The organism is Treponema denticola (assembly GCF_024181405.1).
Lineage (GTDB): Bacteria > Spirochaetota > Spirochaetia > Treponematales > Treponemataceae > Treponema_B > Treponema_B denticola_D.
The window spans coordinates 1,324,795-1,382,465 of the sequence record NZ_CP051302.1 but is presented as its reverse complement, the minus strand read 5'-3'; the positions used below and the strand labels follow the sequence as shown (position 1 = coordinate 1,382,465).

The 57,671-nt window shown below is 39.6% G+C and carries 49 protein-coding genes, 4 tRNA genes and 1 pseudogene (2 of these 54 only partly in view); 36 read left to right on the top strand and 18 right to left on the bottom strand.

Features of this window, described 5'->3' with window-relative positions; all coding sequences use genetic code 11:
• Positions 1 to 47: the 5' end (the start) of a hypothetical protein gene (locus tag HGJ18_RS06675; protein ID WP_253695245.1), read on the bottom strand. 364 nt of this gene lie to the left of the window's left edge; the window shows 47 of its 411 coding nt (coding positions 1–47); its start codon is at positions 45 to 47; its stop codon lies beyond the left edge, outside the window.
• A gap of 169 nt (positions 48 to 216) precedes the next feature.
• Here HGJ18_RS06675 and HGJ18_RS06670 point away from each other — a divergent pair, with 169 nt between their 5' ends.
• From HGJ18_RS06670 to HGJ18_RS06655, 4 genes are read left to right on the top strand one after another with little or no spacing between them, the layout of a single operon-like run.
• A complete protein-coding gene (locus HGJ18_RS06670) occupies positions 217 to 2,127 on the top strand; it encodes an adenylate/guanylate cyclase domain-containing protein (RefSeq protein ID WP_253695244.1) in 1,911 nt (636 codons plus the stop codon).
• Positions 2,081 to 4,855 (top strand): FecR domain-containing protein, encoded by a 2,775-nt coding sequence (locus HGJ18_RS06665; protein ID WP_253695243.1) that lies wholly within the window; start codon positions 2,081 to 2,083, stop codon positions 4,853 to 4,855. The genes HGJ18_RS06670 and HGJ18_RS06665 overlap by 47 nt, the downstream gene beginning before the upstream one ends.
• Positions 4,845 to 6,056, top strand: a complete 1,212-nt coding sequence (locus HGJ18_RS06660; protein ID WP_253695242.1) for a fibronectin type III domain-containing protein — start codon at positions 4,845 to 4,847, stop codon at positions 6,054 to 6,056. The genes HGJ18_RS06665 and HGJ18_RS06660 overlap by 11 nt, the downstream gene beginning before the upstream one ends.
• 14 nt (positions 6,057 to 6,070) lie before the next feature.
• Positions 6,071 to 9,043 carry a leucine-rich repeat domain-containing protein gene (locus HGJ18_RS06655; RefSeq protein WP_253698304.1) on the top strand — a complete coding sequence of 991 codons (2,973 nt, stop codon included), beginning with the start codon at positions 6,071 to 6,073 and terminating at the stop codon, positions 9,041 to 9,043.
• A 295-nt stretch (positions 9,044 to 9,338) separates the two neighbouring features.
• Here HGJ18_RS06655 and HGJ18_RS06650 read toward each other — a convergent pair whose 3' ends face one another.
• Positions 9,339 to 9,728 (bottom strand): hypothetical protein, encoded by a 390-nt coding sequence (locus tag HGJ18_RS06650; protein WP_253698303.1) that lies wholly within the window; start codon positions 9,726 to 9,728, stop codon positions 9,339 to 9,341.
• Positions 9,729 to 10,315: 587 nt separating this feature from the next.
• Here HGJ18_RS06650 and HGJ18_RS06645 point away from each other — a divergent pair.
• The gene (locus HGJ18_RS06645; RefSeq protein ID WP_253698302.1) at positions 10,316 to 10,546 is read left to right on the top strand and encodes a hypothetical protein; all 231 of its coding nucleotides are present in this window, start codon (positions 10,316 to 10,318) and stop codon (positions 10,544 to 10,546) included.
• Positions 10,543 to 10,800 (top strand): type II toxin-antitoxin system RelE family toxin, encoded by a 258-nt coding sequence (locus HGJ18_RS06640; RefSeq protein ID WP_002683445.1) that lies wholly within the window; start codon positions 10,543 to 10,545, stop codon positions 10,798 to 10,800. Before HGJ18_RS06645 ends, HGJ18_RS06640 begins: the two co-directional genes overlap by 4 nt.
• A 183-nt stretch (positions 10,801 to 10,983) precedes the next feature.
• Here HGJ18_RS06640 and HGJ18_RS06635 read toward each other — a convergent pair whose 3' ends face one another.
• Complete coding sequence (locus HGJ18_RS06635; RefSeq protein ID WP_253698301.1) at positions 10,984 to 12,150, bottom strand: HAD family hydrolase; 1,167 nt, start codon at positions 12,148 to 12,150, stop codon at positions 10,984 to 10,986.
• A gap of 134 nt (positions 12,151 to 12,284) precedes the next feature.
• Between HGJ18_RS06635 and murG the strand changes: the two genes are divergently transcribed.
• Genes murG through HGJ18_RS06605 form a run of 6 tightly spaced genes read left to right on the top strand, consistent with a single transcriptional unit; the run spans position 12,285 to position 18,493 of the window.
• Complete coding sequence (murG, locus tag HGJ18_RS06630; RefSeq protein WP_253698300.1) at positions 12,285 to 13,460, top strand: undecaprenyldiphospho-muramoylpentapeptide beta-N-acetylglucosaminyltransferase; 1,176 nt, start codon at positions 12,285 to 12,287, stop codon at positions 13,458 to 13,460.
• Positions 13,461 to 13,488: 28 nt separating this feature from the next.
• Positions 13,489 to 13,956, top strand: a complete 468-nt coding sequence (locus HGJ18_RS06625) for a CvpA family protein (protein ID WP_002679705.1) — start codon at positions 13,489 to 13,491, stop codon at positions 13,954 to 13,956.
• A 14-nt stretch (positions 13,957 to 13,970) separates the two neighbouring features.
• Positions 13,971 to 15,260, top strand: a complete 1,290-nt coding sequence (locus tag HGJ18_RS06620; protein WP_253698299.1) for a DNA polymerase III delta subunit-related protein — start codon at positions 13,971 to 13,973, stop codon at positions 15,258 to 15,260.
• A complete protein-coding gene (locus HGJ18_RS06615) occupies positions 15,257 to 16,489 on the top strand; it encodes a two-component system sensor histidine kinase NtrB (RefSeq protein ID WP_253698298.1) in 1,233 nt (410 codons plus the stop codon). The genes HGJ18_RS06620 and HGJ18_RS06615 overlap by 4 nt, the downstream gene beginning before the upstream one ends.
• Positions 16,486 to 17,907, top strand: coding sequence for a sigma-54-dependent transcriptional regulator (locus HGJ18_RS06610; RefSeq protein ID WP_253698297.1), 1,422 nt, complete (start codon positions 16,486 to 16,488; stop codon positions 17,905 to 17,907). Before HGJ18_RS06615 ends, HGJ18_RS06610 begins: the two co-directional genes overlap by 4 nt.
• Positions 17,894 to 18,493: an RlmE family RNA methyltransferase gene (locus HGJ18_RS06605; protein WP_253698296.1), complete on the top strand. Its 600-nt coding sequence runs from the start codon at positions 17,894 to 17,896 to the stop codon at positions 18,491 to 18,493. The genes HGJ18_RS06610 and HGJ18_RS06605 overlap by 14 nt, the downstream gene beginning before the upstream one ends.
• Here HGJ18_RS06605 and HGJ18_RS06600 read toward each other — a convergent pair.
• Together HGJ18_RS06600 and HGJ18_RS06595 are read right to left on the bottom strand one after the other, a co-directional pair.
• Positions 18,483 to 19,379 carry a P-loop NTPase family protein gene (locus HGJ18_RS06600; protein ID WP_253698295.1) on the bottom strand — a complete coding sequence of 299 codons (897 nt, stop codon included), beginning with the start codon at positions 19,377 to 19,379 and terminating at the stop codon, positions 18,483 to 18,485. The two genes, HGJ18_RS06605 and HGJ18_RS06600, sit on opposite strands and share 11 nt — an antisense overlap.
• A 6-nt stretch (positions 19,380 to 19,385) precedes the next feature.
• Entirely contained in the window at positions 19,386 to 20,663 is a 1,278-nt protein-coding gene (locus tag HGJ18_RS06595) for a S1C family serine protease (RefSeq protein WP_253698294.1), read from the bottom strand.
• A gap of 171 nt (positions 20,664 to 20,834) precedes the next feature.
• On the opposite strand from HGJ18_RS06595, the gene HGJ18_RS06590 reads away from it, so the two are divergent.
• Both HGJ18_RS06590 and HGJ18_RS06585 read left to right on the top strand, forming a co-directional pair.
• On the top strand, positions 20,835 to 22,091 hold the full coding sequence (locus HGJ18_RS06590; RefSeq protein WP_253698293.1) for a cation:proton antiporter: 1,257 nt from the start codon (positions 20,835 to 20,837) through the stop codon (positions 22,089 to 22,091).
• A 114-nt stretch (positions 22,092 to 22,205) separates the two neighbouring features.
• A complete protein-coding gene (locus HGJ18_RS06585) occupies positions 22,206 to 23,855 on the top strand; it encodes a Na/Pi cotransporter family protein (RefSeq protein WP_002669793.1) in 1,650 nt (549 codons plus the stop codon).
• 54 nt (positions 23,856 to 23,909) lie between these two features.
• Here the strand turns inward: HGJ18_RS06585 and selB are convergent, their stop codons facing one another.
• The gene (gene selB / locus HGJ18_RS06580) at positions 23,910 to 25,682 is read right to left on the bottom strand and encodes a selenocysteine-specific translation elongation factor (RefSeq protein WP_253698292.1); all 1,773 of its coding nucleotides are present in this window, start codon (positions 25,680 to 25,682) and stop codon (positions 23,910 to 23,912) included.
• Between the two features lie 135 nt (positions 25,683 to 25,817).
• Between selB and HGJ18_RS06575 the strand changes: the two genes are divergently transcribed.
• Positions 25,818 to 26,078, top strand: coding sequence for a CopG family transcriptional regulator (locus HGJ18_RS06575; protein ID WP_253698291.1), 261 nt, complete (start codon positions 25,818 to 25,820; stop codon positions 26,076 to 26,078).
• A gap of 70 nt (positions 26,079 to 26,148) precedes the next feature.
• On the opposite strand, the gene HGJ18_RS06570 is transcribed toward HGJ18_RS06575, so the two are convergent.
• Positions 26,149 to 26,721 carry a hypothetical protein gene (locus HGJ18_RS06570; RefSeq protein ID WP_253698290.1) on the bottom strand — a complete coding sequence of 191 codons (573 nt, stop codon included), beginning with the start codon at positions 26,719 to 26,721 and terminating at the stop codon, positions 26,149 to 26,151.
• A 502-nt stretch (positions 26,722 to 27,223) separates the two neighbouring features.
• Here HGJ18_RS06570 and HGJ18_RS06565 point away from each other — a divergent pair.
• The gene (locus HGJ18_RS06565; protein WP_253698289.1) at positions 27,224 to 27,403 is read left to right on the top strand and encodes a type II toxin-antitoxin system HicA family toxin; all 180 of its coding nucleotides are present in this window, start codon (positions 27,224 to 27,226) and stop codon (positions 27,401 to 27,403) included.
• A 16-nt stretch (positions 27,404 to 27,419) separates the two neighbouring features.
• Positions 27,420 to 27,812 carry a type II toxin-antitoxin system HicB family antitoxin gene (locus HGJ18_RS06560; RefSeq protein WP_253698288.1) on the top strand — a complete coding sequence of 131 codons (393 nt, stop codon included), beginning with the start codon at positions 27,420 to 27,422 and terminating at the stop codon, positions 27,810 to 27,812.
• A gap of 41 nt (positions 27,813 to 27,853) precedes the next feature.
• Here HGJ18_RS06560 and HGJ18_RS06555 read toward each other — a convergent pair whose 3' ends face one another.
• Positions 27,854 to 28,108, bottom strand: a complete 255-nt coding sequence (locus tag HGJ18_RS06555) for a type II toxin-antitoxin system Phd/YefM family antitoxin (protein ID WP_253698287.1) — start codon at positions 28,106 to 28,108, stop codon at positions 27,854 to 27,856.
• 139 nt (positions 28,109 to 28,247) lie between these two features.
• Here HGJ18_RS06555 and HGJ18_RS06550 point away from each other — a divergent pair, with 139 nt between their 5' ends.
• The 9 genes from HGJ18_RS06550 to HGJ18_RS06510 all read left to right on the top strand — a co-directional run bounded on the left by HGJ18_RS06550 (position 28,248) and on the right by HGJ18_RS06510 (position 36,628).
• A complete protein-coding gene (locus HGJ18_RS06550) occupies positions 28,248 to 28,664 on the top strand; it encodes an EamA family transporter (RefSeq protein ID WP_253698286.1) in 417 nt (138 codons plus the stop codon).
• 62 nt (positions 28,665 to 28,726) lie between these two features.
• Positions 28,727 to 29,371, top strand: coding sequence for an L-2-amino-thiazoline-4-carboxylic acid hydrolase (locus tag HGJ18_RS06545; protein ID WP_253698285.1), 645 nt, complete (start codon positions 28,727 to 28,729; stop codon positions 29,369 to 29,371).
• A 66-nt stretch (positions 29,372 to 29,437) separates the two neighbouring features.
• Positions 29,438 to 30,364, top strand: coding sequence for a ribonuclease Z (locus HGJ18_RS06540; RefSeq protein WP_253698284.1), 927 nt, complete (start codon positions 29,438 to 29,440; stop codon positions 30,362 to 30,364).
• Positions 30,365 to 30,502: 138 nt separating this feature from the next.
• Complete coding sequence (locus HGJ18_RS06535; RefSeq protein ID WP_253698283.1) at positions 30,503 to 31,576, top strand: BMP family lipoprotein; 1,074 nt, start codon at positions 30,503 to 30,505, stop codon at positions 31,574 to 31,576.
• 105 nt (positions 31,577 to 31,681) lie between these two features.
• Positions 31,682 to 33,205, top strand: coding sequence for an ABC transporter ATP-binding protein (locus tag HGJ18_RS06530; RefSeq protein WP_301338936.1), 1,524 nt, complete (start codon positions 31,682 to 31,684; stop codon positions 33,203 to 33,205).
• A complete protein-coding gene (locus HGJ18_RS06525) occupies positions 33,198 to 34,295 on the top strand; it encodes an ABC transporter permease (protein ID WP_253698282.1) in 1,098 nt (365 codons plus the stop codon). The genes HGJ18_RS06530 and HGJ18_RS06525 overlap by 8 nt, the downstream gene beginning before the upstream one ends.
• A gap of 2 nt (positions 34,296 to 34,297) precedes the next feature.
• The gene (locus HGJ18_RS06520; protein WP_002679662.1) at positions 34,298 to 35,230 is read left to right on the top strand and encodes an ABC transporter permease; all 933 of its coding nucleotides are present in this window, start codon (positions 34,298 to 34,300) and stop codon (positions 35,228 to 35,230) included.
• 22 nt (positions 35,231 to 35,252) lie between these two features.
• Positions 35,253 to 36,287 (top strand): hypothetical protein, encoded by a 1,035-nt coding sequence (locus tag HGJ18_RS06515; RefSeq protein WP_253698281.1) that lies wholly within the window; start codon positions 35,253 to 35,255, stop codon positions 36,285 to 36,287.
• A gap of 14 nt (positions 36,288 to 36,301) precedes the next feature.
• Positions 36,302 to 36,628: a DsrE family protein gene (locus HGJ18_RS06510; RefSeq protein WP_002669775.1), complete on the top strand. Its 327-nt coding sequence runs from the start codon at positions 36,302 to 36,304 to the stop codon at positions 36,626 to 36,628.
• Between the two features lie 63 nt (positions 36,629 to 36,691).
• Here the strand turns inward: HGJ18_RS06510 and HGJ18_RS06505 are convergent, their stop codons facing one another.
• On the bottom strand, positions 36,692 to 37,249 hold the full coding sequence (locus HGJ18_RS06505; RefSeq protein WP_253698280.1) for a hypothetical protein: 558 nt from the start codon (positions 37,247 to 37,249) through the stop codon (positions 36,692 to 36,694).
• A gap of 143 nt (positions 37,250 to 37,392) precedes the next feature.
• Here HGJ18_RS06505 and HGJ18_RS06500 point away from each other — a divergent pair.
• From HGJ18_RS06500 to HGJ18_RS06475, 5 genes and pseudogenes are all read left to right on the top strand, one after another.
• Positions 37,393 to 37,464 (top strand) — tRNA-His (locus HGJ18_RS06500).
• A gap of 33 nt (positions 37,465 to 37,497) precedes the next feature.
• Positions 37,498 to 37,571: transfer RNA gene (locus HGJ18_RS06495), tRNA-Arg, on the top strand.
• Between the two features lie 105 nt (positions 37,572 to 37,676).
• Positions 37,677 to 38,297 carry a 30S ribosomal protein S4 gene (gene rpsD, locus HGJ18_RS06490; protein ID WP_253698279.1) on the top strand — a complete coding sequence of 207 codons (621 nt, stop codon included), beginning with the start codon at positions 37,677 to 37,679 and terminating at the stop codon, positions 38,295 to 38,297.
• A gap of 261 nt (positions 38,298 to 38,558) precedes the next feature.
• Positions 38,559 to 41,313, top strand: a pseudogene (locus HGJ18_RS12855) (FG-GAP repeat domain-containing protein).
• A complete protein-coding gene (locus tag HGJ18_RS06475) occupies positions 41,310 to 42,374 on the top strand; it encodes a hypothetical protein (protein ID WP_253698275.1) in 1,065 nt (354 codons plus the stop codon). Before HGJ18_RS12855 ends, HGJ18_RS06475 begins: the two are co-directional and overlap by 4 nt.
• A 68-nt stretch (positions 42,375 to 42,442) precedes the next feature.
• Here HGJ18_RS06475 and HGJ18_RS06470 read toward each other — a convergent pair whose 3' ends face one another.
• Positions 42,443 to 43,201: a hypothetical protein gene (locus HGJ18_RS06470; protein WP_253698273.1), complete on the bottom strand. Its 759-nt coding sequence runs from the start codon at positions 43,199 to 43,201 to the stop codon at positions 42,443 to 42,445.
• A gap of 189 nt (positions 43,202 to 43,390) precedes the next feature.
• Positions 43,391 to 43,705, bottom strand: coding sequence for a nucleotidyltransferase family protein (locus tag HGJ18_RS06465; RefSeq protein WP_253698272.1), 315 nt, complete (start codon positions 43,703 to 43,705; stop codon positions 43,391 to 43,393).
• Positions 43,706 to 44,046: 341 nt separating this feature from the next.
• Here HGJ18_RS06465 and HGJ18_RS06460 point away from each other — a divergent pair, with 341 nt between their 5' ends.
• The gene (locus tag HGJ18_RS06460) at positions 44,047 to 46,989 is read left to right on the top strand and encodes an InlB B-repeat-containing protein (protein ID WP_253698321.1); all 2,943 of its coding nucleotides are present in this window, start codon (positions 44,047 to 44,049) and stop codon (positions 46,987 to 46,989) included.
• A gap of 129 nt (positions 46,990 to 47,118) precedes the next feature.
• On the opposite strand, the gene HGJ18_RS06455 is transcribed toward HGJ18_RS06460, so the two are convergent.
• Complete coding sequence (locus HGJ18_RS06455) at positions 47,119 to 49,944, bottom strand: right-handed parallel beta-helix repeat-containing protein (protein WP_253698270.1); 2,826 nt, start codon at positions 49,942 to 49,944, stop codon at positions 47,119 to 47,121.
• A 197-nt stretch (positions 49,945 to 50,141) separates the two neighbouring features.
• On the opposite strand from HGJ18_RS06455, the gene HGJ18_RS06450 reads away from it, so the two are divergent.
• A tRNA-Arg gene (locus HGJ18_RS06450) sits at positions 50,142 to 50,215 on the top strand.
• Here HGJ18_RS06450 and HGJ18_RS06445 read toward each other — a convergent pair.
• A complete protein-coding gene (locus HGJ18_RS06445; RefSeq protein ID WP_002674983.1) occupies positions 50,213 to 50,623 on the bottom strand; it encodes a cytidine deaminase in 411 nt (136 codons plus the stop codon). The two genes, HGJ18_RS06450 and HGJ18_RS06445, sit on opposite strands and share 3 nt — an antisense overlap.
• 23 nt (positions 50,624 to 50,646) lie before the next feature.
• On the opposite strand from HGJ18_RS06445, the gene HGJ18_RS06440 reads away from it, so the two are divergent.
• Together HGJ18_RS06440 and HGJ18_RS06435 are read left to right on the top strand one after the other, a co-directional pair.
• Positions 50,647 to 51,771 carry a hypothetical protein gene (locus HGJ18_RS06440; RefSeq protein WP_253698269.1) on the top strand — a complete coding sequence of 375 codons (1,125 nt, stop codon included), beginning with the start codon at positions 50,647 to 50,649 and terminating at the stop codon, positions 51,769 to 51,771.
• Positions 51,772 to 52,629 (top strand): hypothetical protein, encoded by an 858-nt coding sequence (locus tag HGJ18_RS06435; protein WP_253698267.1) that lies wholly within the window; start codon positions 51,772 to 51,774, stop codon positions 52,627 to 52,629. It begins immediately after the preceding gene.
• Between the two features lie 3 nt (positions 52,630 to 52,632).
• On the opposite strand, the gene HGJ18_RS06430 is transcribed toward HGJ18_RS06435, so the two are convergent.
• The 5 genes from HGJ18_RS06430 to HGJ18_RS06410 all read right to left on the bottom strand — a co-directional run bounded on the left by HGJ18_RS06430 (position 52,633) and on the right by HGJ18_RS06410 (position 57,195).
• Positions 52,633 to 53,388: a sugar phosphate isomerase/epimerase family protein gene (locus HGJ18_RS06430; protein WP_253698265.1), complete on the bottom strand. Its 756-nt coding sequence runs from the start codon at positions 53,386 to 53,388 to the stop codon at positions 52,633 to 52,635.
• Between the two features lie 9 nt (positions 53,389 to 53,397).
• Entirely contained in the window at positions 53,398 to 55,164 is a 1,767-nt protein-coding gene (gene pheT / locus HGJ18_RS06425; protein WP_253698263.1) for a phenylalanine--tRNA ligase subunit beta, read from the bottom strand.
• 232 nt (positions 55,165 to 55,396) lie between these two features.
• Positions 55,397 to 55,468: transfer RNA gene (locus tag HGJ18_RS06420), tRNA-Gly, on the bottom strand.
• A 120-nt stretch (positions 55,469 to 55,588) separates the two neighbouring features.
• Complete coding sequence (locus HGJ18_RS06415) at positions 55,589 to 56,617, bottom strand: Gx transporter family protein (protein ID WP_366793593.1); 1,029 nt, start codon at positions 56,615 to 56,617, stop codon at positions 55,589 to 55,591.
• Between the two features lie 29 nt (positions 56,618 to 56,646).
• Positions 56,647 to 57,195 (bottom strand): FKBP-type peptidyl-prolyl cis-trans isomerase, encoded by a 549-nt coding sequence (locus HGJ18_RS06410; RefSeq protein WP_002669747.1) that lies wholly within the window; start codon positions 57,193 to 57,195, stop codon positions 56,647 to 56,649.
• 275 nt (positions 57,196 to 57,470) lie between these two features.
• On the opposite strand from HGJ18_RS06410, the gene HGJ18_RS06405 reads away from it, so the two are divergent.
• Positions 57,471 to 57,671, top strand: the 5' end (the start) of a protein-coding gene (locus HGJ18_RS06405) for an Rpn family recombination-promoting nuclease/putative transposase (RefSeq protein ID WP_253698261.1). 564 nt of this gene lie beyond the right edge of the window; the window shows 201 of its 765 coding nt (coding positions 1–201); it begins with the start codon at positions 57,471 to 57,473; the stop codon falls past the right edge of the window.

Genomic DNA, 57,671 nt, shown 5'->3' with positions numbered 1-57,671 from the left:
ATTGCAATTTGAGAAAGAGCTTGAAGCGGCGAAGTGTTTGAAACCATCTATTCCTCCAAAAAAACTTTTATTGCTATAAAGATTATCGGAATTTTTAGAATTGCCTTTAAGTGAATAAAATTCTATTTTTTCGTCGAATTTATTGAAGATTTTGTTTTTTTGTGATAAACTGTACATATAATAATAATTGTAATGCTTATTTTTTTTGGAGAAATTATGTTAAAAAATGAGGGTGTAAACGAGAAGGTCAAATTCTCAATCGGTGCTAAACTGATAACTATTATTTCGATTTTGGTTGTGTTTTCTCTGGGCACTATAACAGGCCTTGTTACATGGTTTGTAGGTGAAGATATTCAAACCATGTCTGAAGAAAGCAACAGGACTGTAAATTTTCAAGCCGGAGCTGCAGCAGAAAAAGAACTTTTGTCGATAAAGGCCAATGCTTTTTTGTTCTTGGATGTTCTTAACTCGACCGAAACCGGGTCAGGCATAGCAAAGCAGACTGCCGATTTTTATTTTGAAAGAAACCCTCAGGTAGCGGCTGTTTTGGTTACCGATGCAAGAATGAATAAGCGTATTTATCGAAAACTCGTTAGTACCAACTTTTTCCTTTCCCGTGAATTGGATTATTCCGCTATCGACGAATTTATCGAAAACGAAATGGATACGGCTATTCAGGCGGAAAAAGGCATCGAGCAGGTTATAAATGCTTCTCCGTTTTTTGGAGAGCCCATCCTTGTTCTTTTTTATCCGTATAAGGAAAAAGGCTTGGATCAGGGGTTGGTAATCTTCTTTTCGGCTGAGACCCTATCCGAGAATATAGGTACGGGAAAACTCCAAACAACCTATCTTGTAAATAATTTGGGCGATATTTTGATTCATCCCGATTTTGAGCTTACCAAAAACGGAATTAACATAAGCGATTCAAAACTTTTTATAGAAATGCGCGAAAAAGGCGACATGAACAGGCAAATCCTTTTTACCGACAAGGAAGGAAAAAAACAGTTCGGTGCATACAGAAAAATTTCGATAGCCGATCTTGCTGTTTTGACTACAGCCGAGGCCGATAAGGTTTTGGAACCCGTAGTCAGGTCAACCTTTAAAAATGTTACTTTAGGCATTGCGGTTTTGGCTCTTGCAATCCTTTTTATCTGGTTTTTCTCCAAATCGATCAGTTCTCCGGTTAAGGCTCTTGCCTCGGCTGCCGGCGAAATAGAGCAGGGCAATTATGAACTCGATCTAAAGGCTAAAACAAAGGATGAAATAGGCCTTTTAACAAACAGCTTTGTAAGAATGGGCAAGGGCTTGGCTGAAAGAGAAAGACTCAAGGATTCTTTCGGCCGCTTTATAAACAAGGAAATTGCAGAGCTTGCTATGAAGGGTGAGCTCGCACTGGGAGGCGAAACAAAGGAAACGACCATTTTCTTCTCGGATATACGCTCATTTACGGCAATTTCCGAAAAACTTGAACCGAATGAGGTTGTAGAATTCCTCAACGAATACATGACCCAGATGGTAGAGTGCGTAAACGATACCCATGGTGTAGTAGATAAATTTATAGGTGATGCCGTTATGGCTGTTTGGGGAGCTCCCACAAGTGCGGGAAATCCGAGAAAGGATGCTCTTAACTGTATAAGGGCTGCTTTAAGGATGAGAGCCGCACTGATTATCTTCAATCAAGGAAGGGGAGGCGATAAAAAGCCTATAATCCGAATAGGCTGCGGTATTAACTCGGGCCCTGTTGTTGCAGGTCAGATAGGTTCCAAAAAGAGGATGGAATATACGGTAATAGGCGATGCCGTAAACTTGGCCTCCCGTACCGAAGCCTTAAATAAGCCTCTCGGAACGGATATTCTTATTACCGAAAACACTTATCGGCTTGTAAAAGATAAGGTCTTGGTTGAAGAAATGCCCTCGGTTACGGTTAAAGGAAAATCGGCTCCTTTAAGAATGTTTGCGGTTATCAATATGCCTGAAGAAACCGGCATTCCCGGAGCGGGAGAAAAAGGCCCAAAAACTTTAGCTCAAGTTAGAGAAAAATTAGGAATTCCTACTCCCGATTTAAATAAGGTAGATGTAAATGAAGACGAAAAGAAATACGACATTCAAGCCCAAAACAAACAGTAATTTTTTAGACCTTGTTGTGGTCATTGTTTCTCTGGCGGTTATATCTTTAGACTTGTTTTTGTTTGTAAAGGAGCTAAACAGAACATTTGAACGCACGGATACTCCTATAGCTACCATTGAATACAAATACAAAACCGTTCAGCGTAAATTCAACGATAGAGCCGTATGGGACCGTCCCGTTCAAAATTCTTATTTATATAACGGAGATACGATAAGAACCGCAAATGAAGCCTTGGCAACCATTCATTTTTTGGGAAGTGAAGATGCAGGCAATGTAGTCGAAGTTGACTCAAACACTATGGTTCAGATTTTTGCCAAAAATGAAGAATCCGAGCTTAATTTGAATTCGGGCTCGGTTTCGGCAAAAACAGCAAACAATAATTTACGTTTAAAATCGAATAATGCAGACATAAACATCGAAAAAGGCTCGGTATTGCATGTGCAAAAAGGTGATGCTGAAAGTCTTCAGCTTGCGGTAGAAGAAGGTTCCGTTTCCGTTACAGGCAGTAAAACCGGAGAAACCGAAGTTCTTGAATCCGGTTCAGTTTTACAGCAGGGGCAGGCGGCCAAGTTAGTTATGATAAGCCCGGGTAAAAATACGAGAATCTTAAATCAATCGAGGGATGATTTAGGTGTCGATATTAAGTTTAAGTGGCAATCTTCCTTTCCCAATAATGAAGAAATATTCCTTGAAACTTCTCCTTTGAGCAATTTTAGCGTAGACACTAAAAGATATGATGTCCGAGGTTTAAAAGAATTTACCGTCAGGCACGACAGCGGAGCCTTGCACTGGAGATTGGCGTCTAAGTCAGGGTCTGAAGAAGATACCGTATCCGGAAAAGTAACGGTTATAAAGGCTCCGGCCCCGTTAAATCTTCTTCCTGAAGCGGAAAAAACCTTTGCATATAATACAAATCCTCCCAATATCAGATTTTTATGGGAGGGTAATGAGCTTTCTTCATATTACACGGTTGAAATTGCAGACAATAAGAATATGGAAAATCCCAAAGTGGTAAAGAATTCGAGTACGGAATCTTTTTCGCTTTCGGAGTTGACGGAAGGAACTTGGTATTGGCGTGTTCTTCCAAAATACGGATTCGATTCTTCATTTAAAGCTCAAGCCTCGGATGTTTCTGTTTTCCGTATAAAAAAGACCGAAGAAGCCGAGAAACCTAAACTTCTTTATATGAAAAAGGTTATGGATACCTCGAAGGGAAAGGGCCTTACCTTTTCATGGAAGCCCAATTTGGATGCGGAAAAATACAGGGTAAAAATAGCCAGAGATAAGGCGATGACCGATGTTCTTATAAACGATATAGTTATAACGAGCTATTTGGACTTAAAAGAAGCTTCAAAACTTTTGCCTAACGGTGAGTATTTTATGACCGTTGCTTCTCTTGATGCAAAAGAAAACGAAATCGGCATAAGTGATGTTGCCTCTTTTATAACTATGGACTCCGAGATTATTTTGCGTGCCGTATTTCCACCTAATGATTATAGTTTGCTTCAACCTCTGACAGGAGACACCTTTTTTACATGGAAGAGTAATTTCGATTCGGAACAGATTTTTCAGGTTTCGGATACCGAAGATTTTAAAAAACTTACCGTTAATAAGGCTGTCAAAGGTTTAGGCATTGAAGGAATTGTTTTGCCCGAAGGCAAATGGTATTGGCGCGTATGTACCGAACTGGACGGAAAGCAGTATGTATCTGACGTAAAAAAATTAAACGTTATTCCTCTTCTCGATAAGCCTGAACTGGACAATGCGAAAACTAGCATTGTAATAGTGCCCGGACGTAAAAGCAAATTTAACTGGAAACCGGTAGAAGGCGCAGATTATTATCAGGTAAAACTGACGGACAGAATTCCCGGATCTAAACCTCTTTATGAAGACCTTTTTGCTTCAAAAACCGAAATAGAAATTGCTATGGGTAAATTTGAAGACGGGGATTACATATTGAATATACAGGCCTTTGCAAATGCAACATTGACTTCAAGCAGAAAATTTGGAAAGTCTCAGGCACACGGCTTTACGGCAAAACATTTGAGGCCTGTAGAGCTGTTAAAACCTGCCGAAGGTGCAAAGATTGACGGTATAGAAGCCGCTCTTAATCCTTCTCAGGCAGAGTGGTCGTCCGTTCATCCGCCTGTAGGTGTGGAATTTATTTTGGAAAAGGTAGGTGTAAGTGCTCCCGTTTTTGCTTTAAAAGATGCGGGGTATAAGGTGCAGCTTCCGCCTTTAGTATCAGGAAAATACCGCTGGAAGGTAATAGCCGAAACCGAAGACGGCTTCGATATTTCATCGGAAAAATATTCCGCATTTACGGTTTTGCCCATACCGCCCCTTCCAAGGACAATGTTTATATTCCCGGGAGAAAAAGAAGTCTTAGGCATTCCCTTCTTTTCTTCACATCGAAGTATAGTCTTTAAGTGGAAGCCTGTTGATAAGGCAACTCACTATGTTATGAAATTGTATAACGAAAAAAACAAAATAATTGCAAGCACCGAAATTAAAGCGAAACCTGGAGCGGGGGATCTTGTTTATGAATTTAAGGATTTAAGCCGATTATCGCGCGGTGCATTCTTTATAGAAGTTATTGCGGAACGGCGTTTGGACAGCGGATTGGTGTTTCAAACCGGAACTCCTTCAAGAAAGCGCTTTGACATCGACTTACCTAAAAAAGATAATGTAGAAACCGATGAAACGGGAGTCCTTTATGGAAGATAAAAGAATATTTACCAGGAATTTAGTGATTTTATTTTTGCTGTTTTTATTCTCTTTGGGAGCTTTTGCTCAAAAGGTTGAAGATAAAAATCAAAATGCTGAAAAGAATACTGAAGTAAAGAAAAATTATATTATTGAAACGGAAGGGAAAAAAACGGTTTTTTATCAAACACTTTCTTGGGAAAATGTAGAAGGTATCTTGCATTTTGAATTCGAGCTTGAAAGAAAAGAAAAAAACGGCAAGTGGGTTATTATAGATAAAAAGAAATTAAAGAAAAATTCTCTTGATGTTTCCTTACCTGCCGGAAAGTATCGGTACAGGGTAAAGGTTATAAACCTTCTCGGTCAGGTGGATGCCGTAAGTGCAGACCGTTATTTTGACATTCTTGTGGCTTATCAGCCTGAAACTTATTCTGTTTCTCCTACTGCGGTCTATTTTGATGAAGAATATAGTGATGTTGTAAGTCTTTCAGGCAAGAATTTTAGGGAAGAAACCACCTTTGCTCTTAAAAAGGAAGGTGGAGCTCCCATTTTCGGCAAAATTTTAGAGATAAGTGCTAACGGAACCAAGGCAAAAATAAGTTTTAATATGTTGAGAATCAATCCTGGAGAATATGAATTTGTTGTTACCGACCCAAGCGGTTTAAAAGATTCAAAACAGAAAATGACATTTAAATTTCAAAAACCTGTCGATATTTATCTGTCAGGCGGCTATGCCTTTAACGGCTTTGCAGGGAACAAGCTTTTTAAAGAATACTTCGGAAAAGATTTTGCTGCCTTAAGCGGTGTTTTAAGGTTTAGTTTTGTGCCGATAAAGCGTTCCTATGGAAATTTCGGATTTAACTTTACCGGTTCGGGAATGGACTTAAGAAAAAAAGACTCGGATTATACCCTGTCTGCAGGACTTCTTTTAGCCGGTATACAGGCCGTCTACATGAAACCTATAATAAGGCATCGGCTCAATTTTGATGCTCACCTGGGTTTCGGCACTGCATTTGTGGTAAATACACAATTTGTTTTTCCCGAGTTTAAAAGCCCAAAATCATGGTATTGGGGGTTGACAATGAATTTAGGAACAGCCTTACAAGTTTATGTTTATAAAAAATTATATATCGAAGTAAATCTCGATCATATAATTCCGTTTAGAACAGGTTTTCCCAAATACATAGTACAGCCATCTCTTTCCGTAGGGTGGGAATTCTAGCATTGGAGTTTTTTATGAAAAAAATTTTAAAGATTTTACTAATTTCAGCGGTATTGCTGACAACTGCCATTGTATTTACAAGCTGTAAACAATTTATAGATAATCCTGAAGAATTCTTAGGTTACTGGTCGAGTGAAGTCGTTCCTACAGGATTCAGCATCGATAAGCCCTATCAAATAAGTAATGACGGAGCACTGTGCATACCGTCGGATTCGCCTGTAACGCTTACGATTAAACTGCATAACCCGAGAAAATTCAGCTTAATTACGCCTACGTCAACGTCCTCAGCAGCAGACGTGCAGAAGATTATAAATTTTCCCGGGCTTTTAACGCAGACGACATACGGCGCGCACTACACTTTGGAGCAGACACCTGACAAAACGGCATTGAGGCTCACATACAAGTCAGGCTTTTTGAAAGACTATGAGTGGGGTACGGGTAACATAAGCCCCGAAATTACCCTCACTTCCACAGACGGCAGAAAATTCAATAAGAAGTTCAGTCTGAACCTAAAGGCGGATACAGCTCCTAAACTCAGTTCTTCCATAACAATCGGTAAAACGGCAAACCCTATAGGCGGTAAGTATTATTACGTTATTATATTGAAAGCCGAAGATATGACCGAAACGGCGGGTACCGGATCTTCTGCCGGAAAGCGGCAGAAGGACATTGAAGAGCTGTCCGTAACAGGCGGTGATTCGGCTGCGATAGCGTTTACATCGGGAAATACAGCCTTTGAACCAAGCGGCCGACTGCTTGCTTCAACCGAAGTTCTTGATCTTTCAGGTGATGAGACTTCGCCGGCAGCTCCCTCATGGAATGGTGCTCTCAATAACGATTCTTGGGCATTGCGTTATAGAACGGATACGGAAGTAAAGACTGCAAGAAAAAACTATACATTCACTCTTATAGATGAAGCAGGCTTAAAATCTTCTGACATTCACGTATCAACCCCTGCAACGAAGGCGGAAGATGCAAAGCTGTACTATAATTCAAAAGACATATCTACACAAGCAGGTAACTCAAGCAGTCCGTATCTAATAAGTACCGAATCGTCGATTACGGTTAAGGCAAAAACGGAAACAACCGGTGCAAGCATAGCAGGAAAACTCTTCCGGAAAACATCCGGTGTATGGAGTGAGGTTAGAGGCATCAACAGCGGCTCTAATACCGAGGTTGATATAACGTTGGAGGCTCCATCTAATCTTGGTCATGAGATAGAATATAAAATAAGCCTGACTACAGGCGGTGAGGGTTTTGCTGCGGGCACTGCTAAAGAGTTTTATGTTAAAGTAAGAAAAGGTACGGTCTTAGAGATTAAGAGCGGCGATATTAATCCATGGACCAAGCTTAAAACCGAGGTAGAACAGTCTAGCGGCGGTGCCGACATAATCAAAATCACCGGCAAAATTAAAGCTCCTGGACCGAATAACCAAATTAATGTAAGTCGAACCGTTAAAATAATGGGCTCTAATAAGAATACCGATATATTGGATGCTGATGATACAACCTTTATTTTTGATATGAGGCTACACGGCGTATTGACTCTTGAAAAGCTGACGCTCCAAAATGGAAAGAATCCCGATACTGACAATGGCGGCGGTGCGATCTACAGTGGTTTATCAGGAGAATTGACAACAGTAGATGTTATTATCAAAGACTGTACGGCAACAAAGAATGGAGGCGGCATTTATGTACACAACCATGGTAACATTATCTTGATAGATACGGAAATAAAGGGTTGTACCGCAAGTCAATACGGCGGCGGCGTGTATGTGGGTGAAAACGGTACTTTTAAGATGCATGGCGGCACGATTAAGAATAATACAAGCACTCTGGGAAAAGGCGTTTATGTAGCAGGCGCTCCTTATCCGGGTATGAGTGACGGTGAGTTTATCATGGGCGGCGAAGCCTGTGTAGGGAAATGGGAAAGCAACGGTACCCTGCAAGACGGCAATGATGTGTATTTAGGAAAGAACTCGATAAGCGACTACCTTGTCAAAATAGAAATTGACAAAAGTGAACCTATAGCGAAACCAAAGGCTGCCTGTATTACTCCGGAATCCTATGGTGCCGGCGAAAAGGTACTAATGATGTTGGGCGGCAGTACGGATGTAGGGGCTTATAATGATAGGTTCACCGTAACCCCGGAAGATTTAGGCAGCGGCAATACGCAGACATGGTCAATAGATGATAATGGGAAATTAACAAGCCATACGAAAGTACGGTATGATCAGTTGGAAGCCTTCCTTACTTCGCCTCAGGTTTCGTCAACTGCAATAAACCGTATCGAAATAACCGGTGAGATACCGCAAAATCACTTTGATGGCAGCAGCTCGGGTTCCGGAGAACTCAACAAAAGGATAAAAAAAGCCGGCTCTAAAAAACTTGCGCTTAAACTGCCCGCCGGCATTTCAGGCGTTACTTCGATGGAAAATTGTTTTTCAGGGTGCGGCAACCTTGTTTCTGTGGAGAATATTCCTTCAAGCATTACGAATATGAAGGAATGTTTTTTGAACTGTACCGGTTTAACCATAGCTCCATCTATTCCTAATGGTGTTATGAATATGGAGGGCTGTTTTTACGGGTGTAAAAAATTAACCACAGCTCCCACTATTCCTAATAGTGTTAAGAATATGAAAGAATGTTTTTTGAACTGTACCGGTTTAACCACAGTTCCCGGTATTTCGAATAGTGTTACGGATATGGATAGCTGTTTTAGAGGATGTAAAGAATTAACGATAGGTCCAGATATTCCCTCAAGTGTTAAGAATATGAAGGAATGTTTTTTGAACTGTACAAAGTTGAAAGGAGTAAAAATTAATCGTGGTTATCTTGGCTGCAATTTTACACATACTTTTCTGCACTGCTCTGACTTGGATGAAGGGGGAATAAAGGTTCCTTCAACTTCTCTTCAAACCTATAAGGATAATAAGGACACTATGGGAATAAGTAGAGATACTAAGTTTTCTGCAATAACACCTTAATTAAACCTGGTGTAGTAGTAATGCTTAATTAGGAAGCTGTTCCTAATTAAGCATTACAAATTTTTCAATTTCTGCTTAGGAAAGGCCTGTTATCAGCGGAATTTCATAAACCGGACAGCTAGCTTTTTCATAAGTTTAGCTGTTTATTTCTTAGGTTCATAAAAAAAAATCCTTTGCGAATTTGAGCGTGAGCTCAACGCTTTGCGCTCGCTGCGGTTAAATAAAAGAATATAAACCGCAATGGTCCGAAAAAGGGTCTTAGCCTCGAAGCTTCGCCGGCTGTACTTCCCCTAATTTACAGTGTTTCAATCTCTTCTTCGGGAAGGCCTGTAACCTGCATAATTTTTTGTATCGAGTCTCCCAACTGTTTTAATATTTTAGCTGTTTCTTTCTTGTTGTTATAAGTGCCTTCCGTAAAGCCTTTATACCTAGCGTCCATTTCAAAAGTAGACATTAATCTATATTCTTGTCTTGCTTGTTCATTTTGTTTTACTGTTTGTATCATTTCTTCTATCCTCCTTGTAAATTCACTCTTTGTTTTGCCGGTTTTGAGATATTCTAAAAATTCCTTTAATTCTTTGTTTTCAGTGTCTTTAAAGGCCTCTGCATTTATTATAACCTCTAAAAGGGGAAGGGACAACCCCCCGTTCAGGGCGGTGGTTTTTCCCTTCCCCTTTGACCCCATCCCTTTTCCTCGCGCTGCCAAAGGACTTGCAGCCCTTTGGAATCCCGCATTGTTAAATCTTCAAACATTTTTAATCATTTGTATTCTCCTATTTTTTTCACATTTTCCCTATAAAAACTTTTTGCAGCAAATATCAGAGCCTTTCGGCTCTGTTCTGTAAGGAAATTTTTCATCGTATCCGCGAAAGCGGATAGCAAATAAATTTGCGAAAAAAGTTTTTTCCGTGCTTTTGCAACAAAGTGAAAAAGCACATATAATAATGCGACGTTTGCCGAAAGGCAAACTCGGCAGATAAACAGTGAGGCTGAATTCCTGCCGAACTGTTTATCATACCTCCCCATTATATTTATAGAAAATATTTGAAAAAAATAGTAAATTGGTAAAAAATTCCTTTGCAAAGTTGAGCGTGAGCTCAACGCTTTGCGTTCGCTTCGGTTAAATAATGCCCTTACAAAAATGAGGGAAATGTGGTATAATATTTAAAAATTGTGCATCCTTGCACAATTTTTAACTCGAGTTTTGAGCCTTGCTCAAAACATCGTAAGGTTTAAACCACCGCCATCCGTGGCGGAATAGGGAGGCTTTTTATGCATACAATGACTATGACAAATAAAGTGTATCAAGCATTGGAACTGGCGGTAAAAATTACCGGAGCGGCTAGAGATACCATCTTGGAAAATGCCCTAAGCCGCTATCTTGCCGAATTGCAGGAAGATGCCGAAGATGCTCAGCTTGCCGAAAAAGCGTGGAATGACTTTGAGAAAAGTGGGGAAAGGACATATACCATTGCTGAAATGCGGTGTGAGTTGGGACTATGAAAGTCATCTTGACGGAAACATTTAAAAAGCAACTAAAAAAATTGGACGCGGCAATCTCAAAGCGTGTTTTAGATTACCTTGAACAGATAGAACTTCTTGATAATCCGCGTTCCCGCGGAAAAGCACTTACTTCAAATCTTTCAGGACTATGGAGGTACCGCGTCGGTAATTACCGTATTTTGTGCCGTATAAATGATGATAGATTGATTATTACAGTCATTGAAATCGGACATCGCTCAACGGTGTATCGATGAGCGATCTTACAAAAGAAAGTGGAAGCGATTAATTAATTGGTAGCGGATAGCCTCGATTTTTCATAAGTTTAGCTGTTTATTTCTTAGTTTCATAAAAAAATTCCTTTGCGAAGTTGAGCGTGAGCTCAACGCTTTGCCCTCTCTGCGGTTAAATAAAAGAATATAAACCGCAGAGAGGGCGGCTTACTTTTCAGGCAGGCTGTCCAGTGGCTTTTCTTCTTCCGGGGCCTTTGAGATAAAACAGCCTTTTTCGTTATTTCTGTGCTGAACAATTATCCGAGCATCAGGATTTTCTCTTTCTTTAATTCCGCTCATTAAAAGGGGATATATTTTAGCCTCTTTTTTGGGGCTTCTGTTAAATATTAGGATCAAGGCCTCGTCTTTAAAAGCATCCATCATGTAAAAATCGCCGTCGCCGTCGCCTGCTATTAAAACGGGAGCCTTGTTTTGGTGTTTCGGGGCGAGGACTTTTTTTATTGCTTTGGCTTTTCCCTCGCGTCTTGTTGCAGGAATCGAGGTGTCGTCTACAACTGTAAGCTTTTTATTTTCATCAAGGAGTCTTCTTCTTCCGAAAACGTTTTTACTGTCCAGTTTATATCCATATTTTGGGTTGGAGGCAAAAACACGGACATTGTCTTCTTGGGAGGCCGAGCAAATATAGACTTCGATTCCGTTTTTCCTTAAAGCCGAAAACAGGTCTTGCATTTCTTCTTGAACACGCAAGCCCTTTCTATAGCCGCCCTCTACTTCTCCGGCTCTTCCTTTTAAAACCGATGAAGATCTTACCCTATAAGTTTTTATTTCGTCTTTTAGGCCTTGATCTATTGCCTTTTCGGTAAGGACCGAAAGTTCTTCTATCGTCATGCCTGTGCTTACGGATTGGCCGATGTCCACACCGCAAAGGGAGGCGGCTCCCCGCATTAAAACGAGCATCTTAGCCTTAAAATCTATAAACTCTTCGGTCGATGTAATTTCTGCAAGCTTCATTTTTCCGCCAAAATGCAAATAATTTTTATATAGAAACTCGTAGCGTTCGTTTAGATCGTCGGAAAGTTCTCCGGCAGTTAAGGCTCTGCCTTCAAGGTTTATTGTATGGGGCAAAATCTCGTCTTGAGGAATTCCCGCCCTTATGGTTTGATTAAATTCTTCGGGGTTTAAATTAAAACAAAGATTTTCAATTTGGTACACAAAAAGATTATCCTGTGTGTCATAAAAAATTGAAGTAAAATCCCAGTCAAAAACGGCATAATTTCCGTTAAAGGCCTTTTCTCTTATCAGTTTTTCAAGCCTCTTTTTATTTTGAGGCTCCCAGTTTCCTGTTTTTAAAATTAAAGCATCATCGTTAAGCATAATGGCATTATGAATAAATTGCAAAATAAAGTCAATCGGAGGGGGAAGAATAAGCGTCTATAAAAATATCTGTTTTTTGAGAACATTATAAATAGCCCTTTTCAAAATTGTGTCATTGTGATACACTTACATTTATGAAATGTGTTGTTTTTACAGGAGGCGGAACGGGTGGGCATATTTTTCCCGGACTTGCCGTTGCCGAGGCCTTGAGCTCTTCTTTTGAATGCAGAATAGTTTGGATCGGCTCTGCCAAGGGAGTTGACCGCAAAATAGTTGAATCTTCCGAGCTTTACTCGGCTTCTCCTTCAGTTCTTGAATTCATGGGTATTCCTGCCGGAAAATTGAGGCGGTATTTTAGTTTTCAAAACTTTATAGATGTTTTTAAGGTTGCGGCAGGCTTTATAAAGTCCTTTTTTATTCTTTTAAAGTTAAAACCTGTTTTTGTTTTTTCTAAGGGCGGCTTTGTTTCGGTGCCTCCCTGTGCCGCTGCAAAATTCTTAAAAATTCCCGTTATCACTCATGAGTGTGATTTTTCGCCCGGCCTTGCAACAAGGATTAATTCTAAATTTGCAAACCGTATTTTGGTTTCATATCAAGAAACGGCTGAACTCTTACCGGCTTCTCTCCGCTCAAAGGTTATATGTACGGGAAATCCCGTCCGCTTAAGTTTTTATTCGGGCAGGCCAGAAAAGGGGCGTTCTTTTTTAAACATAAAATCGAACTTACCTGTTTTGTTTGTTTTAGGCGGAAGTCTAGGTGCAAGACAGTTAAACGATTTGATTTCAGATTCAATCGAATATCTTGTAAAGCATTTTGTTGTGGTTCATCAGATTGGGGAAGCCAATATGGATCAGGGACAAAAAATTAAAGATGGTCTTTTAAACTCCTCTCCCGAATTTGCAGAAAACTATAAACCCTATCCCTTTATAAAAAAGGAGATGGCCGATGTTTTAAGCCTTTCTTCGATTGTGGTGTCGCGGGCAGGAGCCAATACGGTTTGGGAATCGGCCGCTGCAGGTAAGCCTATGATTTTGGTTCCTCTTGAAAAGGGAAGCTCCCGCGGCGATCAAATAGAAAATGCCGAATTCTTTAAGAAAAAAGGTTCCGCAGAAATTCTTTTGGGCGAAGATGTAAGGCCCGATATTTTTATAAGGCTTTTGCGGGATCTTGGTTTTGAAGAAAACATAAGCGGAAACGAAAGGCTAAAAAATATGGCTCAGGCCTCTGCGGCCTTGGCAGGTGAAAAACCGGCCCTTGTAATTGCCGACTTTTTAAAAAGCTTTTTTACATCTAAGAATGATGAGCTTTAAGCAGGATTAAATGATGGAGAATAATTAAATGCGGATAGGAAGTGCCGATATAGTTTTTTTGATTATATTAAGTTTTTTTGTTATTAAGGTTACCGTAACCGGTTTTATAGACGAGTTTTTTTCAAAGGCTGCGGTTATTGTCGGCGGGCTTGTAGCTTTTTTGTTTTATAAATTGCTTACTCCCGTAATTACCGAGCTTCTTGGAGGAAAATCCTTATCTGCAGTGATAGCTTTTTTGATTTTATTTTTATCTACTTATTTGATTATAAAATTGGTGCAAGTTTTTTTAGGCTCCCTTTTTTCAAGCGAGTCGTTAAAAAATTTGGACAGGTCATTGGGTTTTTGTTTGGGTCTTGTAGAAGGTTTGATTGTCATAGGAGTTATACTCATGCTTATCAATATCCAAACCTTTGTTTCATTCGATAAAATATTAAGTGAAAGCATTTTTGCGAAAATCCTTTCTCCATTTATTTTAGATATAACTAAGCAGTTTTAGGGTAGGGGGTATAGATGTTTGAAAATCTCATAGATCAAGAAGCGGGGCTTAGGCTCATTCAAGATATAAAACAAAAAAAACTTCCGCCTTCGATTTTGTTTTCGGGGCCTGAATGTTCAGGAAAGCTGACCGCAGCCCTTGAGCTTGCCCGCTCCGTTTCTTGTACCGAATCGGGAAACTGGACATGTACTTGTTCTTCATGCTTGAGGCAAAAAGAGATGATTTCTTCCGATGTTCTTATTTTGGGAGCACGGGACCACAGCCCCGAAATCAAGGCTGCCTGCGAGACCTTATTAAAAACAAAAACTCTTTCTTCAAGATACTTATTTTTGCGGGCTATTAGAAAACTTACCTCTCGATTCGATCCCCGTCTTTGGGATACGGATGAAACAAGATTCGTTAAAGCCGCCCCCGTCATTGCAGAGATTGAAGAACTCCTAGCCGATCTATGTTCCGGCCCTATCGAAACTATAGATGACAAGGTGCTTAACAAAACTGCGGAAGCTCTTGTCTTAAAATCCGCAAAACTTCAAGACGAATGTATGTACGATACGATTCCCATAAATCAGGTTAGAAAGGCCTCCTCGTGGGTACGCCTAATGCCTTCGGGAATAAAAAAAGTATTGATTGTCGAAAATGCCGATAAGATGCAGGAAGGTGCAAGAAATGCCTTTTTAAAAATTTTAGAAGAGCCGCCTTCTTATGCCGTCTTTGTTTTAACTACCGCTCATCGGGGAGCGATTATGCCGACGATACTGTCAAGGGTACGCACTTATACTTTTAAAGAACGGGATAAAAAATCCCAAGAAGAAGTTATAAGACGGGTTTTTAAAGGAGAGCCTTGCCATGAACCATTCGGTAAGTTCAATCTTTTAAGCTCTTACCTTTACGGCTTTTTACCGGTAAGTTTCCGTACAATTCAAAATGCAGCCTCCTTATTTTATGAGTATGTTTTTCTGCTCATAGACAGGCAAAATAAAATTCTTCCCTCGGCTCTTTATAATTCGATCTCAAATTACAAAAATAAAAACAAGTATGACAATTCAAATTGCACGGTTTCAAACATTGTAAATCTTTTAAATAAATGTAAACCTCATACGATTTATATTTTGTTCTTAAACAGCCTTTTATTTTTTTTACAGACCGGCTTAAAAAATGAAGAGTGTTCCGCCTTGGAACTTGAATCTTATTTTAAAATAACGGCTTTAATAAAAAATGCCGAAGCTGCTGTAGATATTTTTAACATCTCGCCTCAAGCCGCTTTAGAAAATTTGGCAGAAGAAATTAAGGAAAAACTTATATGAGAGAGTTTATGAGAAGGGGAATACAAAAGTCCCCAAGCATGAATGAAGCTCAACTGCGTACATTTGTAAAGCTGCTTGCAAACGAGTATTCTCTATTGGATTCAGTAATGGATTCTTTAAATGACGGCGTTATAGTTGCAGATTCAGAAAATAAGATTATAAAATCGAATAGGGCTGCAGAAAGAATTTTAGGCACTTCCCTTAGAAGCTCGTCCCTTGGCGGTTCCGCTTTAGGAGAAGGCCATGAAAAAAATGTCTGGGAACATATAAAGATTCAGGATATTGCCGACTTTGTTTCTTCGGTTATTCAAAATGAAAGCGGACAAACTTCAAAAGAGTTTAACCTAAAAGCCGATAAGCCTGAAGGTAAAAATAAATATATTGAAGTTTCGGTTCTTCCATTAGTAAATGAAAAGAAAATTCAAGGTACGATAATTATGATTGCGGATATTACCGAAAAAAGAATTGAAGAAATTAAAAACCGCCGCCTTGAAAATCTTGCAAGCCTTACAAATGTTGCAGCTGCCGTTGCTCACGAAATAAAAAATCCTCTTGCGGCAATCAGTATTCATTTACAGCTTTTAAAGAAAAATTTTACGGCCTGTAATTTATCAATAAACCAAAAGGCTCAAAAACATATAGGCGTTATCGAAGAAGAAATTGAAAGGCTCAATAAAATCGTGGTGGATTTTTTGTTTGCCGTGCGTCCCTTAAAATTCGAATTTGTTCCCGTAGATATAAATGCCCTTTTAAAGAATTTGTACGATACTTTTTTTGACGAGTTTAATGACAGCGGTATAACTATTGCCCTTAGCTTTTCAAAGGAACTTCCTAAGATTCAAGGTGATGAAAGATTTTTGCGGCAGGCATTTATGAATGTCCTAACAAATGCAAAAGCCGCAATGCCTAATGGCGGCTTTTTGGATATATCTACAAAGGCAGTAAACGATTTTATTATTGTAACTATTTCGGATTCGGGGCAGGGTATCTTGCCTGAAGACATGCATAAAATATTTGAGCCTTATTTTACGACAAAACATGACGGAACGGGCTTGGGGCTGACCATGACTTATAAGGTTATAAAAGAACATGGAGGAGACATAAATGTTTATTCGGATTACGGCATGGGAACAAGTTTTAAATTTTCTCTTCCGATAGAACGTAAGGGTGCAATGCTTTTACTCTCCGATAAAACTTTCGATTTTGATTCGGTAAAGGATATAAAATGAAATTCAGTATTTTAGTTATTGATGACGAAAAAAATATTCGTGAAGGCCTTGCAATGGCCTTGGAAGATGAAGGCTATGAAGTAATTACTGCCGATAACGGAAAAACAGGTTTGGATATTGCCTTAAACGACGAAGTTGATCTTGTAATTACCGATCTAAAAATGCCTGAAATAAGCGGCGAAGAGGTCTTACGTGAAGTTATTTCAAAAACTCCGGGAGTTCCCGTAATTGTTCTAACCGGACACGGTACGGTAGAAACGGCTGTTGAAGCCATGAGGATGGGGGCCTATGATTTTTTAACCAAGCCCTTGGATTTGGAACGCCTTTTTCTTTTAGTAAAAAGAGCCTTACAAAACAGGGCCCTTGTTCTGCAAAATAGGGCACTTTTACATGACATTGAAACCAAACAAAGTTTTGAAAATATTATAGGCAAGAGCCCTCTCATGGAAAAGGTTTTTGAGAATATAAAAAAAGTTGCTCCTACAAAGGCCAGCGTCTTAATTACCGGAGAAACGGGAGTCGGAAAAGAATTGATAGCTCAGGCCATTCATAATCTTTCAAGCCGTAAGGATAAGCCCTTTGTTCAAGTCCACTGTGCTTCCTTTGCCGAAAGCCTTTTGGAGTCCGAGCTTTTCGGCCATGAAAAAGGAGCCTTTACAGGGGCCGTACAACGCAGCCGAGGCCGCTTTGAAATTGCAAACGGCGGTTCTCTTTTTTTGGACGAAATAGGTGAAGTCAACCAAATGATACAGGTAAAACTTTTGCGTGTTCTTCAAGAAAAAAAGTTTGAGAGGGTAGGAGGTTCTGAAACTCTCAGCGTAGATACAAGGATAATCGCCGCCACAAACAGGGATTTGGTAGAAGAAATAAAAAAAGGAAATTTTAGGGAAGACCTTTATTTTAGATTGAATGTAGTGCATATTCATGTGCCTCCCTTGCGTGAACGCAAGGAGGATATTCCTCTTTTGGCCGCTGCCTTTATCAAAGACTTTGCCGAGGAGAACGGCAAAAAAATAGATTCTATGGAGCCTCGTGCAAGAGCTGCAATTTATAATTATGAATGGCCGGGAAATATAAGGCAGCTTCAAAACTGTATTCAAAGTGCCGTTGTAATGAGCTCCGATAATGTAATTCATTTTGATGACTTACCGGAAACATTGCGCGAAAAGGCTGAGGCTTCTTCAATCCGTATACCGATGGGAGTAAATATGGCTGAAGCCGAAAAGCAAATTATTTTGCAGACTCTTGCAAACCAAAATAACAATAAATCAAAGACAGCCGATATTTTGGGAATAGGCAGAAGAACCCTCCATCGAAAACTTGATGAGTATGAGGCGGAGATTAAAGATGATACTTCGCGAATATTGGAAGAAAAAGAAATTCAATCCAAAAAGGAAAAATCAAATGGCAAAAAATAAATACAGTGAGCCCGATTATTGGTCAAAAAAAGCTTTTGCCGAAAATTATCCTGCGCGTTCCGTATATAAACTTGAAGAGATGAATAAAAAATTTAATCTTTTTTCTCCTAATGATAAGGTTCTGGATTTGGGAGCGGCTCCCGGAAGCTGGACCGTCTATGTTTTGCGCTTTTTAAATAAAGAGGGAAGGGTAACTGCCGTCGATTTAAAGTCCTTGGATTCTTCAGTCTATGATGAGAGGCTTAATTTTTTTCAAGGCGATATGTTCGATAAGGGAATTATAAAATCGGTAAAAGAATTGGGACCTTATGATGCGGTTATCTGCGATGCGGCTCCTGCAACAACAGGAAACAAAACCGTTGATACTGCTCGTTCTTCAGGTTTGGTAGAGCTTGCTCTTTATTATGCACAAGAGCAGCTTAAACAAGGCGGTTCATTTGTCGTAAAGATATTCCAAGGCGGAGATCAGCAGATCCACTTAAACAATTTACGAAAATGTTTTAAGACGGCAAGGGCCTTTAAGCCGGAAGCGTGCCGAAGTTCAAGTTTTGAAACCTATCTAATAGGTTTGGATTTTAAGGGGTAGAATCTTCCCTGTTGATTATTTTATCGATTATAACATTTATCTGAATAATCAATATACCTGTGTACCGCTCTATCTGTTCGATTATATATTTTTGGAGCTGATTGATCTTTCCGGTCAGTTGGGTTCCAAAAGGAATATCAACAGTCAGATCAAGTCTATATCCGCCTTCTTCTTTTTTAATGTTGAGCTTTTTAAGAACTACTTCTTTATCGTACTCTTCAATACAATTAAATACCATTTGAGTTAAAGCGGATTCGGATATTTCGACCGTACCTACTTTTGAGAATTCCGGGCGGACTACGGATTTTTCAAAAAGCTTTGATTGTTCGGTTCCTACAAAGGGAGTCTTTTTGTTTTTAAAAAATAGGCGTATCTTGTCATAAAAGATTTGAGGGTAGGTGCGTTGTACTTCTATTGAAGGAACAGGTATAACATGTTTGCCTTCAACCCGCCTTGATCTCATTGCGGTTTCGATTTCTTCTCTGCTTGCAATGTCTTCAATTTTAATTATTTTTTGAGGCTGAGGAATTTGAAGGCGGGCGGCAATCTTGTTTACCATTTTTTCGGAAGTTCCCAATATTAAAATCTTTTTAAAGCTATGGGATTGTAAAGCCTTTGCCACCCCGTCTCTATGTTTTTTATCATCAAATAAGGCAACCTTTACAGCCGCCAAAAAAGTTTTTTCTCTTTTTGCAGATTGGCCTGCAATTATCTTATCGTTATAGATTAAAAGCCCGTCATCGATGATGAGCTTAATGCCGTATTTTTCGGCAAGCAGTTGAGCCCTAAAGCTCTTTCCCGTTCCGCTTTCACCGACAAGAGCATAAACCGAGACTCCTTTAATCTTCCATGAAATCTTTTTTAAAATTTTTTTAAAATCGATCATCGGCTCTTAGTTTCGTTCCGATAAGGTTAAGCTTAAATCGACAAGTTTTTTCCCTCTGACAATTTTAACCTTTACCGTTTCACCGGGTTTTTTATCCTCCAGTACCGAGTAATAATCGGTTATGTTATTTATCTTTTGTCCGGCTATTTCAACGATTATGTCGCCGCCTATGTAAAAGACGGAACTGTATCTGCCCACTCCTGAACGCACAGCTTCATTTCCTCCGCGAAGATCTGCCTTTGCCGCATTGCTTCCTTTTTTTACTTCGGAAACAAGGAGTCCGTAAGAAACGGGGAGTTTTGCATAAGATGCAAGTCTTGCGGAAACTTGAACCAAGTCGGCATCGATAGAACCGCGGATAACCTTTCCGTATTTTAAGATATCTGCAACAACTCTTTTAGCCGTATTTACTGGAACTGCAAAGCCAACTCCGGCCGAGCTTCCTGATGTGGAATAAATCATAGTGTTTATTCCTATCATTCTTCCTTGAGTGTCTAAAAGAGGGCCGCCTGAGTTTCCGGGGTTAATTGCCGTATCGGTTTGAATCATGTTTTTGATGATAATGTTTTTATCGTTTTGAATCGGGCGTTTCAGTGCCGAGACTATTCCGTCTGTAAGAGTTCTTTCCAATCCGAAAGGGTTTCCGATAGCTAAAACTCTTTGGCCGACTTTTAAATTGGTTGAGTCTCCTAATTTTATTACCGTAAGTTTAATATTTTTAGGCGGATCGAATTTTAAAACAGCCAAATCGTTTTCGGCATCCGTTCCTACTACTTTTGCCTCGTACTGACTTCCGTCAGAAAGAGAAATATAAATCTTTGAAGCTTCTGAAATTACATGTGCATTGGTCAGTACCAATCCGCTTTCGTCGATTATGGAGCCTGAACCTGAACTGCCTTCAACCGGAACAGGCTCAAAAAACCAGTTTGCTCCCATAGTTTCGGTGGTTATGTTTACGACAGCTTCATTGGTCGATTCGTATACATGAATATTCTGCGATTCGGCAGGAGTATAGCCCATGTATCCTGTTTCATTTGCAGTGTTTAAAGCAGCCGTATTTCCATGCTGCTGTATATTTAAATTTTGCGAATTTTCCGTCTGAACAAATCCGTTTTCTGCATTTTTTTCAAAATCGGCAGAGCCGTTTGAGGCTTCACTTTGAATTTCATTTAAGCCGATGTTTCCTGTACTAAATTTTATACCGGCAAAAAAACCGACACTTGCAAAAATAACCGCTGCAATGAGCGAAAATACTAATGTTTGTCTTCTACTGTAAAGTTTCATAATGCCTAAAATTCTCCTATAATTATAGTCTATTAAAAATACCCCCTATTTGTCAAGCGTGGACGTAAAATCTCACAGTGTCTATTTTATATTAGATTTAAGGTGAGGCAAATCCGGCACTATACGAATAAATGATACTGTGATATAATGGACTAAAAATAGGAGCTGTTTATGTCTGCTGGTGAAATACCTATTGGCGAAATTGCTTTGCAAATTGTCCTTTCCGTTGGAATTATCGTTATTGTTGCAAAGTACCTCGGCCTTCTTGCAAAAAAACTGAATATTCCGCAAGTTGCGGGTGAAATTGTTGCAGGGCTTTTATTACGCTACCTGCCTTTTTTTCGTAATTTCGGCGGAGTCGAACCGAACATTATCTATGCCGAAACCAATCAGTTTATCGGATATATGTCGGAAATCGGCGTTATCCTGATTATGTTCTCTGCCGGATTGGGTACTAATTTAAAATCACTTGTTGCATCCGGTATCAAATCCACAGTGATCGCTGCTTGCGGCGTTATCGTTCCATTGGTTTTAGGTACGGCTATGGCCTTAGGCTTTTGGGGGTTCGACGGTTTTGGAACGCCCGTATTTTATCAAGCCCTATTTATCGGGACTATTTTAACGGCGACTTCGGTGAGCATTACCGTTGCTGCATTGAAAGAGCTGGGAAAGATAAATTCGGAAGTCGGGCAAACAATTATCAGTGCTGCAATCATCGATGATGTCTTAGGCATTATTGCATTAACGGTTGTACTCGGTGCAAGTTCCGGTAAGGGCGACTACCTCGCACTTATTATAAAAACGGCAGCGTTCTTTGCCGCTTCGTTGGTAGTAGGCTATGTGATTTACCGAATCTTCAAGTGGTATGATAAGAGGCATCCTCATACTCACCGTATTTCGATTTACGGGCTAGGGGTTGCATTGATTTTTGCCTATTGTACCGAACGATTTTTCGGTATTGCCGATATTACCGGTGCCTATGTTGCAGGGGTTGTATTATGCAACTTGCATGATGCTTCCTATATGGAAAAGAAAATAGACATTAATTCGTATATGTTTTTTAGTCCTATCTTTTTTACCTCTATCGGACTTAAAACGGACTTTAGTGGACTGAATATGAGCTTACTATGGTTTTCGATAGCCTTTGTGCTTGTCGGTTGTATCAGCAAAATAATCGGCTGCGGCGGTTCAGCATTGACGTTGGGCTTTAAGCGGAAGGAATCGCTCCAGATAGGGCTGGGAATGATGGTGCGTGGTGAAGTAGCCCTCATCGTAGCTCAAAAGGGACTTGCGGTAGGGATGGTTAAAACCGAATACTTTGCACCGGTCATTTTGCTGATTATCGTTTCCTCCATGATTGTGCCTATTTTGTTGGGAAAAGCATTTTCGGATAGGACTTTTGAACCTCCAATGAAAGAACAGGTGTAGCATCTTGACTTCAATCCGCCTTGATCTAATTGCAGTTTTGATTTCTTATTTTTAAATTCCCCTATTTGCCAAGCGTGGATTGAAAATTCTTCCGTTTTTTGATATACTAGTCACATGTCTGTAGTTTCTCTTGTATTCCAGATGCTTGGAAGTTTAGGTTTAATCTTATACGGAATGAAAATGATGAGTGACGGTATTCAAAAAAGTGCCGGCGAAAGTCTACACCGTACACTCAATTTTATGACGGGAAACAGATTTTTAGCTGTTTTGACGGGTATAGTTGTTACCGGCATTGTTCAATCTTCCGGTGCTACAACCGTTATGACCGTTTCATTTGTCAATGCAGGAATGTTGAGTCTTCAGCAGGCTATAGGCGTAATTTTCGGTGCAAACATAGGTACGACCGTTACGGCATGGATAGTTTCTCTCCTGGGTTTTAAATTTTCTATAGCAAGCATAGCCATTCCCGCCTTCGGAATAGGCTATTTTTTAACATTTTTTAAAAAGCTTAAAAAAGACAATCTGGGTGAGGCCATCATGGGCTTCGGCCTCCTTTTTACCGGCTTGGATTTTTTGGCTTCAGCCGTGCCGAATATTTCGGGTGAACATATTGCCCTTTTTTCTCTTTTTAGACAGACAGGTATTCATAGTATTATAATCGGTGTTATCCTCGGTTTGGTACTTACCGTTTTTCTCCATTCATCGAGTGCGACAACTGCGGTTCTTTTGACGATGGCTCATACCGGGGTAGTCGGCTGGGAATTTTCTGCGGCTGTAATTTTGGGAAGTAACGTAGGTTCTACAGTAGATGCGGTATTGGCCTCAATAGGAACAAAGCTCAATGCGAGGAGGGCGGCGGCCGTACACGTTTTGTTTAATGTTGCAGGCAGCGTTTTTACATTGGCTTTTTTTACGCCGTTTTTATCCTTAGTGGATTTGATTTGCCCTTCAAGCAGTCTTATGACTAAAATTGCAGTGTTCCATACCTTGTTCAATGTAATCAACACTCTTGTCGCCATTCCGTTTGTAAATCAGATTGCAAAATTTGTGTGCTGGCTTATTAAACCAAGAGAAAATGAAGAGCCTGCCCGCTATGTTCTTACCTTTCAGGCACCCGGCATGAAAGAAAATACGGAGGCCTATGTGCTTAGGGCCGAGGTTGAAATTCTAAAGATGTCCAATATTGTCCGGGAAATGTTCAGCCTCTTGCGTTCTCTTTTGAGTAAGGAAGAAAATGTTTCAAGAGAATTTGTGATAAGGCAGTTGACCGAAAAAGAAGATTATACCGATCAAATGCAGGAAGAGCTTTCCGTATACCTTATTAAAACTTCTCAGCTTTCTTTATCCGAAAAAAACAGAAAGAATGTACGCCTTATGCTCGGTATTGTAGACGATATAGAAAATATGACCGATCAGATTTTTGAGCTGGGTCTTTTTATCAACCGAAGTATAGAATTAAAGATGCCCATCAGCCAAGACGATATGGATAAACTGCTACCCTATATGGGGATTGTAAATCAGTTTATTCATTTTGTTCACGAGCACTTAAATAAACCTCTTGCAGCGGAGCAGCTTGCAATGGCCCACGAAATGGAAGAATCTATCGATGCGATGAGGCAACACTTAAAGCATCTTGCCCGTACCCGCTTGGAAAAAGGTGCGAATGTAAAGGCCGAGCTTTTGTACATCGACATGGTCCGCAACTTGGAAAAAATAGGAGATTTTGCTTTTAGCATTTCGCGTGCCCTTGCCGAAACCGAATAAGAATTTTTATGTATTTTTTCAATGAGTAGTAGTTTAGCTCTTTACCGCCACTATTTACAGTACAATTCTGTCGTTGTCTTGCCTTTTTAGCTTGCCTTCTTTTTCGAGAAGGTTAAGAATCGGAAGAACATATTTGCGGGAAAGGCCGGTTACTTCCCGTGCATCGGCTATCGAAATCTTATCTCCTGTTTTGTATTTTGCAAATAATGAATTTACGGCCTTTTTGTAAAAATCCGTATGGTAGTGTAAAAAGTTTTCAAGGCAGATCAGCTTGCCTAATTTTATCAGATCTCTGGCTTCTTTTCTGGCTTGAGGGAGCTTTATCTTGTCTATTTCAATACCTTCAAAGCCCGCCTTAAAGGCTGCATCCAAAAGGGCCTTTGCATTTTTAGAAATATCTTCACCAGTTCTTCCGCTCAGTTTATAAATATGAGCTTCTTTTTCCAGCTTTTTTTCATCACAAAGTTTTTTTAATACGGTAGTTTTTACTCTTTGCGGAACAGGTAAGTCCACTTCTTCAAGGGTAAAGCCTGCCTGACTTTCTTGAGCCGTTTTTAAAATTTTATTTTCCCAAAACTCAAGCCGCTTTTTTAAAAAACGCCAAGAACCGTACTCAATGACTTCACTCTTATCCGATGTGAGCTCTTGAGTTTTGATTTTAGTATCCTCGACAAAGCCTTCAATATTAAACTTGTAGCTGTGAATGGAAGGAAGTTCCTTATCCCTGTAAACCTCAAAGGCTTCCTTAAACTGTATTCTTTTATAGCTTGGAAAACTTGCGAGCACTCTGGCCGAGGCTAGAATTTCGCTTCCGCCGTGCCTGATTAAAACGGCTCTTTGATTCCAAGCAGAGGCAACGGGTTCCTCTAAAGAAAGACGGCCCAAGCTCCTGTCAAATTGGTTTAAGTGAATGCTGCCTATTGCATGGGCACTCCCGAGGGCTATTTCAATTTCTGCATGGTTCTTAAATCCCCCTTCCTTGTTTGTAAACACCTCATCGATGCGTACTAAAAGTTCTTTTCCGCTTAAAACAAAATTTGAATCTTTTTCAGCTAAGAGCATACCCCTTTCAAGATTTGTTTTTTCTCCCAGCTTTAAGTTGAGGGCTGTCCGCGTGCCGGGCTCTATTTTTTCCACATCCTTATGATGGTTTTGTATCGATTTAATTCTACATTCTTCATTTGAAGGATATATCTGCAAGCTGTCGCCCGTATGCAGGCCTTTTCCTCTTAATGTTCCGGTAACGGTGGTTCCTATGCCTTTTAGGACAAAGACCCTGTCTACATATAAAAAGGGAGTAGGCGGGTTTTGCTTTTTTGATGAAGAAAGAAGTTTTGTAATTTCAGCTTTGAGTTCCTCGATTCCGCTTCCGGTAAGGGAAGAGACGGCGACGGCAGGAAGTTTCCTTCCGATTATTTTTTCGCATTGGGCATTGGCATCTTCGATGAGAAGTTCAAGCATGTCCTTTTCTGCAAGGTCCGATTTTGTGATTACAAGAAGAATGGAGTCTATCTTCATGGCCTTGAGTACACGCAAATGGTCGGAGGACATCTGCATCCAGCCGTCATCGGCTGCCACTATTAAAAGAGCCGCATCCAAGCCCCATGTGCCTGCAACCATGTTGCGGATAAAGCGTTCATGGCCGGGAACATCTACTATGCCGACAGTACCGTGAACAGGATCTTCAAGCGAAGCAAAGCCGAGCTCTATGGTCATCCCCCGCTTTTTTTCTTCAGGCAGATGACTGGTTTCAATTCCTGTAAGCCTTTTTACCAAGGCAGTCTTTCCATGGTCTACATGTCCCGCTGTTCCCAAAATATACGGCATTCTTTCCCCCAATCAATATTTATCATGTTCAGAGCATTTTAGCATAACTAAAGGATTAGGGGAAGGGGGAGATGAGTTATGTGTGTACTTGACAAGCCGATTTTTTTGTATTACACGTGTAATACGGAGGCTGCCATGACAACAGTAAGACTGCCGATTGAGTATGAACAAAGGCTTAATTTTCTATCGGCTGTAAAGAAAAAGAATAAAAGCGATTTAATAAAAGACGCTCTTGATATGTTATTCCGCAATGAAGAAATGGAAATTGATTCATATGAGCTGGGAAAAGAATATTTCGGCAAATACGGTAGCGGAAACTCAAGTCTATCGGTTTCTTATAAGCAAAAAATCAAGGACTTCCTACACGGTAAATTAAAGATAGAAAATATGCTTTAAATAAGAAATAATTATCAAAATTTTAATTATGTAGGCATATTTTTACGGAACTTAAAAATATGCCTGAAAGCTATTTTTTACTCGGAATACGGTATCTAAGCCCAAGTCCTATCTGAGGAGTCCAAGTTATAGCGATTTTGTCGTTTATTCTTTTAGTTTCAAAGGAGTCCTGGCGTATAGGCTCGCTTAAAGCGTAATAAAAACCTATAGCAGGAGCAACTTCGATAAATAAATTAAATGCTGGAGTTTTTGAGAAATTTACTTCCCAACGTATAGGGCATAATACAGCAAGTCCAATAAAAGCTGGTTTATTTAAAATGTAACTATTAATGTCAACAGCAGGTCCAATTGTAAGAGGACATTTTTGTCCTTTAATTACAGGTTCCCATACGGTAAAAAGAAGTCCGCTGCGAATATTTACTTTGTATCCATCAGAGACGAGAAAATCAGTTACTCCTGCAAGTAAATCCAACTCCATCAAATCATTAAATTCATGTGAATATGATAAACCTATAGACGGTTCACCAAGCCATGCTCCGATCTTATCTTTTCCGCCATTACCGTTTCCCGGTAAATCCGATTGTGCAAAAATATTTGCAGAAACCAACATCATACAGAAAAACACTATCAATATTTTTTTCATCTTAATCCTTCCTTTTTGCAATTCTATTTTTATTGCAATTTAATTTTTTATCTAAAATGTTGATCGGTTCCGTTACCCGTCTTTTTACCGCGAGGTCAATCAAACATATTTTAGCAGGCTTAATATTTATTAATGAGGAAAAATTTTGATAATTAAGAAATTTATTGAAAGCATTATTTAGCAAGAAGAATTTTTTAACATGAGAACAAAAATAAAATAAAAATCTACCGATTAGAGATATTAGAATTAATAGAGAAAATGGGGGGGGGTAAACTTAGGCTAATATTTTTCTCTGTATTTTTCAACATCGAATTTGAGTTTTGAGAAAAATTAAATTGTAAGCCGTTTAAAATCAGTTTTACCATAAAAGTATACTAGTGTATAAACGATTATTTGTCAAGACTTGAATTTGGGATTCTTTTGGGGGAGAAAAAGTCAACTCCACAAAAAACGATTGACAATACGTGTTAATACGTGCTATAATATTCTTGCAGGTTGAGCTATGACATCCAATGAAATTATAAGGCTCTTAAAAAAGGCCGGTTATGAAATAATAACCGGAGCAAAACATGATAAAGCAATTCACAAAGAAAGCGGAAAGATGATAGCAATACCGCGTCATAAAGGTGATATTCCAAAAGGAACTGCACATAATATTTTAAAAGAAGCCGGTATTAAATAGGGTAGTGGAGGCAAAAATGAAATATACATATCCTGTTATTTTTGAAAATGATGACGGAAAAATAGGGGTAAGAGTTCCCGATATTTCCGGTTGTTTTACATTCGGAGACACAGTAACTGAAGCTATAGAAATGGCAGAGGATGCCATAGCTATGATGCTTGCCCATTATGAAGATAACAATCAAGCAATACCAAAAGCCAGTAATATATCGGACGTAAAAATAAAAGACGGATTTGTAAACTATGTTATAGCCGATACGGATAAATGGCGCAGGCAATTTTCAGAAAAATCGGTGAAAAAGACGGTTACCATTCCGGCATGGTTAAACTACAAGGCCGAAACAGCCAATCTTAATTTTTCGCAAGAATTGCAAAATGCCCTTAAAGCAAAATTACAGATTGGGTTGTAGTAAAACAAGGATTTTTTAGTATGTATATAAAATCAATCAAATCAGATTTTAGAGCGAATAGTAGAAAATACATCTTCATGGGAAAGCCTGACATTGGTGGAAGCAGCCTGAGAATCAGCCTCATCAAGCCTATTTTCAACATTATCTGTAAGACTTTCGTACATATCAAGGCTCATTAATACCATAGAACCGTAGCCGTTTTTCGTAAGAAACACAGGACTCTTATTTGAAATAACAATATTCTCTATTTCTGAAAATTTATTTCGTAAATCTGAAACAGGTCTTATTTGCACCATTGACACCTCCACTAAAAACTCTCATATCATAATCTTATCATAATTTTATCAAAATATTCAATACGGCTATATAAAAAATTATGCCATATCGGCTTGATAATGGATGGTAATACAGCTATAATTTATAAGGAGGCGGAAAATGATGTGGGCGGTGTTTGCGTTTTTATCGGCTGTTTTTGCGGCACTTACTTCTATTTTGGCAAAAGTCGGAATAGAAGGGGTAAATTCAAATCTGGCGACAGCATTGAGAACAGTTGTTGTGTTAGCAATGGCATGGGGGATGGTTTTTCTTACAAATACACAAAATGGAATTATCGACATCAGCAAAAAAAGCTGGATATTTCTGAGTCTTTCGGGACTGGCAACAGGAGCTTCTTGGTTGTGTTATTACAAGGCCTTGCAAATAGGTGAAGCATCAAAAGTTGTTCCTATCGATAAATTAAGTGTAGTAATTACATTAATTTTGGCAGTGATTTTTCTGCATGAGAATCTCAATGCAAAATCGATATTGGGTTCGCTGCTTATTACGGCAGGCACACTTTGTATGGTTTTGTAAGGGCAGAACAGAGCTGCAAAGCTCTAATAATCCTTGCAAAAAGTTTTTATGGGGGAATGAAAATGACTCTTGAAAAGATTTTTGAAATTCCGCAAATGTCTGCGGATTGGATCAGGAATGAACTGAATAAGAAATTTCAACCTGATGAGGCCGAAAAAAAGTATCGGGAGGTTATTGAAACCTACGAAAAGTTTGCAAATGATGCACCGAGCATCGGCGGCAAAGACAATCCGATGTCTAAAAACTTTTACGGAGCCCTTTCGGCCTTTGCGTATTATGAATGTATGAACCGCAGTATGCTTCCCGATGAAATTACGGCTATGTGTTACGGTATGATGATCGGCAATAAAAAAGGCGGTCAGCTTTCGCGGTTCAACCTTAACAACAGGCTGGTGCAAAAATTCTTTCACGGGCTTTTCGGTCTGAGAGCACGCAAGCTGAACAAGCACAAAGAAGACGGCTCATGGAACAATACATGGGGAATGAAAATAAATCCTCTGCATCACAAAGAAGGAATCAGCATTCATCTGGTCGGATGCCCCATTGCCGATTTTGCAAAAAAGAACGGATACGGTGAATTGATGCCGTATTTTTGCGAAACGGATAAGGCAGTTATGGAACATTTCGGCGGCACTCTTTACAGAGAACACACCGTTGCCGACGGATACGAAGACTGCGACTATTGGATAAAAAACAAAGGCGAATAAATCTTTGTCCGGCAGTTTTTTCAATGCCTTGCTTTTTTGTAAAAAATCGCTTATAATCGGCTTCCAATGAATCTTGAAGCTTTTATTTTAGGCTGCGGCGGAATGATGCCGCTTCCATATAGACATTTAACATCGGTTTTGCTTCGCCGTGAGGGCGATTTGTTTTTGTTTGATTGCGGAGAGGGTACTCAGGTTGCCCTGCGCCGCCTAAACTTGCGCTGGAAAAGAATCAATGCTATTTTTATAAGCCATACCCATGCCGACCATATAACGGGGCTTCCGGGACTTCTGATGCTTTCATCTCAAGTTGACAGGGATGAGCCCCTTTACATAATAGGCCCTCCAAAGGTTGCCGAATATGTGGAAACCAGCCGGAAAGTTTTGGATATGTATATCAATTATGAAATTATCGTAAAAGAAATAAAGGAGCCGGGAGTCGTTTATTCTACCGAGGAATTTCAGGTACGCTCCTTTTGGCTGGATCATACAAAGCCCTGTATGGGATACACCTTTGAAGAGTTTGAAAGGCCGGGGGAATTTAATCCCGAAGCTGCAAGAGCCTTAAATGTTCCCTGCGGGCCCCTTTGGTCAAAACTCCAAGGCGGAAATGAGGTAGTCTCCGCTGACGGAAAAACTATCCGCCCCCAAGATGTTATGGGTCCTAAAAGAAAGGGCAGAAAATTCAGCTTTGTAACCGACACAAAATATTTACCCTCCATTGCTCAAGAAGTAAAATATTCCGACTTTTTTGTATGCGAGGGGATGTTTGAAAAAGGTATGGAAAAAGATGCTGCCGAAAAAAAACACATGACCTGTACTCAGGCGGCTCAAATCGCTAAGGATGCTGAGGTCAAAAAGATGGCTCTGATTCATTACAGTCCGAGGTACACCGATAACGAACTCAAAGTCCTTTTGGACCATGCCACAGAAGTTTTCCCCGAAACGATCCTTTCAAAAGACAGAATGAATATTCAATTGGAATATGAAGACTAAAAATTCTTGTAAAGCCTATTTTATAATTTGACATAAATCCGAAAACAGTGTATAATTTATTAAATTTGTTAGATTAATTGTCTGTAAGAAACCTAATTCTTAATTTTTTGGCAATTAACATACAAAAAAGGAGTTTCTATGAAGAATATTGTTAAAATTTTCATCGGTTGTCTTCTAATTCTTGGAGTGCTGACTTCTTGCAGCAAAGAAGAAGGCAAAAAGGCTTTGATGGTCGGTATGGTTACAGATGCCGGAACTATAGACGATAAATCCTTTAACCAAGGAACATGGGAAGGTATTAAAAAAGCCGAAAAAGATCTTGGTGTAAAGGTTAAATATCTAAAACCCGTCGGAACAACCGAAGCCGACTACATCAAAGAAATTTCAAACCTCTATGATTCAGGATATAAATTTATTATTTGTCCCGGATTTAAATTTGAGACGGCCGTATTTAAAGCTCAGTCCAAGTACAAGGATGCCAAGTTTATCATAATCGACGGAAATGCTCATCCTGCCGATGCATATGATGCCCAAAACGGACCTAATACAATCGGAATCAGCTTTTTAGAAAATGAAGCCGGTTTCTTGGCAGGTGTTGCCGCTGCTTTACAGCAAAAAACAGGAAACTTCGGTTTTATCGGCGGTATGGAAATCCCTGCCGTACAGAAATTTAACTGGGGATGGCAGCAAGGCATTAAATATGCGAACGAAAACCTCGGTACCAAAATTGAAATCTATCCTGAAAACTTCATATATCAGGGCGGATTTTCAGACATTGCAGCCGGACAGCAGATTGCTGCTTCTATGTATGACAGGGGTGTTACCGTAATCCATGCTGCAGCCGGAGGTGTAGGTGTAGGCGTTATCAACGAAGCTAAAACCAGAACTCAGGCAGGAAAAAAAGTTTGGGTAGTAGGTGTTGACGTTGATCAATATGCAGAAGGAGTCATAGCAGACGGTTCTTCTATAATTCTTACGTCTGCAATGAAGTATCTTGACAAGGCTTCTTATGATATGATTAAAGAAGAATTGAACGGAACATTTGCCGGCGGACGCTCATTATTGTTCTCTGTAAAAGAAAACGGCGTAGGAATTCCTGCTAAGAATCCTAACCTTTCCGATGATGTACAGCAAAAGGTAAACGAAATTTATCAAAAAATAAAGAACGGTGAGATTGTAGTAAGTGCAACTCAAGGCGATTTATTTAAATAAAACTTAAAGAAGTTTACAAGGGCCTCCTTCTAAAGAAAGTGCCTTTCTAAAGAAAACGCCTTTCTAAAGAAAGGGGGCTGTTTCTTATTTTTTGAGGAGTTCAAATTGTCCCATAGTGATTATGTGATTGAAATGAGAAATATCCGCAAGGAATTTCCCGGAATCGTGGCAAACGATGATATAAGCCTGTGCGTTAAACAGGGAGAAATACACGCGATTTTGGGAGAAAATGGAGCGGGAAAGTCGACCCTGATGAGCATCCTTTTCGGTCTTTACCATGCCGATAGAGGAGAAATCTATGTAAAGGGAAACAAGGTAAAAATAAACAGCCCCAACGATGCAAACGATCTGGGGATAGGAATGGTACATCAGCATTTTAAGCTGATCCATAATTTTACCGTAACCGAAAATATCATTTTGGGTAAAGAAGGCGGTTTTATTCTAAACAAAAAAGAAGCTGAAAAGCGGATAAAAGAGTTAAGCGATAAATACGGCCTTTTTATTGAACCTGATGCTCTTATAAGCAATATCACTGTAGGTATGCAGCAAAGGGTTGAAATATTAAAAATGCTTTACAGGAATGCCGACATTCTCATCTTCGATGAACCTACGGCAGTTTTAACCCCTCAAGAAATAAACGAACTTATGCAGATTATGCGTAACCTTGCCGCAGAAGGTAAGGCCATAATTCTTATTACCCATAAATTACAGGAAATTTTGGATGTCGCCGACAAGTGTACGATTATACGTCGGGGAAAATTAATAGATGTTGTCGATGTAGCTTCTACAACCAAAAATGAACTTGCCTCCAAAATGGTTGGCCGTCCTGTAGACTTTAAGGTTCCGAAAGGGCCTTCAAATCCGGGAAAGCCGATTCTTGAAATTAAAAACTTAAACGTATTAAAAGAAAAAAAACTGCCTGCCGTAAGAGATTTTTCTCTTGATGTTAGGGCAGGGGAAATCGTAGGCATAGCCGGAGTAGACGGAAACGGTCAAAGCGAACTTGTTTATGCCCTTTCAGGACTCATGCCGATCGAGTCCGGCAGTATACTTTTAGACGGAAAAGATATTACAAACTTTTCTGTAAGAAAAAGAGCAGAATCGGGCTTAGGCCATGTTCCTGAAGACAGGCAAAAACACGGCCTTATTTTGCAATATTCTGTTGCCGAAAACATGGTCATAAAATCCTATTATACAAAAAACTTCCAAAAACACGGCTTTTTAAATAAGGAAAAAATAAAAAGCTTTGCCAAAAAAATCAGCGAAGTCTTCGATGTCCGCTCCGGTTCAGGTATAGAATCCAAAGCAGGGGATTTGAGCGGCGGTAATCAGCAGAAGGCCATTTTAGGAAGAGAAATTACCCTTGATCCGGCTCTTTTAATAGCGGTAAACCCGACACGAGGGCTTGATGTAGGAGCGATAGAATCTATTCACAAGGAACTGGTAAAACACAGGGATAACGGAAGAGCTGTTCTTTTAATTTCCTTTGAGCTTGACGAAATATTTAACCTTTCAGACAGGATAGCGGTCATGCACAGGGGCTCTTTAAGCGGAATTGTACGCCCTGAAGAAACCACCGCCGAAGAAGTAGGGCTTATGATGGCCGGTATGGGAGGAAAAAATGAGTAAGCTTAAAATACGATTTAAAGACTTTAACATAGCCGAAAACAATTTTATTATCAGTTTTTCCGCTGTTTTACTCGGCCTTATTGCCGGTGCCGTTTTTATAGCTGTTTCGGGAACAAATCCGTTTTCGGCATTTTCCTACCTTTTCCGGGGCGGCCTAATGAATATAGAGCGTATAGGAAACACCCTTGCAACGGCTACGATTCTCTTGTTTGTAGGGCTTTCGGTCAGCTTTGCTTTTAAAACGGGGCTTTTTAATATCGGTGCTTCAGGACAGATGCTCATTGGAGGCCTTTTTGCGACCTTTATAGCCTTAAACAGCTCAATGCCGCGCCCTGTTTTGTTGCTTGTTTTGATAATAGCTGCCATGATTGGAGGAGCTCTTTGGGCTGCTTTGCCCGGTCTTTTAAAAGCCGCATTCAATGTACATGAGGTTGTTTCTACCATAATGATGAACTGGATAGCCTATTGGATAGTTTATTATTCGGTTCAAGGTTATCTAAAGGCCGAATTTATCGAGACCGAAAGCCGCTCCATCGCTGTAGAACACACCTTGAGGGCTGGGTGGCTGAGTAATCTCTTCGGAAGCGAGTATATAAATTACGGCATATTTTTAGGTATTTTAGGAATTATCCTTGTAAAAGTAATATTGGATAAGACTACTCTTGGCTTTGAGCTAAAGGCAGCAGGATATAATAAGAGCGGAGCGGAATATGCAGGCATCAAAGTAAACAGAAATATTATCTTTTCTATGATGATTGCCGGAGCTCTATCAGGTCTTGCCGGTTTAACCTATTATGCCGGTTATTCCCTTAATATGCAGATCGGTGTTTTACCCTCTCAAGGTTTTGACGGAATAGCCGTTGCTCTTCTAGGTGCCGGAAATTCGATAGGTGTTGCTTTAAGCTCCATCTTTTTCGGTATTCTCCATGTGGGGAAGGGCTTTATGAGCGCCAACACAAATGTTCCGCCCGAAATAGCCGATACCATCATTGCAGTTATCATTTATTTTACGGCGACAAGTTTATTGTTAAAGAAATTTTGGTCTAAAATCCAAAAAAATAAGGAAAAAACCGTCAAGGAGGCGAACTAATTATGTGGTATACTTTAACTTCAATATTTCCCTATGTTATAGCATATACAATTCCGCTTTTAGTTACTTCTTTGGGCGGTCTTTATAGTGAGAGGAGCGGGGTAGTAAATTTAGGGCTTGAAGGCCTCATGCTTGTAGGCAGCTTTGCCGCAGCTATTACCATCCATCTTTTAGAAGGCTTGATACCCTCCGGCCTTCTTATCCCCATAGGCCTTTTAGCTGCCGTAATTATGGGAATCTTATATTCTCTTTTACATGCCTTTGCCTCAATTACATTAAAGGCCGATCAGATTATAAGCGGTACTGCCATAAATATGTTGGCTGCAGCCTTGACGGTCTATACCGCAAGAGCCATCTTAGGTTCGGGAAATGTCCGCGTAAACAGCATAATCAGAAAAGATATTCCCGGCTTGGCGAATATTCCCGTTTTAGGGCCTTTATTCTTTTCTCAAAGTTATTGGAGTACATGGCTTGTTTTGGCTATTTTGGTTTTTTCTTGGTTTTTACTTTATAAGACCTCATTCGGCCTCAGGCTTCGAGCCTGCGGAGAACATCCTTCGGCCGTAGCCAGTGCAGGTGTAAATGTTCATAAGATGCGATACTTTGCCGTATGTGCGAGCGGTGCCTTGGCCGGTTTAGGCGGAGCCGTTATTCTTGTAACCTATTCCGGTGAATTTAACGGCAGTGTTGACGGCCTTGGTTTTTTAGCCCTTGCAGCTCTAATCTTCGGTCAATGGAAGCCTTTGGGCATATTGGGTGCAACCTTCTTTTTCGGTTTTGCCCGTACGGTTGCAAACGTATCTCAGGTTATCCCTTCCTTGAGCCTTATTCCGCCTGTTTGGCTTAAAATGTTCCCTTATATGGTAACCTTGATAGCCCTTGTTCTTTTCAGTAAAAATTCGGCGGCTCCCAAGGCTGACGGGGAACCTTATTAAGTTTTTTAATAAGGGAGAGCCTATGAAAAAACGCTTTTTTCGGCCGTTTAGTCTTATATTTAGTCTTTTTATAGCCCTTAATCTCTTTGGGCAAGAAAATACCGAAGAGGCCTTGTCCGAAAAGGTTCTTGGTATAGAGGGTATCTGGGAGAATGGAGGCCGGTTTATAGAATTTTCAAGAGATAGTGAAAAAAAATCTCTCGATATGAGGGTTGTTCTAAAGCCTTATTACCGCTTTGTATACGAAAAAATGGGGAATTTTTCTTCCTCCATAGAAACTCTTGAAAATTCCAAAAGTCAATTTTATTTGAGGGTAAACTATCCCTATGTTAAAAAAGCCGTTGTTTTTCCCGTATGTATAGAAAAAAACTTCTTTTTTACTTCGTTTTATAAAAAAATCCCTTATGAGGTAAAAGAAGAAAGCTCGGATAATCTTTTAGAAACAAAAGATAAAAATTCTTCAAGTTTCTTTGACGATAAAAAGAATCTCCTGGACGGCTTTTGGATAGAGCAGGGTAGTCCTGACGGCATCCTTCTTTATCCTAACGAAGCTCCTGCTTCAATAGACGCTTATTTTTTTACCGGAGACGATTATATCCGTTTCCGCTATTGGCTTGATGATCTTGAGTATAATGACAAAAAAGTGTCTGTTAAGGGAAATGACGGAACCGGTTACGAATTTCCCCGCCTTTTAAAAAGAGGCAGCCTTGTTTATTCATGCGTTACCAATACCGGCAGTATTTTACGCAATTATGAAACGGGAAAGTATACAACTTCTTCTGATTCAAATGCTGAAAATACCCAAGGCCTATTTTTAAGTTTTAATCCCCTTGGTGCAGGCCCCGGAACTCATGCCGTTCCCGATACTTATCCCAAAGCGCAGTTTTCGGTTTTAGAAAATTTACCTCTTTATATACTGGATGACGGAAAGGTCTTTGCAATGGGCTCTCCATTTTTGATCAGATCCGATATTAAAGATTTGGATGCCGAAATCGAAAAACAGAATGCAAAACGAAGGCCTTCGCCTGAGCCGTCTGTACCGACTGAAGATTTATAAAAAAGGAAGGAATTATGCATTATAAGGTTTTGTTTAGGATTGAAAAGTTTAACTTAATAGATAAGCTAAAGCATAAGATAACAAACTACAAAAGATATTGTGAAGAGTTGGGCGATACTGCCGAGATTGAGGTTGTTTTTGCCGGTGATGTTGTAAAATACTTTGAAAGTCTTGAAAACGATTTTACGGATTCGGGACTAGACATAGCTCTATGCCACAATGCCCTGACAGGACAAAACATGCCCGATATAAACTATAAAAACATTAGAACCGTCAGGGCCGGAATAGGCGAAATTATAAGCCGGAAAGCTGAAGGTTTTATCGAATATACGATAGAATAAATTGGAAATAATATTATAAAGAGGTACCTATATTTTTAATCATAGATACCTCTTTAAATCTTCTTATTCTTTAGGCCATGTCAGAACTTTTTCGCAAAGGGCAGCAAAGTCCTTAGCTATCTTTTTTGCATCGCTTACAGGGATAACGGCTTCCTGATTTAAGGTTTTTTCAAAGAAAAGTTCGATAGACTTAAATGTATCCGGAAGAGGGTAAAAAAGGAAGGCAAAGTTTATGCCTACCGGTTTTACTACGGTAAAAGCCGAAATAGCTTCTTGAGGAGTTTTGCTGTAAATAATGGTAGACTGATTTTTTGCAGTATAAATATTGGATTCTTTAAATCTCAAAGGGACCTGAAAATTCTTATCTCTAAATACAGGTTCGGTTGCCTTGTGAGGAAAGTTCGCAGGCTCTACCAAGAGGAAAAGTTTTTTTCCGTTTGTTTGGAATGTTAAGCCGTCCCCGGTCATATAAATATCTTTTACGGTTGAATATGAAATTATTTCATAAACACTGTAGGCCGAATCTTCCTTAAAAAAGGATGAAACGATGTATCCTTGATCCATTGGAAGTTTGTTTTGAGCATAGGCTTCAAAAAGGTCAATTGCTTTTAAATTCGACATAAAAATCTCCTTTTGATTTATAGGTAAAATTATACACTATTTTTTTTAAGTCTTCAAGGCTTAAAAACCGAACTTTGTCTAATTTTGTAAAAAAAAGACCTTGACATTTTTTGTGTTTTTTAGCATAATGTCCCTTGTACTTGGTGGGTATAGTTCAGGGGTAGAGCGCCAGATTGTGGTTCTGGTTGTCGTGGGTTCAAATCCCACTACCCACCCTCTGCGGAGCTTACAAGGCTTCGCATTTTTTTGCGCCTGTAGCTCAGCTGGATAGAGCATCGGACTTCGAATCCGCAGGTCGCACGTTCGAATCGTGTCGGGCGCATAGATTTGCCGCCTATTTTACTGTTTCCATAATTTTAATTACTTGACAAAACAGTCTGATTTTGGTAGGCTTAAAAATCTATTTTATTGTTATAAGAGGTGACGAATGGCGATTAAACAGCCTAAGGGAAAAACAGTTAGACGACTCGGCGTTAATATTTACGGCAACCCAAAATATGACAAACTTTTGGATCGCAAGCCGAATGGTCCCGGAAAAGAACGCGGCGCAAGAAAACGGGGCAAGACTTCTGTTTATGGTGAACAATTAAAGGAAAAACAAAAATTCAGATTTGCTTATGGAATTTCGGAACGGCAGTTTAGGAATCTATATAAAAAAGCAAGCCGAATGCCCGGTGTTACCGGTGACAATATGATTTCCTTGATGGAACAGCGTTTGGATAATACGATTTATCGAATGGGCTTTGCTATCAGCCGTGCACAGGCCAGACAAATGGTCACGCATGCTTATTTCTTTATTAACGGAAAGCCCGTAAACATTCCCTCGATGTGCGTAAGTGTAAACGATGTTATTACAACAAAAAATAAAAAAGGTATTCAAAACCTTATCCGTCATAATATGAGTACTTCTCAAAGTGCGAGAGGTTCTTGGCTCACAATTGATGACGAAAAACTTTCTGCAACAGTAAATATTTTACCTGTTACTACGGATATTCAGCCCGTAGGAAATATCCAGAACGTTGTTGAATACTATTCAAAAAATGCTTAAGCCTTAGCTTTAAGCTTGGTTTTAAGCTCTTGTACAAAACGGCTCATTCAAAGGATGAGCCGTTTTTTTATTCGTGCGGAGGCTTTAATACCCCGACGCTATGCGTCGTAACAAAGGGTATTAAAGCCGACTGCAACCACCTTATGAGAACAACATACCCCGATGCTCTGCATTGGGGTATGTTGATTCGTGCTCACCATGCTTGATTTTTTAGCTCTTTAGTTCTATAATAGTATTCACAATTAAATTTGGAGAACTTAGATGAGCGATAATCCCGAAACCGTATTAGATCAAAAAGATGATGAAGCTGTTGTTTTAGAAAGTGATAATGAAGCTTCCTTGGAAGAAAAGAAAAGGCCCGAACAAAAAGAAATAAAAATCAAAAAAAAGCACGGAATTTTCTTTAAAATCGGAATGACTTTTTTAGTCATTGTACTTGTACTGGTTTTACCAGTTGCAGGTTTTCTTATTTATTCTGCAATTGACGGTATAAATCCTATCGAGTATATACCTGAAGGGCATTATGCCTATGTAAACATAGATTCTGCAGGGGAACTTTTACAAAAGACTCTTTCAATGCAGACCCTTGATTCGGTTTTAAGCTCGCCTGAAACAGCTCAATTACAGGGAGCTATCCGTTCTTTTAGAGCCTCTCCAATGCTGTCCTCATGGTGGTTCGGCTCTGCCTCAAATATCAGCTTAGACATTGCGGCCTATCCCAACGATAATTTCTTGATTTTTGCTAAACTGGGTTTCCGTTCGGCAGGAACAAGGCTTTTACCCCTTATTTTAAAATTTAAGCCTGACTTATTGGATGACTTAAAAGAGCTTAAACCTCTTGACGAAAACGGTATAAGTTTTTGGCAGTATGATTTGGGCGGCGGTCAAGCTATATATCTCTTAAATTATAAGGATTCCGTAATTGCTTCTACATCCAAAGATTTATTTTTTTCGGCCCTATCTAAAAAGCATGAAGATGAGCACATTAAAACCTTGCGTAAATTTATCAAAGAAAAGAAGGGCGGAACTTTAAGCATATTAAGTGATGTAAATTATTTTACCAAAGACACGCCAAAAGACGATTCTATAAGCAATAATGTTGTGCGGGCCCTTAAATTTCCGGAAAATGCAAAGATAGATCTTAGCTTGGATTATAAAGATATACGTCTTTCAGGACTTTGTAAGTGGGAAACCGAATCCGAGGGCTTAAATACTATTCTTCAAAGGCAAGCCTTTATTCCGGGAATATTGAACAGACTCCCGAAATCTGCCGACTATATCAGTTTAATAAACATGGGGGACCCCCAATTTTTATTCCAAAACGGAAAAGATATTTTAGGTTCATCTATATTGCAATCATATAATTCGGCAAATAAGGCAGCCAAATTTGTTTTTAATAAGGGTATTGATGACTTGCTTTTTTCATGGATGGGAGAAGAGATAGGCGTTTTTGAAGTAAAACAATCCGATGTTCCTATCTTTTTTGTTTCATTAAAAGACGAAAAACTATGCAGGCAAGCCTTTGAATTAATCTATACCTCATTGTTTGTAAACAGAAATATCTCGGCCCTTGTTGACGGCATAAGAATACCGCGTATAGAATTTCCCGATATTTTAACGGGCCTTTAAGGTTGAGCTCCCAACTCCTTTTTATGTTATTGAAGGAGGTTATCTTTATCTTTCGCAGAGTGCGGAAGCTCTAGCCTCTACATTAAATGATGTAAGAAGAGGAGACTTGCTTGTAAAAACCGAAAACTGGAAAAACATAACTAGATCTATTTCTCCCGAAACCTCCGTCTTTGTCTATTATAATTTGGAAAATCAAGTTCCCTCATTTTTAAGGACAAATCAGGTTTTACAATCAGTCTTAAAAGGTTTCGGACGGGGCCTGATCTCAATCCGGTTTGAAAAAGAAAAAAAACTTAAATTTGAAGTCTATGCCCAAAAAACCGAAGCTCATTCCTTAGGAGAGCTTTCTGCTTTTCCATTCGAATTTAATTCAAAGTTGAGCTCGTACATCTATTGCGGAAAGGGATCAAACAATGTACCCTTTGCTTATTGGGTAAGCGGAACAAATCTGTATGCCCTAAATTTAGCCGATAAACAATTAAAGTCGATTAAACTCGATGATAAGGCTTATTTAAACCTCGATATTAAAAAGGGCATTGTGGATTCCGTTTGGGCAGTATCTGCTCGAGGAACCGTCTACAAAACGGATTATAATCTGGAAGTGTCCTCAGGCTTTCCTATTTTAACCGGAGAAAAATTAAGCTCTTCTCCGGCGATTATACAGGACAAGATAGTTGTTCCTCTAGCCAATAAGCCCGTTCTTTTATACGTAGACAGTTCAGCTTCCTTTTATTATTCGGATGAGATGAATACGCGTTTAAAGACTGCTCCCGCAGTGTACGGCAATTTTATTACGGCTGTTCCCCGTTCTTTTGACAGCTACATGTATGTTTTTGACGATAAGGGAAAAATTATTTCGGGTTATCCCAAAGAGCTTGACGGTATTTCGGCGGTTCAACCTATTTTATATAAAAATAACACTTACGAAGCCGTCTTGACAGAGCAGGGCTTGTTTTCTCTTAAGCCTTCACTTATTCAGGGAAAAGAGGGAGAGGTTTATTCCCTAGACCTTAACAGCTCTTGTAAAACTCAACCCGTTTATTCCGAAAAGCTAAAAATGTTCTTTTTGATTACCGATAACGGCTTTTTATATAAGATCGATACCGAATGTAACATAATCGACAAAATTTCTTTAAAGCAAAAAAATGCATCCGATTATCTTATTACTCTCATCGATCTTGATTCGGACGGTTATGATGATGTGCTTGTTTCGGGAGGAGGAAATTCCATATATGCTTATAGTGCCAATCTTTCGCCCATAAACGGTTTTCCTGTTGCCGGCACAGGAATTCCTTATCTAATCGATGTAGACGGAAACGGTCGGCCTGAATTGATAACTTGCGGTATAGATAACCGCATTCATTCTTATACGGGAGTTTCAAAATGAAAAATAAATTTATTCTTTTGCTGCTTTGTGTTTTGATGTTTTTTGTATCGTGTTCAACAATACAAAAAGATTCGATTTATTCTACTACATTATCTCAAGATAATATTCGGAATGTAGAAAATATTGAAATTAACATAGTCAGACAGTACAGGGAAAACAATCAAGAAAAGATTGAAGAGATAAAAAAGGATTTAAATGCTCTTTTAGCTGTCCCTTCATCGGATAGATCCTATCTTGCCTTGGTGTATGCCCTTTATGCCGATTACTTTTTACTAAACAGGGACAAGGTTTCTGCCAAAAAAATGCTTAAAACTGCGGAAAGCTATAATCCTCACGAAGAATATGTGCATTTGGTTAAATCGCGGCTAACCGACAAGCTTGAAGACAAAAGAGATTATTTGATTTCGATGATTAAATTGAATCCGAGGGCATACAGGCTGCAATCTGAGCTGGGCTTTGTCTATTACCTTTTGGAAGATTATACAAGGGCGCTTGTTGCCTTTGATGCTTCCTTGGATTTTTTAAATGAAGAGTATGGTCTTCTTTACGGTGAAAAGAGGGAGTACTGCCGCAAATTCTATAAGGTGGATTCGGATTTAAAAAAGTCGACGGCTCAAATTTTAACTCAAAGTAAGATAAGCCTTATAGATATGACAACCCTTACTCAGGATAATACCCATGCCCTTGATTCAATTACGGGTACGGCTTTTTGGCGGCCTGCAATGCTTGCAGACAGGCTAAAGGCTGCGGGCTGGTATGAGGATTCGGTCAATATTTCAAAGGGAAAGGCAACAAGAAAGGACGCAGCTCTTTTTTTGTGGCACCTCCTTATAGGTAATGACAATGAAGCCCTCACTCAATACAGCCGCCAATATGTCTATAGCGGAAAATCGAGCCCCATACAGGATGTCGCCATAGACGGTGTTTTCTTTGATGCAATCATAGGTTTGGTAGAAGAAGATATAATACCCCTGATTGACGGCCGGCTCTTTGTGCCTGACGGAGATGTTTCCGGTCTTGATTTTTATGAATGGCTGAAAAAAGCCGACGGTTTGAGATAAAGTAAAAACGGTAAATGCGAAGGCCAAGTGCTGGTTTATGAATTGCCGATGGCGTTCATCTATTATTTTTACTCAATTTTATACTGCAGCAGTAAAATCCTCAAATCTTCTTTGTTTGTTACACCTAAAAGACGGCATGCTGCTGCCATATCTTTTTTTACAACCGAAGTACTTACGTGATATTCGGCAGCGAGCTCTTCGTATGTTTTTCCGCCGTTGACTGTACCTTGAATAAAAAACTTTTGCCGCTCCGAAATGCCGTAGTCCGACAAGCGTAAGACTGAGCCCTTAGCAGGGAGCGGAATTTCAGGACTAATAATTTCTTCAACAGGCAAAAGAAAGGACAGCTTTGATTCCAGCTTTTTATAAAGACAGACCAGAAGCCCGAAGTGAAAAAGAGTAAGTGCAATTTCGAATATCGCCATTTTTATATTAAACGAAAAATAAAGACCTATCGTAATGAGCAGCCAGTACAAACAAAGTGCTGCAATCTTTTCTTTATAGCGGGTTTTAAAGTCTCCGTTTACAAAAACCATAACGCAGCCTGCGGTAAAAAGGAGGGTGCCGATACCGACAAAACCCATATGAGCGGTAAGACCACCTTCAATAAAAAATAAAAGATATGAAATCATTTTGCATTCCAGTTTTATAAACAAAAAGACACACAAACCGGCCGCAACCGCATTAACGGCAACATCAATCCACCGCACAACAGGAATAAAGCCTGCAAGCGGAACTTGCGTAGTAATGTTCATCACGAGTGCAACACACAACACAAAAAAAGCGGATGCATACATAATACGGTTTACGGTAAAAAACTCTCTCATAACGGAGCTAGTATAAAAAAATACGGTATAAAATACAAGTAGACGCCGAAATACCGAACAGGACAGGATGTCCGGTGGTTCTATTCTCACGAATTTTAACTTCTGCAGGTTTTAATTTGCTCTTTGCACCAGTCTACAACAATATCCATTTCAACAAACCGGAGCCATTCATCTACATCATGTTCAAGGTCATTTTTCATATATTAATATTCCTTCGGTTGAAACCGTTTTTTCCAGTGTGGGCCTTTTTATGCGCTCATCAAAGTTTAATACATCGTTTACAATTACATCGCAAGGGGTTGTTCTGCAGTTACGAATAGCCCGATATGCCTTTTGAGAAAGTAAAATCGGATTACCGCTTTTTTCGTCTACAGCCACATAAAAATCGTAGTCGCTTATTTCGGTTTCTTCGTTGCGTGCATAGGAGCCGAAAAGATAAATGCGTGCGGGGTCGAGAGCTTCTTTTATTTTTTCCGTTATTTGTTTGATTTCTTCCGTTATCATCGGTTATATTATACACAAAAAATAGGACATTTGCAACGGAGAAAAACACAACAATGCCGTAAATTTCAAGCGGGTTCCATTCTCACGACGTTTTGCCGTAAGGCAAAACTCGAAGCTCAAAATCGGACACGGATGTTCGATTATAAGCCGGATAGGATGTCCGGTGGTTCCATTCTCACGATGTTTTGCCGTAAGGCAAAACTCGAAGCTGAAAAATGTACAAGGATGTACATTTTTCAGCGAGTAACCAAAGTTCTTTTTCGGTAACCTTGGTTCTTTTTAGCAATATGAGTCCTTTTTAAATGGATAAAATATTTCAATCGTAGTATTATACCATTGTGATGAAAAGACTTTTAAAAATTTTAACGGCGGCAGTTGCCGTAATTTTACTTTTTACGGCTTGTCAACAATTTCTGGAAGATCCGGAAGATTTTTTAAGCTATTGGGCAAGCGAGACATTTGTCAAAAACCATAGCATAGGTTCGGCACATAGGCCGGACGGAGCAGGTGTGCCCTGTGTCGCCTCTTCGGCGCCCGTAGATATTACGCTTACAGTGCATAACCCGAAAGGCTTTTCGTTTGTTATGCCTACTTCTTCGGCATCGGCGGGCATTGTCGAATTTAAAGAAATTTCCTCACAGCCTGAGGCAGGAACGGATTATGAGCTGAAACAAACCGGTTCCGGCACGCTGAAGCTTACATATAAACCGTCCCTTTTACAAAAATACGAACAAGGTTCAGGCCGTTTAAACCCTACCATTACCCTTAAAGCTAAAGACGGCAGGGTATTCAAGAAAACCTATACCTTCGGCATAAAATCGAACACCCCGCCTCCAAAACCTGAAAAAATCATAATTGCAAAGACAAAAATAACGGGAACGGAACCAAAGTCTTATTACGTGCTCTGCCTTAAATTCGATTACAATGAAATGACAAGAAAGATAGGCGCCACCACCGAACCGGTACACAAGGATGTTAGAAAGATCACAATAAACAATTCCTCTTATAGTCTTTTATACGAAGGTAACAATTTAGACTTTAAAAAACCTGAAGGAGGTTCGTTTATCGAGCATGAAAAGGTAGAAAAATTAGACTCATCTTCCCCCAACGTGCCGTCAGGAGCGTGGGTTTTATACTATAAAACGGACATAAAAATAGGAGCCGGCAACGAGCAAACATCGTACACCGTAACCTTGCGTGACAAAGGAGGCGTTACTTCGGATGAGGCTGCCGCAACGATAGAAGCAAGCGGTCCGACTCACACCGTAACATTCAGTGTAGCGGGCGGACAGGGTGGAAACCTTAAAGGTGAGTATGGTTCGAATAATCAAACAGCAAGCGGAAGCACAGAGCAAACTTTTAACGTCCCGAGTGGAAGTACGGTGACCTTTACCGCGCAGCCCAATGCAGGCTGGGAAGTTGATAGCTGGAGCAGCAATGTAAGCGTAGACCCAAGCGACAACAAAAAGGCAACGCTTTCCAATGTAAGCAGCGATGCAACCGTAACGGTAAAGTTTAAGAAGAAGACCTACATCGTAACATTCAGCGTAGATGGTGGAACGGGCGGCACGCTTAAAGCAACAGTCGACGGTATCGAAATCCATTCTGGCTACAAGGTTGAGCATGGCAAAACGGTAGCCTTTACTGCAACACCGAATGATGGCTGGGAGCTTGACAGCTGGACGGGTCTAAGTTCTTCCTCGCTAACGGCAAGCCTCACTGTGGACGGCGATAAAACCGTAACAGTGAAGTTTAAAGGGGGTGAATTACATTTTAACAGCGGCGGATCCGGTGCGTGGAAACGGCTAAGAGAAGAAGCGGGAAGGACGGAAGGTGCCCACACCATCGTTATCAACGGGGAAATAAAAGCCACCGGCGGAGACGATAAGGGCGAAATTAAGCCGGGCAGAAACCTCACCATAAAGGGCAATAGCTCTTCCGCTGTTTTGCACGCAAACAGCCTGTCACGTATCTTTCATGTGCAAGACGGTAAAACACTCACTCTTGAAAACATAGAGCTTAAAAAAGGCATAGCGACCGGAGATAAAGGGGGCGGCGTATATGTAAAGAACGGCACGCTCATTATGAAGGACGGCATTATCAAAGACTGTGAGGCAAAAGACGGCGGAGGTGTGTACCTTGAAAGCGGCACCTTTAAGATGAGCGGTGCCGCCACCGTTACCCCCTCTACCGGACCTGATCAATATACGGCGGGCAAAAACGATGTGTATTTGGAGAGCGGAAAGACGATAACCGTTGACGGCACCTTGTCAAACAATCATGCAGCGCGCATTACGCCGCAAAGCTACACGGAGAATACGCCGGTGCTTACGGGCAATATAACAGGCGGCTCATCGCAAAACCGCAAAAAGTTCATCATACCGCCGCAGGCTGTTACGGTGGGATCGGAGAACGGGAAGATATTTTGGTACATTTCCGCTACCGGTTTGTTGAAAGCGGAAGTTGAGGATCTTGAAACGTTGAAAGAAGCAATCGATGCCGCACCCGCCGATGATAAGACTTTTATTATAAAGCTGGCAGGTACTATCGACGACCTTCAAACGGTTAAAATACCGGGACATAAAAAAATTATGCTAAAGGCGGATAACGCAAGTAAACCTGCAATCTTAAAATGTCCTAAGAAGAATGATAACGATTATAAACACTTACAGGTACAATACAATGCGTCATTAACATTAGAAGGTCAGATAACACTGCAAGGAGCTGACTACGGCAGTAATAGTCAATACGCGCTTTATGTAGAATATAAAGGCAAGGCGGAAATCAAAGACGGCGTAACTATTACCGGCTTTAAAAACGGCAACATAGGTACTGTGGTTTCAGACGGAGAACTTACCATGTCAGGAGGAGAAATTAGCGGCAACAAAGCTAAAAACGGCGGCGGCGTATATATACATGCCGCTTTCAGAAGCTTTACGATGACCGGCGGAACAATTAAAGGAAACACAGCAACCGAAAACGGCGGCGGCGTATATGTGGACGGGAACGGTCCTCTCAATATGCAGGGAAATTTTACGATGTCAGACGGAACAATTGACGGCAACACAGCCGGCAAAGGCGGCGGCGTATATTCACAGGGAAGTTTTACGATGTCAGGCGGAACAATTACCAAGAATAAAGCAAATACTGACGGTAAGGCGGTGATGCTTAATCATTATTTTTACTGGCAAGGCGGCGAGATAAAGGACAACCGAGGCAATGGCTCGGTAATTGGAGGCCCTGGTTACTATCTTTCCAACAACTCCGGTAACACAGCAAGCTAAGGGGATATGTTCAATTGGTAATGGATAATTTGGTTGAATTGATAATGTACAATTGATAAAGTGTAATTAATAATTGTTAATGGAAACAATAAAAACCGAAACGCCAAGTGCCGGTTTGTAAATTGCCGATTAATCCGCTGTGTTATGGTTGCTAGGGTGTTTAATAAACGTACCTCCTCTATTATACACTACGGTAGCTTGACTACTGTGATTACCCGTTATCTGACCGCTATTCCAGTTTACTGTTGGGCCGTAGCTGTTAAACTCCTCAATAGCTATGGCTGTTCCATGGCACTCAGTGCCTGCTACTTTTCTATGACCTGATATTTCAGGACTGATATTATCGTCAGCACCGGCTTCTCCTATTGTCAGCGTCGATGCTCCTTTAATATATATACCTACGCCGTAGCATTTTGTCGTTGTACTTGAATTGGTAGCTTTTGTATAAGAGTTATTTTTAATCTCGGTTTTTCCTTTTATAATTGTAGTCGAAGTAATTCCAAGCCATAAGCCGCAACCCTGAGGTATACAATTTGGGGAACTATTTGACCCTGTACAATCTATTTTATTATAACTTATTGAGCCGCCGATTATAAAAACTTTTACATTTTGATTTGGTATCATAATACCTGCCCCACAGTATGTCCCTACAGAGTCGGTTATTTTAATCGTGTTATATTCTACACTCGTATTTACAAGTGTTAAGATGCTGTTTTGACAGCTATCGAAAACAGATATACCCGCTCCGTAGCCATTTGTAATTTTACCGTTTTTAATAATTAGGTTTTTTAATGTGAGTTTAATATTTGATTCGTCCATTTCGAAGACGCGGTGCTTATTATCGGCATTTAAAGTAGTGTAGCTGTCGGTACCGATTATTGTCAAGTTTTTTGTAACCTTTAGAGGGGCGGTGGGAGAACTGCCGGCCGTTATTATACTCTGATTTAATTTAATTGTATCACCGGACTCAGCATCATTGATAGCAATTTTAAGGTCATTCCAGGTATTTATTGCAGGTTGATGTATCTTACTCAATACAGCCTTATTATCTTCATGTTTAAGATTGATGACAAATTCACTATTGAGAAGGTTAAATTTTCCTATGTCCTCCTCTGTGAGGGTATAATTATCATCGTTTGTAATAACCTCCTTATTTTTAAAAAAGTCTATATCATAATATTCTATTTTGATAGGTTTGTTGATATTCGGCTTTTTTAAATAAAACTTTGCATAGTTGAAGGCGATTCTTTGAATATATATTTGATTATTAGAATCTAATTTTATCTCATCTTCCATGTATAAGCTACTGTTGCCTAATAAGTAGATGTCTTTTCCGGTAGTTGCCGTATTCGATTGTATGGTAACTTTTTTAAGATATGTATGTGCCGAATTATCTCCATATATTGCACCTCCGGTTTCAGCATATCCGTTACTAAGTTTTATATTTTCAAGTTTAAGGGCATTCCTTTTTACATAAAAAATGCGGTTTTTATTGTTTGCATCAAGATTTGCATTATTTTTACCCACTATATTTACATCTTTGATTATGAGAATTTGGCCTTTGTTACTGTCAGCATCTGTAGCTTTTATTATACCGTCAATTTTTATTGTGTTCCGTTTAGTTACAGCCGTCTTAAGAATTCCCCATACAGGTACTGCAGAGTGTTGTGCTTTTATTGTATTAAAAACCTTGTAATGGTAGGTTTGTTTTTTACTTTGAGGAAAGCCGCCGCCTGCCGCCCAAAGTTCAAGTGTATAAACTGTTCCTCCCTCACTTGCGGTAAGACTTATTTGTGAAGGATCCGATACCGGACTATTGTTTAGCTTAGCCTTTATCTCAACTCCGCTGCCGTAATTTCCGAAAGCTTCCAATTTTATCTCATCTTTGTATGCCGTGTAAATTTGTATTGGGTTTGCGGATGATGAGTTTGTCTTATTTATATCGGTAATTATATTGCTTCCGGTTGAGTAAATACCTGTATTAATATAATTAGTAGGATTACCTATACTATTAAGCTTAATTGTAGGATAGGGCAACTGCGTTCCTGATGTTATCTGATCAGATTGAAGACCTTTTCTATCCGCTAAGCGGATTGTATAGTTTACTGCTGCACCTGTATCTACTTCAATATCCGTTTTATATCGGATTACCCAAGCGACGCTTACTTCAGAAGGTATAGGAGATCCGTCCAAGGTTGATAGACTGTTGCTCCCCACAAAATTATTGTCGTGACTAAAGTCCGATGCCCCGAAGGTAAGACTATAGGGTGTCGGTTGAGGGGCATTTCCTTTTCTTATTAATATTTTTAGTTTGTTGTCGGACTCATCATTGCCGTCGCCGTGTAAAAACTGTGAGCCGTTTATTATTGTGTTAATGTTTTCACCCTTCAAGCATAAAACATAGTATGTCGGATCGCCGTTTGTTTTTAATAAGGCTATTTGTTCAAGATTGGGAGGCGAGGTATTTACTCTCAACTTAAAGGAGTGAGTTAAAAATTTTCTGCCTTCTTTACTGTAAATAGTTATTTCAGGGTTTAAGTCATATCTACCCCATTCGTTTTTCTTCAGAAAGACTTCTTTTAAGGTAAGCTTGAGCTCCTTAGGACCATTTCGAGTAAGAGTGTAATCCGTGCCATACTCTGGGGCGGCGCCCGGGCCTGAGCCTATTGTTCCGCTCCCGAATCTCACTATATCTGAAGGGGCTCCTGAATCTTCAGGTGTCTGTATGACATAGTTTTGCGGATTTGTAAGTTTTATGGTTATGGTTTTGTCTGCATCGCTTGTAAGACAAGGATAGCTGTTGCTGTCCTGCTCGGTAGAGGGGATAATGGTATCCGTAACAAAAACCCTTGATGACCAATATTTAAAGTCTTTTTCGATATCGTCTAAAAACTGTTTACAGCCTGCAAAAATGATAAATAAAATTCCTATAATTAAAAACAATCTTTTACGCATATTTTTCCTCCTGTCAGAAGCCAAATTGCAAATTGTTAGTTCGTTGTAGGTTTCTATTAAACGGCCTTCCTATCTTTTATTGTAAACCATTTTACCGCAAAAGTATATAGTAAACAGTATAATTGCAAAAAAATATAATTATTTTTAAATTGCCGTATTGAACTTTTAGGGCTTTTTGGGTATAATCCTTTCCTGTTGATCCGTTAGCTCAGTTGGATAGAGCGGCTGCCTCCTAAGCAGCAGGTCGGACGTTCGAATCGTCTACGGGTCATTTTTTTAATTCATGCAGGGCATCAAAGGGATAGATTCCTTTAACATCCGTCAGCACTACGTTATCAAGCGAGGAGCCGAAGATTACCGGCGTATCTCCGCCCATAAATTCCGAAATAACCTGCCTGCAGGCTCCGCAGGGGCTTACAGGATAGTCCGCATCGGGCGTTGCAATAGCGATGGCCTTAAAATCCGTTTTTCCTTCAGAAACCGCTTTAAAAATTGCAGTCCGCTCTGCACAGTTTGTAAGTCCATACGAGCGGTTTTCTATGTTCACTCCCGTTACAATTGAACCGTCTTCCAATAAAATAGCCGCTCCCACATGAAAATTGGAGTAGGGGGCATAGGCTTTCTTTGCAGCCTCAAGGGCTGTTTTGAATAAATTTTCTAACTGACTTGAAATTTCCATAAAAGTAGTATATCATATTTTCCATGTTATTTAAAGGAAAAAATAAATTTATTTTTATCGGTGTAATTATTATTCTTGTTATATATATTTTTGCCGCTGCCGTTCCCATGAGGAAGGATGTGTACTTGATGCCTAAGTGGTCTTCACCTATGCCGAAGGTTCAAACCGGACAAATGTATTTCGGAGAAGCGGAGGCCTCCGGAGATGAACTTAAACAAAAATTTGCCGGAAAAACTCCGATTCCTTTTTCTTTGGGTAATTTGTTCGGGTATTTTACCGAAGACGGCGAGATTTTAAGGGTTGAAACTGCGGAAGAAAGATTCAGCGCTTCTTTTTATGCTTGGACAAGATATCCCCAAAAGCCTCTTTTTACGGATATTTATAAGCCTGAGGAATTCGATTTGGAAAAGCCTTTTTTGCGTATCGATAAGCCCGGTTATGTTTATCTCGATAAGGATAGAATCTTTTTGTTTGAACCGGAAGGTTCTTCTCTTTCAAAATATGATAATGCCGGTAAAAAATTATGGCACTACACCCATACCTTTCCTATAACGGCTTTTCAGTCTTCTAAGGCCGGCTGTGTGATAGGTTATTCGGACGGACTTTTAGTATGCCTCGATTCTGATGGAAACACTCTTTTTAGTTTTTACCCCGGGGGCAGTACCTATCAGGCAATCATGGGGGCTGCGATTTCGGAAGACGGAAAACAAGTTCTCTGCTTATGCGGACTCGACAAGCAAAGGGTGGCTCTTATAAATATTTCGGGCCGCCAGCATAAAATAGTATTTCATTCTTCTTTTGAAGAGGATTTAAGAAGACAGGCTTTTGCTTCATTTGATAAATCCGGGCATTTTGCCATTTTTGAATCAGCTGAGGGAATAGGAATTATCGATTGTAGAAATTTAACTCTTTCACTTATAAAAGAAGAAGGTTTTATTGCCGGGTTGGGATTTCAAGATAAAAGCGCATTACTTACAGTGCTTCTTAAAAAAGATGATGAATGTTCTCTTTTGTTGATAAACCCTCCCGATTTGATGATTGGAAAAACTAAATTTAAGTCTGAAAATGCCTTTTTAATTCAGAAGGAAAATAAAATTTACATAGGTACCGATGAAAAGATTACTGCATTGGATATACGGGGGCTTTAAATGAAAAAAAATCTTTATATATTTTTATTTTTTATGACTTTTTTATACTCTTATTCCTTTGAATGGCCTGTAGAAAATCCTTCTCTTTTACGTTTATTTGCTCAAAGAAATGATGCTTTCGTTTCCCGCTCCTTGGTGTTTAAAGAAGTTGATACGGTTAGAGCTTCGGGTTATGGTAAACACTTAATAAGTATCGAAGAAAAAAACAGTACCCGCTTTTTCCCAAGCACTTTGGGAAATGCTATGATTTTTATAGATGATGAAGGTCTTCAAAGCATTTATGCTAATCTTTCCGATACGGATTTATTTTCCTCCAGAAAAGAAACCGAAGCCGGTTCTATTTTGGGATATGCAGGAAAATCGGCATGGACCGAAGAAAAGAGTTTAATCTTTCAGGTTGCGGATACACGCAATAATGTTTTAATCAATCCTCTTTTATTTATGCCGGCTATTGAAGAAAAAACGGAGCCTCAAATTCAAAATACCGTTTTAATAAACGGCGATAAGCAGACAATCAGTTTGGAAACGGTAAAAAAAATAAAACAAGGTTCCTATGACCTTTATTCTTCAATCTCCGATTCAGCCGAAAAAGGAGGTCCGCAGCTTGCTCCTTTTAGAATTACGGTTTCCATTAACGGAATGAATATATCGGATCTTCCCTTTGAGGTTTTGAGCTCAGACGGTAAGGACCTTTATTTGCAAAATAAAAAATCGTCTTTATCTCTTTTATATGAAAAAGAAAATACGATGCATTTAGGAAAAATAAATTTACCTGCAGGAAAGATTGAGCTTATAATTACCGTCCTCGACAAAAGCGGAAATCAAAAAAAGGCTTCTTTTATTTTTCAGGTAGAATAGCTTTTAAAATAATGCTATCCTTTCAATTTCTTTTTTTATATCGACGTCCCAATATTCCAAACAGATGGGACAGTTGAGCCCGTATTTTTCTAACAGCTTAGACAGCTTTGCAAAGTCTTCTTTTGAGACGGGGTTGTGTAGATCGCTTTTTCCGTCATTGGAATGGAGATGCATGTAGGCTATGTGTTTTTGATTATTGGAAAACCATCTTTCGATTTTTTCGCCTGAAACCAGAGCATGTCCCCAATCGAGGTTTAATTTTACTTGAGGCATGGCGACGGCTTCTATAAGTTTTGCACTAAGGCGGCTGTCCTTTTCGCAGACATTTTCTAAAACTACACAGCCCTTAAAGCCGGAATTTTCTACAGCCTCTTTAAAAAATTCCGCATTGCTTTTTAAAAATAAATCGAATTTAAAATCTTCCTTAAACCAAGGCATAATCTGGGTATGAAAAATTATAAAATCAAGGTTCAAGAGTTTTGCAAAAAACAAATCCCTCTTGTACATTTTTCTGCTGTAAGCGGCTATGTCCCTATTAAAAGAAGCTATATTTAAATCGATAAAGCTGCCGTGCATGGATTTTATTCCTTTTAAATAGGGCAGCTTTTTTTCGTATTCGTTTAAAAGAGAGTAAATCTCCGAGTCGTTTAAACAGGGTTCGGTAAAATCTTGAAGCTCAAGTCCTAAATTAAGCTCATTAAAAAGATTAAGATCAAAATCAGCAATTGTCCTAACGGCCTTAATCAGCTTATTTTTCATAAAAAGTTTTTAGTTTTGCCTCTTCAAAATTTTTTCGATATTTAATTCTCCTGCAAAGCAGGGAATGTTTATATCCCAGTTTTCCAAGACCTGAGGATTTACTTCCCCGAATATGCCTATTTGTTCTCCATTGTAAAGAAGGCCGGCCTGCCTTCCCGGAATAAAGCGGGGGTCGTCGGTTTCGCAAACCTTGTATTCTATTCCGAGGTAGTATAAAAGATTTGCCGCCTCGCTTGCTGCCGTATTAAAGTTGGCATTTTGTTCTGCAGTCAAAAAGCCTAAACTTTGGCTTGTACTTGTGCCTGTGGAGTCGGAGTCGTCAAAAAAGGCAATTTTTCCGGTCTCAAATATTTTGTGCGGATAGACTGCATTTGCAGAACCCATCTCGGCATTTAAAAGAGAGGGGAGAATTGAGTTGCGTACAAACTGATAGTTTTCGGACATCGGGTTTGAAATCTCGATAACCGAAGCTTCATCTATGCACATTCTTTCAATATAGTCTTTTTTGGAGCCCAAATAATTAAAAATCATTTCCTGATAGCCCATGCCCGTCATAAGCCCCTTTATTTTTCGGCTTAGCATTGTTGCAGGCAAAAGTCTTCCGATTGTAAATTCGTTGGGTGTTTCGGGTGTAAAGAAATTAACGGTTTTACCCATCATTACATCTTCGATTATGTCTACTTCATGAAGAAAATCGTTGCGGTAGGGGGAGGGTTTCAGCCTAATCTTATTTCCCGAAATTTCAGTTTCCGAGTCCATGCGTTTTAGGGCATCGGCAATTTCTTCCGCCTTAAAAGAGGAGCCCAAGAGCTTGTTGACGGCTTCCACTGAAGTTTCTGCATTTTCTTGAAAATAAAACGGGGTAGTAAGGGTTTTTCCGTATCCCGTTTCATAAGGATGCTCTATTTTAACGGGTAGAATCATATATCCGCAGTCGGCAAAGTCGCATGCGACTATATTTGCTGAAAGCAAAATGCTTGTCATATCCGTGCCGGTAAATTCTACAAAAAGATCGGTATCGCCTGCTTGGACCGCCCCTATTTTAGCACTGTTTATAACGGGAGGCATGGAAAGGACTTCTCCGTTTGCATCCTTCAAAAGAGGAAAGAGCTTTTTGTCTTCAAGCAATGGGGCATACTCGATTCCTTTGGTGTGTTCTTTTAGGATTTTGCGGCATGAAAGAGGCTTTTCCATATCGAGCGGAGTAAACTCGGTTTTGTCGGGATCTACGGCCGTGTATTCGATGGGCCATTTTATAAGTTTTGAGCGGTAAACGCCCATAGAAACCGTTTTTCTTTTTCTTCCGAAGTTGCGGCAAAGTTTTTCCTGTGTTTGGATTATGTCGGCAAGCATGAGCTCGTCTATGGGCTTACCCGAAATTACAAAGCCTGCCGCAAAGGGACGGATTTCTTTAAGTTCGGGCGAGACCTTAACCCTACGCTCGGCTGAGTCTTGAGTTTTTTCTTTTGATGAAAGGAAGCTTTGATAGCTTTTTGTATTTGATTTTCCTCCTGCATGGATGCGTAAAAGCCTTGCAAGGCCTGCCGTAGACCAAAGGTCGGGCCGATTTGTATCGTTTAATTCTATCTTAATTATGCGCTCTTTTTCGGGAAGAGAGGTGTCCGGTTTTTCGTCAAGTTCTGCCTTGGCTGATGTTAAAATTTCTTCAAGTTTGTCGTAATTCTGCTTTGCTCCGAGCTCTGCTTCAAGTTCTGCTTCGAGCTCTGCTCCTAGCATATTAAAAAAAAGGGATTCATTTACTTCAATCTTAGGCATTTTATCCTCCGCAGTTAAAAAAAACTGAAAGGGATTATATCATAAATTATGGCTTTATACAAGTATCGATATATTTTCTAAAAACAGCAATCTTGCAGCTAATAAAACAAAAACTCACCGAAAAAATTATGCGACATTTTATGTGGCAATCCATCAAAAAGAGAAAAGAAAGTGAAGTTTTTAGGGGGATTGAAAACTTGTAAGTCTATACCGGATATAAACTTAGAAAATAAGCGGATGATGGGAGTCGAACCCACGTCTCCAGCTTGGAAGGCTGGGGTAATAGCCGTTATACGACATCCGCAAGACTCGGGTATTATATAGATTTTTAAAATTTATGTCAATACTTTTTTTAAAAAAAACATAAAAATTACAGGCACACAGAGGCGCTATTACAGAAAAAAAGCTATTGAGCTTGGCTGTCTTAAAGTCTGTTAATACTCAAAAGTACCGAATCTATGGTGGGAATTATCATTTTGGGTTTGATTTCGTGTTTTACCGATAATAATTTGTAAAATACATCGAAAGCTTCCTGTATCGATTTTCCTATTCGGCTTTTAAAATTCATTTTTGCTTTCAGCATCCATTTCGATATATATATCATTCCTAACAACACAATAGCTTTTTCAAATCCGCGTAATAGGGCTTGATGAGTTATATCTATACTTCCTATGCTAAAAATTATCTTTCCCATGGGGGGAAAAAGGTTGAAAACGGTAATTGCCGTAAACATAAAGATTAAATTTAAAAAATTAAGTTTTTGTCTGTCGGCTGCACAAAGAATCAGGGCCGCTCCCAAAACAAGGGCTTGTACCGGCAAAAAAGGAACAAAGAGTAAGATTAAAAAAAGGCTTATACCCGAACCTATTCTAAGATACCTGTCCCTTAAAGTCCGGCTTTTTGTTTTTTCCGATTCGTTTTCACTCTTATAATGTCTTACCGCTTGTGAATTATCAGACACAAAATCGAATCTTTCGGCCTTTACTCTTTGGTACCAGACGGATTGTATTTCAAATTCGGATGCAAACCAGCCTAAAAATAAGGCAGTTAAGGTGCCTAAAGAAAACACGGGCGGAATTATGTAGACAGCCGATTTTCCGAACATTAGTAAGACTGCTAAAAGAAATTGCAGGCTGTTTGAAACAAAGGCTCCCGCCAAACTTATCCCCATAAAAGAAATTGTTTTTCGCGGAATTTTTCTCATGGCATACATCAAAAGGCCTGAGGAAAATGTTCCGATTGCTGAAAAAAGAACGATATAAGAAAAAAGAGTTCCCGAAATAAGGGCTTGGCCTAAAACTTTTATAACTAAAAGAAGTACAAAGGCCGGAAAAGAGAAGAGGTCTATGCCTAAAATTACGGGCAGATTAGCCAAGCCGATTCTAAAAAAAGGAACCGGCTTGGGTATCATTATTTCGATTGCCGAAAGAAAAAAACAAAATCCTCCGAACAATGGAATAAGAGTATCCGCCTTTTTGGTTTTTAATGACAACCTGAGCACCCGCAGCCGCAAGCATCTTCGTCATGTTCATGACCGCATCCGCAGCCGCCTCCGCATCCTCCGGACATTTGCTGAATCAAAGCCTGCAATTCTTCTTCGGTGGTCTTTTTTACCGATAAGACTTTTACATCAAAATGGAGGGTTTCTCCTGCCAGCGGATGATTTGCATCTATGGTAATCTTATCGCCGTCTATTTTTGTAATTCTTACAATTCGGGCGTGATGACCTTCTCCGGCTTCAAAGTCCATGCCGACTTCAAGTTTTACACCCTCAGGAAATTGCTCTCTGGTTGTTTCTACTATCAGATCGTCAAAAACTTCGCCGTAGGCTTCTTCAGGAGGAACAACTTGCTTAAACTCGGCTCCTTCTTCTTTGCCTTCAAGGGCTTTTTCCAAGCCTGAAATAATCATATTATATCCGTGGATGTACTCCAATGGACCCATTACATCGGACGAGTCAAGGACTTCGCCGTTAGCATCTTTCAGTGTGTATTCCAAACTGACTGTTGTATCTTTTTCTATTTTCATCATAAAGATAATACATATTTTATAAACAAAAATCAAGAGAATATCCGGCAAGAAATCTCGCAAATCCCTATGGAAATCAAATTTTTATCGGTTAGTGCACACAAAAAAACTGTCCTCAAGGCGGAGTTTTTTTCAAATTGAGGGTGGTTAATTTAATTACCGGCACGGATTGCGGTGGTATAAATTCAAGCAAATTTTTTATAATTTACTATTTTTTTCAAATAATAACTATAAATATAATAAGGAGGGGGAAATATGAAAAAATTAGGAGGACACAAATGGTAAAAAGATTTGAAGATTTAACATTTACAGACGATTTTATGTTTTGTAAAGCTATGCAAAATCCAAAACTATGCAAAAAACTTATTGAAATGATATTATCAGATACAATAGGTAAAATTGCTTATATCTCAATACAGCATAATATTAACACTTACGAACAGGCTAAGTCTGTAAGATTTGATGTTTTAGTGCAGGCA

What these genes read in the sequence shown, in the direction of transcription:
- HGJ18_RS06445 (WP_002674983.1), bottom strand. Translation starts at nt 50,623, where the DNA reads ATGGAAATTTCAAGTCAGTTAGAAAATTTATTCAAAACAGCCCTTGAG.
- HGJ18_RS06670 (WP_253695244.1), top strand. Translation starts at nt 217, where the DNA reads ATGTTAAAAAATGAGGGTGTAAACGAGAAGGTCAAATTCTCAATCGGT.
- HGJ18_RS06410 (WP_002669747.1), bottom strand. Translation starts at nt 57,195, where the DNA reads ATGATGAAAATAGAAAAAGATACAACAGTCAGTTTGGAATACACACTG.
- HGJ18_RS06555 (WP_253698287.1), bottom strand. Translation starts at nt 28,108, where the DNA reads ATGGTGCAAATAAGACCTGTTTCAGATTTACGAAATAAATTTTCAGAA.
- HGJ18_RS06510 (WP_002669775.1), top strand. Translation starts at nt 36,302, where the DNA reads ATGCATTATAAGGTTTTGTTTAGGATTGAAAAGTTTAACTTAATAGAT.
- HGJ18_RS06665 (WP_253695243.1), top strand. Translation starts at nt 2,081, where the DNA reads ATGAAGACGAAAAGAAATACGACATTCAAGCCCAAAACAAACAGTAAT.
- HGJ18_RS06455 (WP_253698270.1), bottom strand. Translation starts at nt 49,944, where the DNA reads ATGCGTAAAAGATTGTTTTTAATTATAGGAATTTTATTTATCATTTTT.
- HGJ18_RS06550 (WP_253698286.1), top strand. Translation starts at nt 28,248, where the DNA reads ATGATGTGGGCGGTGTTTGCGTTTTTATCGGCTGTTTTTGCGGCACTT.
- HGJ18_RS06470 (WP_253698273.1), bottom strand. Translation starts at nt 43,201, where the DNA reads ATGAGAGAGTTTTTTACCGTAAACCGTATTATGTATGCATCCGCTTTT.
- HGJ18_RS06635 (WP_253698301.1), bottom strand. Translation starts at nt 12,150, where the DNA reads ATGCTTAACGATGATGCTTTAATTTTAAAAACAGGAAACTGGGAGCCT.
- murG (WP_253698300.1), top strand. Translation starts at nt 12,285, where the DNA reads ATGAAATGTGTTGTTTTTACAGGAGGCGGAACGGGTGGGCATATTTTT.
- HGJ18_RS06475 (WP_253698275.1), top strand. Translation starts at nt 41,310, where the DNA reads ATGAAAAATAAATTTATTCTTTTGCTGCTTTGTGTTTTGATGTTTTTT.
- pheT (WP_253698263.1), bottom strand. Translation starts at nt 55,164, where the DNA reads ATGCCTAAGATTGAAGTAAATGAATCCCTTTTTTTTAATATGCTAGGA.
- HGJ18_RS06620 (WP_253698299.1), top strand. Translation starts at nt 13,971, where the DNA reads ATGTTTGAAAATCTCATAGATCAAGAAGCGGGGCTTAGGCTCATTCAA.
- HGJ18_RS06575 (WP_253698291.1), top strand. Translation starts at nt 25,818, where the DNA reads ATGACAACAGTAAGACTGCCGATTGAGTATGAACAAAGGCTTAATTTT.
- HGJ18_RS06520 (WP_002679662.1), top strand. Translation starts at nt 34,298, where the DNA reads ATGTGGTATACTTTAACTTCAATATTTCCCTATGTTATAGCATATACA.
- rpsD (WP_253698279.1), top strand. Translation starts at nt 37,677, where the DNA reads ATGGCGATTAAACAGCCTAAGGGAAAAACAGTTAGACGACTCGGCGTT.
- HGJ18_RS06640 (WP_002683445.1), top strand. Translation starts at nt 10,543, where the DNA reads ATGAAAGTCATCTTGACGGAAACATTTAAAAAGCAACTAAAAAAATTG.
- HGJ18_RS06645 (WP_253698302.1), top strand. Translation starts at nt 10,316, where the DNA reads ATGCATACAATGACTATGACAAATAAAGTGTATCAAGCATTGGAACTG.
- HGJ18_RS06515 (WP_253698281.1), top strand. Translation starts at nt 35,253, where the DNA reads ATGAAAAAACGCTTTTTTCGGCCGTTTAGTCTTATATTTAGTCTTTTT.
- HGJ18_RS06585 (WP_002669793.1), top strand. Translation starts at nt 22,206, where the DNA reads ATGTCTGTAGTTTCTCTTGTATTCCAGATGCTTGGAAGTTTAGGTTTA.
- HGJ18_RS06570 (WP_253698290.1), bottom strand. Translation starts at nt 26,721, where the DNA reads ATGAAAAAAATATTGATAGTGTTTTTCTGTATGATGTTGGTTTCTGCA.
- HGJ18_RS06650 (WP_253698303.1), bottom strand. Translation starts at nt 9,728, where the DNA reads ATGGGGTCAAAGGGGAAGGGAAAAACCACCGCCCTGAACGGGGGGTTG.
- HGJ18_RS06560 (WP_253698288.1), top strand. Translation starts at nt 27,420, where the DNA reads ATGAAATATACATATCCTGTTATTTTTGAAAATGATGACGGAAAAATA.
- HGJ18_RS06625 (WP_002679705.1), top strand. Translation starts at nt 13,489, where the DNA reads ATGCGGATAGGAAGTGCCGATATAGTTTTTTTGATTATATTAAGTTTT.
- HGJ18_RS06605 (WP_253698296.1), top strand. Translation starts at nt 17,894, where the DNA reads ATGGCAAAAAATAAATACAGTGAGCCCGATTATTGGTCAAAAAAAGCT.
- HGJ18_RS06545 (WP_253698285.1), top strand. Translation starts at nt 28,727, where the DNA reads ATGACTCTTGAAAAGATTTTTGAAATTCCGCAAATGTCTGCGGATTGG.
- HGJ18_RS06600 (WP_253698295.1), bottom strand. Translation starts at nt 19,379, where the DNA reads ATGATCGATTTTAAAAAAATTTTAAAAAAGATTTCATGGAAGATTAAA.
- selB (WP_253698292.1), bottom strand. Translation starts at nt 25,682, where the DNA reads ATGCCGTATATTTTGGGAACAGCGGGACATGTAGACCATGGAAAGACT.
- HGJ18_RS06660 (WP_253695242.1), top strand. Translation starts at nt 4,845, where the DNA reads ATGGAAGATAAAAGAATATTTACCAGGAATTTAGTGATTTTATTTTTG.
- HGJ18_RS06460 (WP_253698321.1), top strand. Translation starts at nt 44,047, where the DNA reads ATGAAAAGACTTTTAAAAATTTTAACGGCGGCAGTTGCCGTAATTTTA.
- HGJ18_RS06610 (WP_253698297.1), top strand. Translation starts at nt 16,486, where the DNA reads ATGAAATTCAGTATTTTAGTTATTGATGACGAAAAAAATATTCGTGAA.
- HGJ18_RS06505 (WP_253698280.1), bottom strand. Translation starts at nt 37,249, where the DNA reads ATGTCGAATTTAAAAGCAATTGACCTTTTTGAAGCCTATGCTCAAAAC.
- HGJ18_RS06440 (WP_253698269.1), top strand. Translation starts at nt 50,647, where the DNA reads ATGTTATTTAAAGGAAAAAATAAATTTATTTTTATCGGTGTAATTATT.
- HGJ18_RS06595 (WP_253698294.1), bottom strand. Translation starts at nt 20,663, where the DNA reads ATGAAACTTTACAGTAGAAGACAAACATTAGTATTTTCGCTCATTGCA.
- HGJ18_RS06435 (WP_253698267.1), top strand. Translation starts at nt 51,772, where the DNA reads ATGAAAAAAAATCTTTATATATTTTTATTTTTTATGACTTTTTTATAC.
- HGJ18_RS06590 (WP_253698293.1), top strand. Translation starts at nt 20,835, where the DNA reads ATGTCTGCTGGTGAAATACCTATTGGCGAAATTGCTTTGCAAATTGTC.
- HGJ18_RS06525 (WP_253698282.1), top strand. Translation starts at nt 33,198, where the DNA reads ATGAGTAAGCTTAAAATACGATTTAAAGACTTTAACATAGCCGAAAAC.
- HGJ18_RS06540 (WP_253698284.1), top strand. Translation starts at nt 29,438, where the DNA reads ATGAATCTTGAAGCTTTTATTTTAGGCTGCGGCGGAATGATGCCGCTT.
- HGJ18_RS06465 (WP_253698272.1), bottom strand. Translation starts at nt 43,705, where the DNA reads ATGATAACGGAAGAAATCAAACAAATAACGGAAAAAATAAAAGAAGCT.
- HGJ18_RS06565 (WP_253698289.1), top strand. Translation starts at nt 27,224, where the DNA reads ATGACATCCAATGAAATTATAAGGCTCTTAAAAAAGGCCGGTTATGAA.
- HGJ18_RS06430 (WP_253698265.1), bottom strand. Translation starts at nt 53,388, where the DNA reads ATGAAAAATAAGCTGATTAAGGCCGTTAGGACAATTGCTGATTTTGAT.
- HGJ18_RS06535 (WP_253698283.1), top strand. Translation starts at nt 30,503, where the DNA reads ATGAAGAATATTGTTAAAATTTTCATCGGTTGTCTTCTAATTCTTGGA.
- HGJ18_RS06615 (WP_253698298.1), top strand. Translation starts at nt 15,257, where the DNA reads ATGAGAGAGTTTATGAGAAGGGGAATACAAAAGTCCCCAAGCATGAAT.
- HGJ18_RS06655 (WP_253698304.1), top strand. Translation starts at nt 6,071, where the DNA reads ATGAAAAAAATTTTAAAGATTTTACTAATTTCAGCGGTATTGCTGACA.